Origin of the sequence: Trichocoleus desertorum AS-A10 (genome assembly GCF_039962155.1) — a bacterium.
Taxonomy (GTDB): domain Bacteria; phylum Cyanobacteriota; class Cyanobacteriia; order FACHB-46; family FACHB-46; genus Trichocoleus.
Genome location: NZ_JAMPKN010000024.1, coordinates 1 through 56,577 on the forward strand (window position 1 = coordinate 1; position 56,577 = coordinate 56,577).

The following is a 56,577-nucleotide window of genomic DNA, read 5'->3' on the forward strand; positions in this document are numbered from 1 at the left end:
GGTGCTATCTTGGCTTTCAAACTATTCTCTTTTCTAGGTGCGGGGGCCGACTGATTCGGTGCGCTTCCGCGCCCCTTCTCCCTCGACCGCTTAGCCAATATAACGAAGTCCACTGGTAGCTGTCAACCCCTTAAACCTGGTTTTTCTAAAATTGCCTCAAGGCAAGTTACTACATGGGTTTGAGCGATCGCAGCTTGTGGATAGCGACCGGAATGCCTATTTCTGACCTAAGCTTTTTCAGAAAAATGCCTAGCAGTAAGTTCATTCGTAAATGTAAGTAAGGCGGAAAGCTGTTGTCTCTTCAGTACCCCACTTCAATGGGAGTATGAGTTAAAGAGGGGATTGCTGCTTAACTTTGACTTCCATGAAAAATTCAACTGCCGTATTGCCACCATTTTTGGTCTTAGATCAATTGCTGCAAAGCTGGTTACTAGAGGATATTGGGCGAGGCGATCGCACCACTCAAAGTCTTTTAAGCCAAACCACAGACTTGAGGGAAGCCAAATGGATCGCTAAAGAGGCTGGAGTGATTGCTGGTCTACCAATCGCGGCGAGAGTTTTTCAGATTTTGAACGCGCAAGTTAGCTTAGTGACGGACATCAAAGAGGGCGAGTACTGTGAGGTTGGTCGAGTGGTGGCTCGGCTACACGGACCGATGGACGCGCTGTTGACAGGTGAACGAGTTGCTCTCAATTTAGCTATGCGACTGAGCGGAATTGCGACGGCCACTCGTCAGTATGTTGAGAAGATTGGCGACTTACCTACTCAACTAGTAGACACGCGCAAAACCACACCAGGTTTGAGATTGTTGGAGAAGTACGCATCTCAAGTAGGTGGCGCCGTTAACCACCGCATGGGCTTGGATGATGCAGTCATGATTAAAGATAACCACATTGCTGCGGCAGGAGGCATTGGTGAGGCGATCGCTCAAGTCCGAGCGCGGATTCCTTACCCCCTGACAATTGAGGTAGAGACTGAAACTTTATCCCAGGTCGAGGCAGCACTGAAATTTGGGGCCGACATTATTATGTTGGACAACATGCCCTTGGAAGTAATGCGACAAGCCGTGGGTTTAATTCGGCAGAAAAATGAGCAGATTAAGATTGAGGCTTCAGGCAATATTACGCTGGCAACTATTAGAGCGGCAGCGGAAACGGGTGTAGACTACGTTTCTACTAGTGCTCCGATCACGCGATCGACTTGGTTAGACCTCAGTATGAAGCTAGAGGTTGATAATTGTAATTGATAGCCACTAGCGATAGTTTGTAGTTTTGCCTTGAGCACTTCTCATTTTTTGTTATGAGCTCTACGATTGAACAACTCAAAGCTCGGTTTAGCCAAGCCTTTGTTGCAGCCTTTGGGGCTGAGTTAGCTGATACAGACCCAATATTGGTGCCTGCTAGCAATCCCAAGTTTGGCGATTACCAATCTAATGCGCCACTCTCCTTGACGAAGAAGTTGGGGCAGCCACCGCGCGCGATCGCAGAGCAAATTGTTCAGCAGTTGAATGTTTCTGATTTCTGTGCTCCCCCCATCATTGCTGGGCCTGGTTTTATCAACTTGACGCTCAAGCCAGAGTATTTAGCCGCTCAATTGCGATCGATGCAGGCAGGAGAGCGACTAGGGATTGAGCCAGTAAAGCAGCCTCAAAAAGTAGTGGTTGACTTTTCTAGCCCTAACATTGCCAAAGAAATGCACGTGGGGCACTTACGATCCACGATTATTGGAGATTCTGTTGCCCGCACTTTGGAATTTCGTGGGCATGATGTGCTGCGGCTGAATCATGTAGGGGATTGGGGCACTCAGTTTGGCATGTTGATTACCTACTTAAGAGAAGCCTGCCCAGAAGCCTTGACGACTTCCAATGCTTTGGAATTAGGCGATTTAGTGGCTTTCTACAAACGAGCCAAACAGCGTTTTGATGAAGACGAAGCCTTTAAGGAAGCCTCTCGGCAAGAAGTGGTGCGGTTGCAAGCTGGCGCAGAAGACTCAGTCAGAGCTTGGCAATTATTGTGTGAGCAGTCTCGGCAGGAGTTTCAGACAATTTACGATCGCCTAGATATCCACCTGACCGAGCGAGGAGAGTCTTTTTACAATCCCTTACTGGCAGCAGTGGTTGAAGACCTAGACAGGCTGCGGCTTTTGGTGGAAGACCAAGGGGCAAAGTGCGTCTTTCTAGAGGGGTTTACGAATAAAGAGGGGCAACCGTTGCCGCTGATTGTGCAGAAATCGGATGGAGGTTATAACTACGCCACAACTGATTTAGCGGCGCTGCGTTATCGGATTCAACAAGACGAAGCCAATCGCATTATTTATGTGACGGATGCGGGGCAGTCGAACCACTTTGCTCAGTTTTTCCAAGTGGCTAAGCGGGCGGGCTGGATTCCAGAAAATGTGGAAGTTGTTCATGTGCCGTTTGGTTTAGTGCAGGGTGAGGATGGCAAGCGACTGAAAACTCGCTCTGGAGACACTATTCGGTTAAAAGATTTGCTGGATGAGGCGATCGTGCGGGCTCGCGCAGATTCAGAAACGCGGCTACAGGAAGAAGAACGAGAGGAAACGGAAGAGTTTAAGGCTAATGTCGCTGAGGTCGTTGGAATTAGTGCAGTTAAATATGCTGATTTAAGCCAAAATCGTAACAGCAACTATATTTTTAGCTTCAACAAAATGTTGGATCTAAAAGGAAATACGGCCCCCTATATGCTCTATGCTTACGCTCGGATTCAAAGTATTAGCCGCAAGGGAGGCATTGACTTTCAGAATTTAGGATCAGATGTCGAAATTCTGTTGCAGTCTGATTTCGAATTAGTCTTAGCCAAGCATTTATTACAGTTAGGCGAAGTTTTAGCAACGGTTGAGCAAGATTTATTGCCTAACCGTCTTTGCCAATACCTGTATGAATTAAGTCAAAAATTCAATCAATTCTATGAAAACTGTGACGTTTTGAAGGCAGAGGAGCGATCGCGAACCTCTCGATTAGCCTTATGTGACTTGACGGCAAGAACATTAAAACTGGGTTTGTCGCTATTAGGAATTTCAGTTCTAGAGCGGATGTAAGAACTGATTTTGCGAGAAAAAGGTAGGGGTCTATCTACCCTTTCATTTCTTCAGCGATTAGTTTTTGATACTCTGCCTCTGTGAATAGATCTTGGTCACCTTCCACGCAATCGGGGAAGAGAATCCCATCCAAATGATCTAGTTCATGTTGAAAAATTCGAGCTACAAAATCAGTTAGTTCCTGTTGTTGTGGTTGCGCTGTGCGATCGCAATACTCAACTGTAATTATTTTGTATCTAGGAACTAATCCTCGGACATTTGGCACACTTAAACAGCCTTCCCATCCCTTTACCCTCTCGTCACTATGGGCCACAATGCGTGGATTAATCATTGCGGTTGGCTCCATTGTAGGAGCTTGAGGATAGCGAAGATTGGGACGAGAAGCCACAATAAATAAACGGCAAGAAGCTGAAATTTGGGGAGCCGCAATCCCGACACCATTCGACTTTTCTACAGTCAGGAGTAGATCGTCGATTAGTTGCTGTAATTGCTGATCTTGAATTTCATCAACCGCTTGAGCTTGCTGTCGGAGGACAGGATTTCCTAATTGCGCGATCGCACGGGCTTGGGTCATAACTTGATACTTGTGACTTGCCACAAAAAAGCCTTGCATTGATATCAATCTAGCAAGGCTAAGAGTTTAAGGACGAAGATAAAGCGGGTTATTCACTCTGAGCGGTTTGAGTTGGGAAGGGGCCAGGTTGCACTGCCAAGTTGAGAGTTTGGCCGTTTCGGCGTAGTTCTAAACGGAGCGTGCCACCTACAGAGCTGTTTTCTACTGCTTGTTGAATTTCATCTGCTGAGGTCACAGCCCGACCGTCCACTTTGCGAATCACATCCCCGATCCGTAGACCTGCTTTAGCGGCTGGGGAATTACGCATTACTCTTGCCACTAAGATGCCTTGGTCCTCTTGCACTTGAATATTGCTATTGGGATCACTGTTGAGCGTTTTTCTCAGCTCTGGCGTCAGAGTTGCCATTTGAATCCCCAAGAAGGGATGGTCTACGCTTCCCTTGGCGACTAGCTGGTTAGCAATCCGCTGAGCTGTATTGATGGGGATGGCAAATCCTAAGCCTTGTGCCCCACCAATAATAGCGGTGTTCATGCCAATCACTTGACCTTGCTGATTTAGCAATGGCCCTCCGGAGTTACCAGGGTTAATCGCTGCATCAGTTTGAATAAAGCCAACTCGCTTATCTGGAACGCCCACTTGAGAGCTAGTCCGCCCCGTCGCACTGATAATGCCTGCGGTTACGGTGTTGTCTAGTCCGAGGGGATTGCCGATCGCGATCGCCCATTCACCAGGTCTAATTTGCTCAGAATTACCCAGCTCAACCGTTGGTAAGTTACTAGCTTGAATCTTGATAACCGCCACATCTGTGACTGGATCTTGGCCCATGACTTTGCCACTGAAAGTGCGGCCATCTTTCAACGCCACGGTTACAGTATCGGCTCCATCTACTACGTGAGCATTGGTCAAAACCAATCCATCCGCTTTGATAATGAAACCAGAACCAGTTCCGCGCTCTACCCGGGTAGCAGGTCCAGAAGGAATCTCGGCTCCAAAAAATTGCCGGAAGAATGGATCGTTGAAAATTGCTGGGGTCCGTCTGGTCACAGTCCGAGCAGAGTCGATTCGGACTACGGCAGGACCGACTCTTTCTACTGCGGTGGCGATAAAGTTGGAGCCAGCAGTAATTGGTAAAGCTGGGATTTGAGCGACTGTGGTGGGAGCTGCAGCTTGTTGAGCTAGCGAAGGCTTAGAGGCGAACCAGCGATCGCCCGCAAACATCAATCCAGCTCCCACCATGAGGGGCACTAGATAAGTTGCAGGCTTGGCCCAGATGGCTGGACTGGTAGCATTGTTTTTAGGAGTAGAAGGGGTAACTGTAACAGACTCAGATTGTCCTACCCCATCCTGAGTCTCAGAGCGACGCAACTCAGAGTCGTGATTTGTTGCCATTTATCTTCAGTCCTCGGTAACAATAAACTCAAATTTGCAAAGTGTCTGCGTTTCCACGCTAGGTTCCACGTCGATCTTCATGCCCGCAGACTTGGCTAGATTGATGTACAGCTTTTGATTAGAGCCCTTGAAGATTAGTGACTCTAGATATTCTTAATCTAAGAAGTCGATGTGACATTGGGGTGACACTCTTATTCCAGGTTAATGAAACTAACTATTTTCAGGAATTTGCAAAGAATTAGACTGACTTATTCGGCTTTTTGCTCCCGTAACGCCCCCAATGTATCTTGAGAAAAATCTCACCTTGTCGGTCAAAATTCGTCATTTCAATTTCATCTCGAGAACACAAGATTGACAAACTCAATTGATAGTTTATGAACACAGGTGAATGAATGGCACGGACAGGCCGATTGCTGTTAGCTTTTGGGAATCCTCATGCTCAATCACATGGCTATCAGCGATCGCCTGCTCCTTCCTTACTTAGCTCTTCTTATTTTAGAAACTTTCTTCAGGACGATCACGCCACAGACTTTGTCCCTAGTCCTAGCCATTTCTGCCAGAAAGTTTGGTCGGAGTTTCTTAGGCTCCCCGGAGATGCTATAAGTATTCAGGAATACATTTATATTTTACTGAAGGCACCCTGGCCTAGCTCTGAGTGCTCGATAAGTTATTTTTTTGTTGCGATCGCTATTAGTTTTAACTCTTATCGTCAAAGGCGATCTTAGCGTCTCCCACTGTTGGCAAGCCGTAATTATACTGAAGCGTGTTAGTAAGTTAAGTGGCTTACTTCTCTGCGATCGCCACTCTCAATGCTTTTTGATCCTTACCGAATCACTCCATGTATAGTGGTTTGCTAACAAAAACCTGCTTTGAACCACCACATAGAAGATTAGTCTAAACTTCAGGTATGTTGAGCAGCAAGCCCGGTGGCCTGTTCGTGTCGTGGTGATGTTGGATTATTTCCCTATTGCCAGGTCGATTCGGTGCATAGTTTACTAGTTAGTTCTTCATGTTTGTTCTCCTGAGCGTCAGCGGTAGAGGTTAGCGGTGGAAATCACTCTTGAAAGTCTCTGGAATCAAATACTAGAGCGCCTACAGCTGCAACTGAGCCGCCCGACCTTTGAGACATGGATCAAAACTGCCAGCGTTGAGCAGCTAGAAAATAATTGCTTAGTCATTCGCACACCTAACCCCTTTGCGCGTAATTGGCTTCAGAAGTATTACGTCAAGACGATCGCCGACGTGGCTCAAGACATTCTGGGCTATAGCGTCGAGATTCACATCACCATTGCTGAGGGAGATGCAACCACCAATGGCGATTCTGAGGTTTTGTGGTCTTCTCCTAACGAAACACCCGCCGTCAGTGCTATTAGCAACGCTAGTAGTTCGAGTGCAGCCTACGCTAATCAGCAGTCCAAGCCGAAGGAACTCAACGTTAAATATGTGTTCTCACGCTTTGTGGTCGGTCCCAACAACCGGATGGCCCACGCCGCGTCTTTAGCAGTGGCTGAGTCTCCTGGGCGCGAGTTCAACCCTTTATTCTTGTGCGGTGGGGTAGGACTGGGAAAAACTCACCTGATGCAGGCGATCGGCCACTATCGGTTAGAAATTTGCCCAGATTCCAAAATTTTCTACGTTTCTACCGAGCAATTCACCAACGACTTGATTGCAGCGATTCGTAAGGACAGCATGCAAAGCTTTCGGGAGCATTACCGCGCTGCCGATGTGTTGCTAGTAGATGACATTCAGTTCATTGAAGGCAAGGAATATACCCAAGAAGAGTTTTTTCACACCTTCAATACCCTGCATGAAGCGGGTAAACAGGTAGTTCTCGCGTCCGATCGCCCTCCTAACCACATTCCACGCCTGCAAGAACGTCTGTGCTCTCGATTCTCAATGGGGCTAATTGCCGATATCCAATCCCCCGACTTAGAAACTCGGATGGCGATTCTGCAAAAGAAAGCAGAGTACGAGAATATGCGCCTGCCTCGCGAGGTGATTGAGTACATCGCTTCTAGCTATACTTCCAACATTCGGGAACTTGAAGGGGCGCTGATTCGAGCAGTGGCTTATATTTCAATTTCCGGGCTACCGATGCGAGTGGAAAATATTGCTGCCGTCCTTAATCCCCCAGTAGAGCAGATTGAAGCCTCACCGGAAGCTGTCATGAATGCGGTGGCTGATGTATTTGATATTGCGGTAGAAGAGATTAAAGGCCAGTCCAGACGCCGAGAAATTAGCTTAGCGCGGCAGGTTGGTATGTACTTGATGCGCCAGCACACAGACCTGAGCCTACCGAAGATTGGCGAAGAATTTGGCGGCAAAGACCATACGACTGTGATGTATAGCTGCGACAAAATTGCTCAACTTCGTACCAGCGATCCAGGTATGGCCCAAACTCTGCGTCAACTCAGCGATCGCATTAATTTAGCCAGTCAGAGCAAAGAGCGATCGTAGACTCACCCACCTTTGATAACAGCAGCTCGTCTTTGGGAGCTAGAAACCAGGAGCCACAATCCAGAGCTTTTGTGCTGCTCCTAGGTTCTGGCTCCCAACTTTTATAGAAAAGATGGAGGAGAACTTGCAGGTTTGTAGTACGCTAAATACAATACATCAGTACTAAATACTACAAAGTGAAATCAATTATGAGTGAACTTAATAGAATTTCATTAAGTATTTTTAAGCAAAATCTGCCTGTGGAAAACTCCCTTATTTCTGTGGAAAACTCTGTGGAAAACCTGTGGAAAGTTCTGAATATCGGTGGAAAACTTTGATAGGTATAAATACCCTGTGGAAAAGTCGGCTATTTTTTCCACAGGTTTTCCACAGGGCAATATTGGTTCAAATCTAGACAGGATAAAGCTTTTAAAAGTTTTTCCACATTTTCCACAGGCCCTACTACTACTACTTTAAAAAATAGTTTTAAAGAGAAGAGTAGATAGACTATCAGGGCAAAGCTGAAAATAGGTGCTCTAGCTTGTTCAAGCTGAGAGTGATACGATGTCGTTCTCCCACCAAGATTGCTCAAGTCACACCCTCCTGAGAAGAACTCGGCTAAATAAACTTCCATGAAATTGTTCTGTGCCCAAAGTGATCTCAGTGCTAATCTGTCGCTTGTTAGCCGTGCCATTCCTTCGCGACCGACTCATCCAGTTTTGGCTAACGTGCTACTCATTGCCGATGCGGCTGCACAACGAGTCAGCCTGACGGCATTTGACCTGAGTTTGGGAATTCGAACCAGTTTTGCGGCCCATGTGGAAACTGGAGGGGAAATTACACTGCCTGCCAAGTTGCTGAATGACATCGTTTCGCGCTTGCCAGAAGGGGAAATTAATTTAGCTGATGAAGCAGGAAACGCTGATGCCTCAGGTGAACCCAGCGATGTATTGCAAGCAACCCTTACTTGCTCCTCTGGCCGCTATCAAATGCGGGGGCTCAGTGCAGTAGAGTTTCCTGAGTTGCCTATCATCGAAGACGGTGAAGTGGTTTACTTGCCTGTGGAAGCATTGGTGCAAGGCTTGCAGGGGTCTTTGTTTGCCACCAGTGCGGATGAAACGAAGCAAATTCTGACGGGTGTGCATCTGACCTTGCAGCAAGGAAGCTTAGAGTTTGCAGCAACTGATGGTCACCGCTTAGCCGTGGTGCAGACGACGGGAGAAACCCCAGATGCTCAAGCTGGAGCCGCGATCGCAGATACCGAACTTACGGTCACGATTCCTGCTAAGACGCTGCGTGAGTTAGAGCGCATGGTGGGAATGCGCCCAGCCGAAGATGCCGTGGCATTGCACCTCAACCCCAGCCAAGCGGTTTTTGAATGGGCTGATCAACGCTTAACCAGCCGCCTGTTGGAAGGTCAATATCCTAACTACCGCCAACTGATTCCGCGGCAGTTCTCTCGGCAAATGACGGTGGAACGGCGATTGTTTCTGGGTGCGCTGGAGCGAATTGCAGTTTTAGCAGACCAAAAAAATAATGTGGTCAAGCTTAGCTTAGATTTGGAGCAGCAAGAGATTGCGCTTTCGGTTGATGCCCAAGATGTAGGAAATGGCCGAGAAGTGATTCCAGCTCAAGTATCGAGTGAAAGCGGTGACAGCCTAGATGTGGCGTTTAACGTCAAATATTTGATGGATGGCTTAAAAGCCCTAAATACATCTGAGATTCAGATGCAACTCAATTCAGCTACTACACCCGTAGTTTTAACCCCATTGGGCAGCGTCAAGATGACTTACTTGGTGATGCCAGTACAAATTAGGAGTTAGGTATTGCTGTTTGAGGGAGCGATCGCAATACCATCTCCACTCAGCAAATAATAAGCCACTGAAAAACGGACAATTGGTGTTTTTAACCCAATGTCCGTTTAGCTTTTACTATGACTGCTGAGATTGTAATTTCAGCTAAAACTAAGCTGCTAGACTCGAACGCTATCAGCAAAGCGGATTTTAAGGAAGTCGTCCTCCATTTTTGCTCCGGCGGGTTGCAAAGCAGCCAAAGATTGAGGCAGTACTAAGTTCCGGCGATGGTTTCCAATACGAATATTGAGTTCGTCGCCGTTCTTGCTCAGTTCCACTTGGTTCTTGGGGATGCCAGGTAAATACACTTCTAAACTGTATTGATTCTGATCTTGCACGATTCGTAAAGTGGTTTCTTTGTAATAAACCTGTGCTGGATCTTCGTCTTTATATAGAGTGTCTTTCAAGCGTTCTAAAGCGGCCAGTCCGCACATTTCTTCCGAATATAACGGCACTTCCTTCACGGGCAGGGGACTGAAGTTGTCGTGAATTTCTTGGCGATATTGTTGTTGATTGGCTTTCCACTTTTGGAAAAATGGATCGCTGACTTCATCCGGCAGAATCCGGTTGGCGATGACTAAATCAGTTGCCACGTTGTAGAGGCTGAGGTAAGCATGTGCCCGCAAAGACTCCTTAATCACCATCTTTTCGGGATTGGTGACGAGGCGAACCGAAGTTTGAGTGTTATCAGTTAAGACTTTTTCTAGGGCTTCAATCTGCTGGTAAAACTCGTAGGGTGCATCCATGACTTCATTGTCAGGCAACGAGAAGCCAGCTAGAGGCTTAAAAAAGGGTTCAATCAGCGGGCGCAAGGCGGCAGACACCTTCTGCAACGGCTTGTAGAAGCGCCGCATGTACCAGCCTGCCACTTCTGGCAAACTCAGCAGTCTTAAAGCGGTTCCGGTAGGGGCAGAGTCGATAATCAGTACATCGAACTCGTTTTCGTCATAGTGCCGTTTCATCCGCACTAAGCTAAAAATCTCATCCATGCCTGGTAGAATGGCGAGTTCTTCGGCTTCGACTCCTTCTAAACCGCGTGCTTGCAGAACTTGAGTAATGTAGCGTTTAACCGCACCCCAGTTACCCTCCAACTCCATTAAGGCATCGAGTTCTGCCCCCCAGAGATTCGGGCGAACGGTTCGAGGTTCATGCCCCAGTTCCATGTCGAAGCTATCGGCAAGAGAGTGGGCAGGGTCAGTGCTGAGAACTAGGGTTTTATAGCCCAGTTCGGCACAGCGCAGCCCAGTAGCTGCTGCAACGGAGGTTTTACCAACCCCTCCCTTGCCAGTCATGAGAATTACGCGCATGAATAATTTTGCCTTATCTAAGAATGATTAACATTCATTTACTTAATTATCCGTACTTTACAAAGCCCGGAGTGAGGGGTCAATCTCAGCTACCAAGCTCAAGGGACTGGCAACAGAGCCTAGGGTGCGAGCGCAAGCCTCTTGCAAACCTGTTGCCAACTTAACCACCTGCTGCAAAAGCCGCCATGATCAAGGCTGAAAGCAGAATTCCAGGTGTGAGTAGCATGACGAGCATCAGTAAATCGTGATTGGACATTAGCGGCTCCTAAACTTCTAAACTGATAACGAGTCGAGAGAAGAGAGATTGACAATAAGGTTTTGCCAAATTGGACTTAAACGTCCTTTTACACCTTAGCAAGTCTTGCTGGAGTGCTGTTTCAGTCTAGAGGGAGGCTTCTAAGTGCCAGCCAAAAGCGCTAAAAGTCTTTACGCCCCGCAGCTAAAAATTACTTAGAAAAACTTTCTTAAATTTAAGTATTGCAATCTCAGGCAGTACGATTATCCTGAATGCCAAGATTGGGTCTTGCTTAGTCAAAAGCTTAAAAGCGATGCAAAATCAGAAATCGGTGTGGGGATTACCGTTGCGGCAACAAGTGATTTCGCTGGCGCTGTCGGGCAATTGCCTCTGGGCGACGCTTGGGGTTAGCGCCGGAGTCATAGGAGCGATCGCGCAGATAGCCCCAGTTCAGGCAGCCGTCCTAACTCAATGGCAATTTAACTCAGCCGCTAACCAGCTAGAAATCACAGTCCCAGAAGGCACTCAACCCCGCTATTTCCTGCTCGCGAAACCTGCCCGCATTGTGCTGGACTTACCCAACACACAGATAGGTTCAGTGCCAACCGAGCAAACATTGTCTGGACCCGTGCAGCAAATTCGTGTGTCACAGCAGCAAGCTGGCTCTACCCGCATCGTCATGCAACTTGCTCCTAATGTGGTGTTTGCGCCAGGTCAGGTGAAGCTAGAACAGGCTGGCAGTGGCAAGGCAGGGACTCGTTGGGTGCTGCGTCCTTTAATCTCTGGTAATAGTACCTCTACGCCCACCGTCGCTGCCAAACCTGCTGCCTCAGCTACCGGCGCTACCAAACCCCAATCCACTGTCCCTACTCCCCCCTCGGTACAGCCATCTGCTCCTGCTGCATCAAGTACTCAGCGATCGCAACCCTCTCCACCTGCGGTCACAAACGAGCGATCGCAACCCACTACCCCTGCTCCTCTAAGAAGTCGAATTACGAGAAATGCTGCCGACCTATTAGCACCTGGCGATCGTTCATTTGATAACTCATCTGCACCCTCACCGGAACCGTCCCCTGCGATCGCAGCTCCAACAGCACCATCTCCTCAACCATCTGACCTATTAGGGCCAGCACCAGCAACTCCAGACACAGCCATCTTTAGTCCTAGGTTGTCGCCTGAGGTGACTCCTGCTACGCCTACGCCGACACCCAGACCGACTCAGAGCGCTCCAACTCGCGATCGCCCAGCTCCAACTACGCCTGCAAAACCATCTGCGCCACCAAAATCTCCTGCACCCTCAACAGCCGCCCAACCAACAGCACAGCCAGTAGTCAAGCCGCCCCTACCCACTCCCTCAGCTCAACCCAACCGGGCCACAAGTACAGCGATCGCTCCAACTCCTGCGGTGACTCCTGTATCTAAACCGTTGCCAGAACCTCAGCCACCAGCAGTACCCGTTGTGGCAGAGCCAGTAGAAACGGCTCCTGTTGCACCTGTTCAATCGGAGGTGAAACCTACTACGAATCTGCCTCAACCTACTCCAGAACTAGAGACAGCAGTATTACCTCCTGCTAACTTTCGATCGCAGCAGTCTGTAACCGTGAGTGTGCCGCCGATGAACAGTACTACTGCCTCTACTCAGGTTCCTCAATTAGGCGATCGCGCGCCAACTACCACTACTAATACGGAACCTAACCCTGGGTTGCCTCCAGCGGTTTTTACGCCACAGCCCAGCGCCACTGTAACCGTGCCATCTTTGTCATCCCCTTCGATACAGCCTGCCCCTACCCGCGCAGTGACATTGGAATCGCCTCAACTAGCAAGAACCCCGAACGTAGATGAAGCTGCGGGGCGGGTGATTGAGTTTGGTCAACCCTTAGCAGCTACCAGCTCCACGCCTGCCGCTGCGACACCTCCTAACTTGCCAACTTTGGAGTCGGAAACAGATCTGCCCACAGAAACTCCTAGTGCTATCAGTGCTAGAGCAACGGCTCCAGTAACAGTGCCACCGTTACCGCGTTCAACTGCTAACTCCTCATCCACCGAGTTGGATTTTCAGCGTCCCTCCGACTTACCGTCTAAATCGCAGCCAAATATAGAAGCAGAAAGTTCTAATTTGGTGGCTGTAGGAGACGGAATTGTGTTGCCCACTGGCACCACATTACAACTGCAATATTCTGGGACTGAAGTTTTGGAACTAAGGCCAGGAGCGCCGCAGCAAGAAGTGCTGTTGTTGCAAACCGAGATTCGCGATCGCAACGGTAGCATCTTGGCTCCAACTGGGGCACCCGTCATTGGACGTTTTGAAACGACGAGTGGTGGTAGCCGCTTTGTGGCGCAGGCCATTAGCTTACAAGGTCGAAATGTACCACTCGCGGCTGAATCAGCACTTCTGGGAGGCAAACTAAAAGTTGCACAGGATAAAGTTGTGAGAAATTCAGCTCTAGGAGCGTTGGCTGGAGCCCTAGTGGGTGGCTTATCTGGCGAAGAAGTGATTGGGGGCGCAGCAGCGGGGGCGGCAGTCACTTACCTAGCTTCACCCAAACCCGCCAAGCTCCAACCAGGCCAAGTAATACGAGTACGCCTGACGGAAGTGCTGCGATCGCCTTAACTCTCTGGCCTATGCTTTACACAACTTCCTTCACTAGCAAATCGAACCCATAAAAAATTCCGCCCTAGTTGCAGCGTTGCCATACTAACTAGAGCGGAATTCTGTTTAACCAAATTGCGCGTGTTGGATTAGAACTTGTCGCTTTCGGGTAAGGGCGCACCGCCAGAACCGGACTGGTTGAGGAAGAGGTTCTGTGCTGCGTCATTTTGATAGATGCAACTGATTTGGGGTGAGCTTTCCAGGGTTCCGGTAAAACCAAAGGTATTCATTCGGTTTTTACATTCACGCAGTTGATCTCCGGAGATCAAGTTACGTTGCCGGAGGACTTCCCAGTTACTGCTGCGTAAGACGCATCCTGGTTGCATCTTGGGTTGAGAAATATACACACTAAAGGGGTTGAGCGTCACAAAAACTCTGGTGTCCATTGTGATCGCGCTAGCGCCGTACTGCACACAGATTTCTGGGTTGGGAGCAGCTCGGTCAATAAACTCACGAGTAGCCACGTTCTCAGGCCCAGAGCTAGCCACAGAGCTAAACGCAATGCCAATGCCAATCCCTAAAATAAAGACACCGCTCAAAATTGCTAGCGTCGTGGCGCTTAACGCTGAAGCAAACGATGAGCCGTTGCGGCTGGGACTAGCAGCAGGACGAGCTGGAGGTGGTGAAGGCTTAGGTCTGCGATTCATGGCGACTGATTGAATTTTGAGTAAATAACAAAGTAACGTTGCAACTGCGCTTCTTATCCCAGTATGCCGTTAATTTTTCGGCAATCTGAGCCGTGTGACAATAGGAAGGCTTGTGTGGTCAAGTTTTTGAGCGATTAACCGTGACTTCTTCATCTCCATTTCGACAAGGAAAACCTTTTAATTCACCCACTCAAAACATTTTGGGAGATAGCCTCACGGTTTTGTGGGGAGATTGGCTAGATTTAAGAATCCGGATTGCCCAAATTGCGGCGTCTGGTTTAGTATCGCCCCTTATTTATATTTTGGCGTTTGGTTTGGGTTTAGGCAGCTCTTTGGATAAAGTGGCTCAACCCTCGGCAGGCGAGAATTACTTGCAATTTATTTTGCCTGGAATGGTGGCGTTGTCGTCAATGGCAATTAGTTTTGGCGGCACCACTTTCTCAATTTGTGGAGAGCGACTATTTACCAAGACGTTTGAAGAAATGCTGTTGCTCCCGGTGCATCCTTTGTCGTTGTTTCTCGGCAAGATGCTAGCGGGTGTGATTCGGGGTTTGATGACTTCAGGTTCGGTGATTCTGGTGGCTATCTTATTTACCGGCAAGATTTGGAGCTTCTTAAATCCACTATTTCTGCTGTTGCTAGTGCTAAATTGTGCGGTGTTTGCAGGCTTGGGAGTGATTGTAGGGTTGAGTGTGCGATCGCTCGAAAGTGTGGGTCTCTACAACAACTTTTTGATTGTGCCAATGTCATTTCTCGGAGCCACATTTTTCGATCCCGCAGCCTTACCTGTGGCGCTCAAGGGAATTGTGTATTTGCTGCCGCTGACCTATGCCAGCATTGGGTTAAGGGCTGCGGCTTACTTACCGTTGAGCCAGTTTCCTTGGTATAGCATTGGGGTATTACTGTTGGCGGCGATCGCTCTCTCCGCGATTGGAGCGTACAAATTCTCTCATCAACAGGATTAAGCAATCATGGCCTCAGATTATGCTCCTCCTGTTGATCGTCTCTTGGTCTTTGGTCATTGTCGTGACTCGATAGCTAACTGGCCCGACCACCCCAAAGTACTAGAACTAGGGCCAGAGTATATTCCTGACTTGATTCGGATGGCAACTGACGAAGAATTATGGTTGCTAGAGTCCGAGGGTTTAGAGATTTGGGCACCGATCCATGCTTGGCGATCGCTCGGTCAACTGCGAGCTGAAGCCGCAATCGAGCCTTTGCTGAGCTTGCTGCACCGGATGGATGACGAGGGCAATGACTGGATCGGAGAAGAATTGCCAGAAGTTTTTGGCATGATTGGAGCCGCAGCTATTTCAGCTCTTAGCACTTACCTGGCTGATAAAACACATGGGCTTTCGGCACGAACCGCGGCATCTGAGGCTTTGGTAAAGATTGCCGAGCAGTATCCAGAAACACAAGAGAAATCTATTGCCGCGATCGCTCACCAGCTAGAGCAATTTACCAAGAACAACCCAGTGCTGAACGGCATGCTAGTTGCAGCATTGCTGGACCTGAAGGCGGTGGAAGCTGCCCCGGTTATGGAAAGAGCTTTTGCTGCTAATCGAGTCGATGAAACGATCGCGGGTGACTGGGAGGAGGTGCAGCTAGATCTAGGCATGGTCTCCAAACTAGAGTTGCGCCAACGCCGATTTGCAGCTTCTCAACGTCCCGTGGTTGATTTCTCTACAGTCACTCAACCCAAACCAGATGTCACAGGTTTTGGCTCATCTTCTTCTGAGCAATCTAAGAAAAAGGGTAAGAAGAAAAAATAGGCGATCGCATATGGTGCGTTGCAACGTACCGAATTCAATTCCCGAGTGATGCCCGAAAGAGGTAAGCGATCGCCTCCATGAATTCTTAGAGTGGTGCGTTGCTACGGGAGTGAATGGGCAACAAAAAAGGTGAGCGATCGCCCACCTCAAAAAACTCTTTAATTATTAGAACTTAGACGTTAAAGCGGAAGAGCAGTACGTCACCTTCTTGGACGATATATTCTTTACCTTCACTGCGAACTAAGCCTTTCTCCTTCGCAGCAGTCATTGAGCCTGTGGTAGTTAAATCTTTGTACGCGACTGTTTCAGCTCGGATGAAGCCCCGCTCGAAATCGGAGTGGATCACGCCAGCGGCTTGAGGGGCAGACATGCCCGCTTTGATCGTCCAAGCGCGGGTTTCTTTAGGGCCAGTGGTGAAATAGGTGCGGAGACCTAAGAGTTCGTAGGTGGCGCGGATGAGGGATTTGAGGCCGCCTTCTTCTACACCTAAGGAAGCCAAGAAATCTTGGCGCTCATCTTCAGGGATTTCGATCAGTTCTGACTCAACCTGAGCCGAAACGACCACCACTTGGGCTTCTGAGCCTGCATACTGCCGTACTTGCTCCACGTGAGCATTCCCCGTTGCGAGGTCATCTTCTGAAACGTTAGCGGCGTAGATGATCGGCTTACGAGTTAGCAGACCTAGAGGCTTAACGACGAGTTCTTCTTCCTCGTTCAGGTCTACTTGGCGAGCTTGTTTGCCTTCGTTGAGGGCGGCGCTTAGTTTTTCCAGTGCGCCCAGCTCAATTTGAGCTTCTTTGCTGGTGCGGGCATTTTTGCGGGTGCGCTCAATCTTGCGATCGATTTGGAATAGATCAGACAATCCTAGTTCTAGGTTGATCACTTCGATGTCGCGGACTGGATCAACCGAACCGGAGACGTGGATGATGTCGTCGTTCTCGAAGCAGCGCACCACATGCACGATTGCATCGACTTCACGAATGTTGGCGAGAAATTGGTTGCCCAACCCTTCCCCTTTGCTAGCACCTTTCACCAATCCAGCGATGTCTACAAACTCAACCCGTGTGGGCACAATTTCTGCTGAGCTAGAAATCTGAGCAAGGGCTTGCAGCCGCTCATCAGGAACCGCGACCACGCCAACATTTGGTTCGATGGTGCAGAAAGGAAAGTTGGCAGCTTGAGCTTTGGCATTAGCGACCAAAGCATTGAATAAAGTTGATTTTCCGACGTTGGGCAGTCCAACAATCCCGGCTCTTAGCATGTCAGTTCGGTTGCGTGAGTAAACAATTCAGCAGATGGGCTGATATTGATTTTATTGCGGTTCCGGAATCGTTTGTGGAATTGGCGCGGGGACTGTTTGTGGGATTGGTGCGGGAACAGGCTCAGGAACTGGGCTAGGAATGGTTTCAGGGACTACTTGGGGAATCGGTTCGGGTACAGGGCCAGGAATGGGTTCTGGAATCATCGGGCCTGGGTTTGGTTCTAATGGACCCGGACCCGGTGTGGGGATTTGTGGCTCTGGAATGCTAATCATGTACATGGCGATCTGCGCTCCGTTAGATAACGCTTCCACGGTAAAGGGCGATCGCACTATTGCCATCTCTCATAAGTAACGACCTCATAAATTCTGTGAACCTTGTCGAATTACAACACCAAACGCCTCTGCTTGATGCTTTACGGCATTGTGCTCAACGACCCAACACACCGTTTTACGCACCGGGGCACAAACGCGGGCAAGGAATTCCATCGCAACTCTCTAATCTCTTAGGATCTCAAGTCTTTCGAGCTGATCTACCAGAGTTGGTGGAATTAGATAACCTATTTGCGCCTCAAGGACCAATCCAAGCTGCGCAAGAGCTAGCTGCACAAGCCTTTGGAGCGGAGCAAACTTGGTTTTTGGCAAATGGTTCTACTAGTGGTGTGATTGCTGCGATTATTGCAACTTGCAATCCGGGCGATCGCATCATTCTGCCGCGCAATGTTCACCAATCTGCAATTTCAGGCTTGATTCTCTCTGGAGCCATTCCCGTTTTTGTAGAGCCAGAATACGATCCAGTTTTGGATTTAGTACACAGCATTACCCCTGCTGGTGTGACTACTGCCCTAACGCAATACCCCGATGCCAAAGCTCTGTTGATGGTCTACCCAACTTATTACGGGGTCTGCGGAGATGTGCAGGCGATCGCTCAACTCGCCCACGCGCAAGGCATCCCATTATTAGTAGATGAAGCCCACGGGCCGCATTTTGTTTTTCATCCAGAGTTGCCAACCGCTGCCTTAGCTGCTGGAGCTGATTTGGCGGTGCAATCGATTCATAAGGTGCTGTCAGCCATGACCCAGGCGGCAATGTTGCATGTGCAGGGAGAACGGGTAGATCGCGATCGCCTTACCAAAGCTTTGCAACTTGTCCAATCCACCAGCCCCAGCTATCTCTTGTTGGCTTCACTAGATGCCGCACGTCAACAGATGGCAACTCAAGGCCAAGCACTGATGACCCAGACCTTGCAGCTCGCAGACTTAGCCAGAACCCAAATTAGCCAAATTCTTGGCCTGCAAGTTTTGCAATTAGAACAGGCAGGCTCTCCCGGATTTGCAACGCTCGATCGCACCCGCTTAACTGTGACAGTTTCAGGTTTAGGTTTGACGGGTTTTGAAGCCGATGAAATTCTCAACGAAGAATTTGGCGTCACCGCTGAACTTCCCTCCCTGCAACATCTGACATTTATCATCAGCTTGGGAAATACTGAGGCTGATATTCAACAGCTAGTAATGGCGCTTAAATCGTTGACAGAAGGGCATCATGGTTCTCTACCTAGCAACCTTGTAGGGGCGAACGGCCGTTTGCCCCTACCCAATGTGATGTTGTCACCGCGTGACGCTTGGTTTGCTCCGACTGAGACTGTAGCGATCGCCCAAGCAGTGAATCGAGTCAGCGCCGAACTGGTTTGCCCCTATCCTCCCGGAATCCCCATCTTGGTGCCAGGAGAAGCGATCGCATCAGAAGCAATCAACTATCTACAACAAGTCCTAGCAGCGGGAGGTTTCATCACAGGTTGTGCGGATGCTAGCTTGCAAACCCTAAAAGTGGCGAAAGAGGAAGCAGGAAAGATAAGAAATGAAAAAGCTTGAAGCAATAGATAAAGGTTGAGCTAAACCTCTAAACTTCAGTGTTGGTCAGCACTAATTTTTCTAGACTGGTAGGAATTACGATGAAGTCATTCCTTTAATTTTCTTTGTTTTCGCTTCTTTGATCTCCATCCTTCCTCCCTCATCCTTCATCTTCTAAAGCCATGTCTTCTCCCCTCTGGCCCTATGTGACTCCCGGCATTCCTGATGATCTGTTCGAGCGGTTGCCTGGGATTCCGATGAGCCAACGGGAGGTGCGGTTGTTGTTGGTGTCTCATCTGCGGTTATGCTCAGACTCGATTCTGTGGGACATTGGGGCGGGGACAGGCACAATTCCGGTGGAAGCAGGGTTGCTATGCCCAAAGGGGCGGATTGTGGCAATCGAGCGAGATGAGGAAGTTGCGAGTCTAATTCGGCGGAACTGCGATCGCTTTGGGGTCAAGAATGTAGAAATTGTAGAAGGCAGCGCCCCCGAATGCCTGGAAAACATTCAGCATCGGCCTAACCGTGTTTGCCTAGAGGGTGGCCGTTCGATTAAAACCATCCTCAAAGCTGCGTGGGAACATCTCGATTTACAGGGGCGGGTGGTTGTAACTGCTTCCAGCTTGGAGGGTTTGTATGCCGCCTCTGAGAGCTTTTCGGAATTGCAGGTTCGCAATATTGAAGTGGTGCAATCGGCCATGAACCGTTTAGAGAAGCGAGGCATGAATCAAACCTTTGCTTCAGTAGATCCGATCTTTGTCCTCAGCGGCGAGAAGCTAGAGTGAGCTTGAATTTGCTCCGAATTGCTTAAAGTGTGCCAAAGTAATTCTTAACCTTCAGCTAACCTTATGATTCGGCTCTAGCCTAGACTGAGGCCAGATTGGAGTGTGCCTACCGATTCCTCAGGGGCTCTAGAAAAGTTCCATACTGTAGGAATTGCGGGGTGAACAATTCATGTAAGAAACCTATCTTATGCCTTGGTCTCGGATTGTTAGTGGAATTATTGCGATCGCCCTGGCTCTAGCTTTGACAGTTGTGGGGGGCTGGTACTACACCTTGGCGTTTGGTGTGCTCATTTATTTAGGCCAATTAGAGTATTTTCAACTAGTTCGCGCTAAAGGGATATTACCTGCTGCTAAGACAACGCTGGTCGTCAGCCAAGCGTTATTGGTACTCTCCACAATCGCCCCAGATTTAGCAGACGCAGTGTTTCCCGTTGCGGGTACGTTTATCTGTTTCTATCTCCTGTTTCAGCCCAAATTTGCCACGATCGCCGATATTTCCGCCTCGATCATGGGCCTGTTTTATGGAGGCTATTTACCGAGCTATTGGGTGAGGCTGCGATCGCTCGGTACGATTGAGCACAGCAACCTGCCGCTGTGGGGCTACTGGCCTGAGCAATGGACCAATTTGCAGGCACTACCCCAAGGTTTGACCGCGACTTTGCTCGCGTTCTGCTGTATTTGGGCCGCTGATATTGGCGCTTATACCTTTGGTAAATTCTTTGGTCGCACTCGCCTCTCAGACATCAGCCCCAAGAAAACAGTAGAAGGAGCAGTGTTTGGGGTGTTTGGCAGCATTGCCGTTGCGATCGCTGGTTCTTGGTGGCTAGATTGGTCCGGGTGGCCCCTGACTGGCTTTGCCTTGGGTCTGTTGATCGGCATTGCTAGCTTGTTAGGAGACCTGACAGAATCGATGATGAAGCGAGATGCAGGAGTCAAAGATTCGGGACAGCTCATCCCTGGACATGGTGGCATTCTCGATCGCGCCGATAGTTACGTGTTTACAGCGCCACTGGTCTATTATTTCGTGACGCTGCTACTGCCGCTTTTACCTCAGACTTAAATAAAGAGAAAAAGGTAATGCCAAGGGCATTACCTTTTTCTGATTTCTATGCTGGCGTGACCATAATGCGACCGCGACAAATTAGGGTGCTGTTTTCTAAAGACAATTCTTGAAGGTCTACTTCTGGGCCTAGGTCTATTTCAAAGCCGTCCAGATCGCCTAAAGGCAGACCCCGCTTGGCTTGCAGATGAGTCAACCACTGGGGGCGATCGAGCTGCAAAGTATGACCGTTTTTGAGCCGTAATCCAGTACGAATTACGATTGGGGTAAGCATTCCACTCACAGCAACCAGACTGGCACTGAGCGTCAGTTGACCCGCAGCAATAATGATTTGCGAGTTTTGTAAGTTGATTGCTTGGTGCCCAGGCAGGGGCGCATCTAAAACCGCTTGAATTTCTGATTTCAGCAGAGTGGCTAAGAATTCTGCTAAAGCGTTGGCCAATAAAGGGGCTGACAGCGAAGCATTTAGGTCTGCTTCTTCTAGCACTAAGCTGCCTGTGACAGGGATCGGTTCTAGCAGATTCAGCGGTTTGCCCCGCATAACTTGACCCAAATTAATCCGAATGTTTTCTCCGACGAGTTGCAAGTGACTGAGATGCAGCCCTTGGTAAATCGCTTTGTGGGCCGTGATCCCCACTCGCTGAATTTGACCCGTCAGGATGCGGCGATCGCCCCCTTCAATCTTGACTTGCAACTCTTCTACCTGCTCCACCTGCGATCGCAACCACAGCCTCACTGCGGGCGACAACACCTTGCTGATCAGTTGGCTTTGCTTTGGGGTGGGTGAGTTGGCAGCTAAATCTACAGGAGATTGGGGCTGAGCAGAGTCAGGAGCGGGAGGACCCACTTTAGGAGAACTGGAGCTAGAATCCATTGCTTTAGAACTGGGGAAAAGGGTAGAGAACACAGATGATGTCGCCGTAACTGTCTGCTCAGACTGCAACCTGAGAATAGCAAGCGATTAGATAGAGCGAGATTGCGTACTGCAAGCAATGACGTTAGTTGCAGCCCAAAAGGTTGCAGAGCCATGCGTGCATATGCAACCTCCACTGCAAAAAAGCTTACAGGAAGGCCGCAAAATTCCCACCATGACGTTGGTGAAACAATTGTCATCAATTCATAACTGAGCGCTGAGCCTGGCAAGCTGGCGATCGCCAAAGTGTATAGGTACTTGATCCCCAGTCCTCAACTAATGTCATGAAAACATGACATATGATCCCCGGTCACCTTGTAAATGCGTAGAAGTGCTTAAAATTGCCATTTTTACCTCTTGACCCAGTTAAATCTTTTCTGCAACATATGAGTAACCTAACGATCCCAGCGATCCCAAATGAATTCTGGTTTACTAACCACTTTTCCTAAACCGTTGACGATGGAAAAAGCAACGGGGATCAATCCTCAATACTTTTTAGCAATCGCGGGATCAATCACTGGGTTACTCAGGAATTCGCACAAGGAATGTAGAGTTTTTTTGAACTCACTAGCCTGCTTTCGAGCGTAGTCTTCTAGCCAATGAGCTAGAACATTGCCTCATATCGATCATCTTCGTTTTGCAAGTAGGGAGGGGCTACAGAGCGGAAGGTAACGATTGTGCAGAGTCTACGAGCAGGCATGCATCACTCGCTTATACGTCAAGTCATCTAGTGATCTACTTGCCGTTGAAACTATTTGGAGACCCTAACTCATGGCTAAGGAACGTCCACCTTTAGAAGAGATGACTCTGCGGCAGCTACGTAAAGTGGCTAGCGAATGTAATATTTCTCGCTATAGCCGCATGCGTAAAGATCAGCTGCTAGCAGCGATTCAAGAAGTGCAACGCACCAAGTTTTCTCTCAGTCCATCTCGCACGCTGGAGGCACAAGAAGAAGTGGAAGCAGCAAAGTTTGATGTAGGTCAAGAAGACCGTACAGGAGGTTCGCTAGCTGCCGTTGATGAAGGATTGGCTGAGCTCCCTGAGGGGTATGGGGAGAGCCGCATTGTTCTGATGCCTCGTGACCCACAGTGGGCTTACACCTATTGGGATATCCCCAATGAGCACAAGGAAGACTTGCGCCGTCAAGGTGGTCAACAACTGGCTCTGCGTCTTTATGATGTGACAGATGTAAGCCTGGAATACCAGAGCCCCCACAGCATTCAAGAGTTTCCCAGCGATGAATTGGCGCGTGAGTGGTATCTACCCGTTCCAGTCAGCGATCGCGACTATGTCGTAGATATCGGTTATCGCTGTGCGGATGGTCGCTGGTTGGTGTTGGCGCGTTCTGCTCCGGTGCGGGTGCCTCCGGTGTATCCCTCTGACTGGATTGAAGATCAGTTCATCTCACTCGGCTGGGAAGAAGATCTACGCGGTAAGACCTTCCTAGAGCTGATTCCACCGGCTAAGCGAGCTGCGGCGGCTACAACTGGCTACGATGCAGGTGCCGCGATCGATGCTGCTGGCAACCCCATCTACGATGCCATTTTTGGTATGGCGCAAACGACGGAAGCTCAGCGAGTCGCGGGTTCGCTCTACGGCTCGATGCAGCAAGTGCCTGTACACGAGCAAGCAGTTAGCTCCTATGTCTTCCCCTCTGGTGTCGGCATGTGGGCAGTCCCCACGGCTTCTGGCTTGAATATGTCTGGTGTCGGCATGTCTGGAGCTGGCTTCGCTTCCGCCCCTCCCATTCGCCCTCGTCAGTTCTGGCTAGTTGCGGATGCAGAACTAATTGTCTATGGTGCTACCGAACCCGACGCGACAGTAACGATTGGTGGTCGCCCCATCAAGCTCAACCCAGACGGCACGTTCCGCTTCCAAATGTCGTTCCAAGATGGCTTGATTGACTACCCCATTATGGCGGTGGCCGCAGATGGCGAACAAACGCGATCGATCCACATGAATTTCACTCGCGAAACGCCTTCTCGCAATACCAACACGAAGGAAGAAGCCGTTCCTGAATGGCTGTCCTAATTCCTTAAAGTTACACAACTAAAAAACAAAACCCCTGGTTACGCGATCGGGGGTTTCTTGTTTATGACTTTCACATCTTCCAATTCATGTCTTCTATCTAAATTGCTAGGAGCATAGACAAAGTTAATAGTAAGACAGTACATTTAGCTTGCCTAGAAGTGGCTAAGGTTTATGTGAGTTTTGGATAAGAACTGATATATATTAATTTCCAACTTAATATATATGCTATTAATTGAAATTGACCCTAAGACCTCTGGAGCTAAAGCCATATGGAGATGGAAGACATACAGAATAGTTTTGATTATCTGTACAAATGGCTGAAGGAGAAATATAAATTAGCTGAACCTACTTTATCCCAAGTTACGGCAAGCTTGGTTCAATCTCATGTAATAGCGAATGGTGTACCTGTAAAAGTTAAAACTGGTGCTCCTCTAGAAGTGGGATTTATCAGTTCTCAGGCAGATGGTGAATTACATGGTTCACTAGACTTAAATCTGTCTTTCAATCATCCTCTAACTGTTGAATCAGAATCTTAGCTATATCTTTAGCTAGCCTTTTATTAGAGTTTTATGTATTAACTTTCGATCTCTTGAGGTCGAAGGAAAATTACTAACTTTGTAAATTGTGTGACTACAAAGCAAATATACCAAGAAGATGGTTGGGAATGATCGCTGGGTGCTAAAGGGCTTTGCTAAATAAGATTAATGAGCATAGAGATAAGTTAATTTTAATTGGTTAAAAATTCGGAGAGCAAGTTGGCACTCTCAAGAATAAGTATTTATGAATAATCTGGCAGCTCGTATTCAACACCTTATAGATTTTCGTAGAGAGATTGGACAACCTATAGATCAATATTTCTTACCTGGTTTAAGCAGTGAATACCTTCAGAAAAAGATTTCGCAGTATCCGTTCTACTTTCCAAAAGAGTTTATAGAGCTGTACACATGGCATAACGGAACTAGAGATGAAGACTTTTTGATGTTCAGAGATATGGCTTGGCTTAGCCTTGAAAATTCAATTAATGAGTATGAGTTAATGATGGAAGTATTTTGGGACGAAGGCGATAACGAAGAAATTGGATTAGAGCCTGAAAAGATGTTCCCATTTGCTGCATTTACTGGTTTTAACTTGTACTTGAGCTATCCAAGTCAAGCTATGTGCCCAAGCCTAGAGCTTCCCATCATTTGTACAGGAAAAGGTGTTATTGAACCTTACTACAACTCGTTTGCATCTATGCTAGATACGGTTGAGGAGTGGTTCAAAGTTGGTCAACACAATGAATACTCATGCGACGTTGACGAGAGCCTTGCGGGCGAAATTTGGCGTAAACATAACGCAGAGATTTTCAGAGTGAGAGGTTTGTAGTGCGATCGCTGGGCTGCGAGGCTGTGAAGGGCGATCGCAGTAGTTTTTGATGAATTGTTACAGGTGCGATCGCTGGGCTGCGAGGCTGTGAAGGGCGATCGTAGTAGTTTTTGATGAGTTGTCACAGGCGCGATCGCTAGGTTGTGGGCTAGTAAAAAGCGATCGCACAACTCCACCGTTATGCCACCAAACTTGCTGCTGAGCGTAGTATTGCCGCTGCTCGTAGTCATGTGTGGAGATGCATGTAAATGCAGACATAGTTCTATCCAAAGGAGTATGTAGAACGTAGGTTAAATATTCTATACAAAGAAGGACGTAAAGAAAATTCATTAAATTAGCCAGCCTAACTACATAGTTAGGGTTTCAGTCCAAATAAATAGTTGGTTTGTCTGAAGCATCTACGTCAATCTTGCGTTGAGAGATGTCTGAATTTGTCTAACTAAACTTTGGAGCTTTGAAACAATGAGCAGTTTTCAGCATTTTTTGATTACAAGAATCAATATAGATTGGAATATCTCCAAACCGCGATCGCAGCAAGAGCGGAATAATATAAACTTCTTAAAATACAGATTAGATATTTTTGAGAAAACTTGCTATCCATCTGTTAAGGCACAAACAGAAAAAAAGTTTACTTGGCTAATACTTCTGGACGCTGAATTGCCAAGCATATTCAGAGAACGAATTCAAAGTTATCGTTCTCACTCTAATATTGAAATTCTGCCTGTTTATATCAGCAACAAAGAAAATTGCTTGAGTGAGTTGAAAGCGGCGATCTCTGAAAAAATTTCAGAAACAACTACACACATTATCACTACTAACCTAGATAGTGATGATGCTGTATCCCGAAAATTTATTTCCACTATACAAAATCAGTTTCGGGAGCAAGATTCTGAGTTTATTAATTTTCCCTTTGGCTATTTATATCAATTAAAAGAGCAAAAGGCTTTCCTGCGAGAGTGGCTAACCGCACCATGCTACACCTTGATTGAGGATCATAAGAACTTTGAAACTGTCTTGAAATATGGTCATGATCAAATCTCAAACTATAGGGTTTATCATGTATTTACAACTCCTATGTGGTTAATGACCGCTCACAATATGAATGTGAGAACAAAGTTTGATGTTGCTGCTGCATGGCAACCCACAAATAGAGTCAGTGAAGAGTTTTGCATAAATCTTGAGTTGCCCAAGAAAAGATTGTTGGAAGGTTCTAAAGAATTTTTCACAGAATCTTTGAATGTAGTTTTGTCGAGGCGAAGTTGGGATACTCCAAAAGTTAAATTCAGAAAAATAGTAAATATTTTTTCCCCATTTCTGATCCGTTTGGCTAGAAGAGCCCAATACTCGCAAAAAAATCAAAGTCTTTCATCGTAAGGTGCTTTTATTCAATCCGAGTTTATAGCGTGAGTTCTAGGCTTGGTTATTGTTTTGGCTCTTGTGAAGGCGATCGCAAAGCTATAGAGCAAGCTACAGGAATTGTTTGAGGAGAACTATGATTAGGGGTGATCGCCAAGTTGTGGAAGGCGATCGCTAATAAAACTGCCAACAGGTGAATCAGTGTTAAATGTAGGCTTTGATGCGGGTTGCAGTTTAACTCCTGTTCTAGAGGAACAATCATCTTTGGAGTTGGGCCTAACTCCAGCAACTGACCAGCGTTGGGGTAAAGGAGCACAAGTGTGCTTTAGTACTGCGTCCTGCTCGTTGGGGTTACTGCTGGTTGCGGCCACGCCAAAAGGTCTGTGTTCCGTTGCGCTGGGTGACTCCCAGGAGAAGCTGGTAGCTGCCTTACGCCAAGATTTTCCTGCGGCTAACATTCACGCAGATGATTCAAATTTACAAGCTTGGAGTTCATCACTTCTGAGACACTTAGCAGGGCAGGAACCGCGCCTAGATTTACCTTTGGATATCCCAGCGACAGCGTTTCAGTGGCGCGTTTGGCAGATTCTGCGTTCCATTAACTACGGTGACACTCGCTCCTACTCACAAGTGGCCGAAATGATGGGGCAACCACAAGCAGTGCGGGCAGTGGCGCGGGCTTGTGCAACTAATCCGGTAGCGCTAGTAGTGCCATGCCATCGAGTGGTGCGAAGTGATGGTTCGCTGGGTGGTTTTCGTTGGGGCTTAGAACGTAAACAGGCGTTGCTGGCTCAAGAACGTCAGTATTTGTAGCGCTCAGAATTTTCTTAGTTGTCACTGCTGGAGTGAGTCATCCACAGGATCTTTTGAGGCTCACTATAATAGGGGCGATCGCACTCAAGGCTGGTCGTAGCCAATAAAATTTTGAAAAGCTCCTATTTACAAACCTGGCAATCACTGGTGCTAGGGGTTATCGTTTCCGTTTTAGTCTTAGTCAGTTTCAATTCTTTTATTGTTATCAATCCTGGTGAAGCAGGAGTACTGAGCATTTTGGGCAAGGCCAAAGATGGGGTACTCGAAGAAGGATTGCACTTCAAACCGCCTCTGGTTTCCCAAGTGGCGATCTACGACTTAACGGTACAGAAATTTGAAGTGCCTGCCCAAAGCTCCACGCGAGATCTGCAAGACTTATCAGCTCGCTTTGCCATCAACTTTCGGATTGATCCAGCCGAAGTGGTAGAGATTCGGCGTAAGCAAGGCACCTTGGCAAACATTGTCTCCAAAATCATTGCGCCCCAAACTCAAGAATCCTTCAAGATTGCGGCAGCGAGAAGAACAGTCGAAGAAGCTATTACCAAGCGCAATGACCTCAAAGAAGACTTCGACACAGCCCTGGGTCAACGATTGGAAAAGTACGGCATTTTGGTGATCGATACGAGCGTGGTAGATCTTACCTTCTCACCAGAGTTTGCCAGAGCCGTAGAGGAGAAGCAGATCGCGGAGCAACGGGCACAGCGAGCCGTATATGTGGCGCAAGAAGCCGAGCAAGAAGCCCAAGCAGACATTAACCGAGCGCGAGGCCGAGCGGAAGCCCAACGCCTACTAGCCGAAACCCTCAAAGCCGAAGGAGGCCAGCTCGTGCTTCAAAAAGAAGCGATCGAAGCTTGGCGGCAGGGTGGTTCTCAAATGCCTGAAGTGTTAGTCATGGGTGACAAGGGGAATAACGTCCCCTTCTTGTTCAACCTAGGTAATTTACAGCAAGCACCCAAACTTAGATCGGAAGGCACTTAGCGCCTAAAAATGGTCTGTAGCGTGTTCGTCAGTTCATCGTGCGTGTATGGCTGATTGAGCACGGCCTTAATATTGATTCTTAGCTCAGTACTGACGAGATCAGGGAGAGGCTTGTCAGTGCTGACAACAACCCAAACCTGCGAGTTGATCTTGTGCAATGCCTGAATCACGGTGGGACCATCAAGTTCTGGAACGGCCATGTCGATTACCACTAAGCAAATCTCAGACCAGTGATGAGCGTAAAGGGCGATCGCTTCAATGCCATCACCTGCCGTTAAAACCTGATAACCACAACTCTCCAGCAGGGTTTTGCTCATCTCACGAGCATCTGAATTGCCCTCAACCACCAAAATTAAGCTACTTTCGGTGCTGAGTAAGGGTGAATTATTGCCGGGGGTAGGACGAGGGATGCCAGGCAAATACACCTTGAATTGCGACCCTTTGCCGATAGCACTGGATACATCCACGGCTCCTCCATGCCCTTTGATAATGCCCACTACCGTTGATAACCCTAAGCCTGTCCCTTGACCAAAGGCTTTGGTGGTGAAGAAGGGGTCAAAAATACGGTGGAGGTTTTCTCCAGAAATCCCCAGCCCTGTATCAGCCACCGTAATCACTACATAGGGACCAGGCTTAGAGACGGGGTGCGCCCAAATATTGCTCGGATCAATCCAGAGGTTGTCTGCAACTAGGCGGAGAATACCGCCGTTGGGCATGGCATCTTGAGCGTTATCACAGAGACAGATTAGGGCTTGATGCAGTTGCTCAGCGTCTCCCGTAATCAGCCAAAGGTCTGTAACCGCTAGGTTAGTCCGAATTAGGATATTCCGGGGAAACTGTTGTTTAAGAGTTTGCTCAACCCCTGAAATTAATTGGTTCACGTCAATGGTTCGCTTTTCACCCTCAATTCCTCGGACGAAATCTAGTACCTGTTGCAGCAAACTAGCACTCCGTTTGGCATTCTTCTCTAACATCACCAGGAGTTGCTGGCTCTGTTCATCTTGCAGCTTTTGGGAGAGCAGTTGGACTGCCATCAAAATGGGTGCGAGCGCATTGTTGAGATCATGGGCCAGTCCCTTAGTCACGGTGCTGATGCCCTCGAAGCGCTGAGTCCGTAAGCGTTGATTCTCTGCTTGTTTTCTCTGCGTGATGTCAGTATTGACGATCAAGATTGATTTAGGGATCTGGTTTTGCCGAATTAAAGACCAACGACTCTCAACCGTTACCTGCCTGCCGTCTTTTGTGCGTTGACACAACTCACCTTGCCACTCTCCCTGTTGATTCACCGCTTTTTGAGCAGATTGGAGGCTTGGACCCAGTTCGTCAAATAGCAATTCATCCAGGTAATGTCCGATCGCTTCATTGGCTGCCCAACCAAACAAGCGAGTTGCACCACTGTTCCAAAAGAGAATCCGGTTTTCTAGATCTAAAACCAGAATGGCATCCTGGGAATGGTTAAAGAGCAACGCATGTTCGCGAATTTGTTCTTCCGTTTGCTCGCGCTCGGTAATGTCTGTTTGGAGGCCAACAAAGTAAAGTAGCTCACCGCCCTTGGTACACACTGGAGAAATTCTGAGTTGATTCCAGAAAGGCTGGCCATCTTTGCGGTAGTTCAGGATTGTGGTTTGGATCTCTCGGCGTTGTGCGATCGCCTGGCGAATCTGAGCGACTGTGTTGGGGTCAGTAGCTTCGCCTTGCAAAAAGCGGCAGTTACGACCCAAAGCTTCTGTGGCGGAGTAGCCCGTAATTCGAGAGAAAGCAGGATTGGTGTAAATGATCGGATTATCGCTCTGGTTAGGATCGCTCAATAAGATGCCATCCGAGGCAGAGTTGATCGCCTGAGCAAAGTTGACATTGGCGATCGCCATTGCCGCCTCTCTATCTGCTTCCGCCGCGTTGGTTGCTTGGGGTTGCATCCAGCCTGCCCCGCCTAACAACTCCTGCTGAACTCTTAGCCAATAAGTATTGAAAAAATCTGCTAGCCGAGGCTCTTGCTCAACCAAAGTCGCAAAATTTTCTTGAAAGCGTCTGTCAGCTTCATAGGTGACATCCGGGTGAGCTTTCATCCATTCATGGCTAGTCTTGATGTAAGCAATGAAGGTGACAAGATAGTGATAATTCTCATTGCCTAAAAGTTGGCGCAGCTCTCGACGGCAATCCTCGGCTCGGTCTGCTTGTAACGCGATAAAGATGGCACAGCACAGCAGACTCTCATTTAGAGTTGAACTCAACTCTGAGAAAAGCTGCGCTACGTTTGCTTGTGCCGCTAGCCGCTCGAGATGGCGATCGATCTCTTGTTGGTCGGGAGGCGCTAATTCGAGAAAAGCTAGAATTTCTGGCGCTTGCATACCCAGTGCATAAAGCGAGCAACTGTGGCAGATTAGGCAATAGGGAACTGGACAGAATCGGGAAAGATAACCTGAAAGTTTTTCCTTAAATAATGCGGGTAAGGGATTTTCGATATAGGCTGCGAGAGTTTGCTGCCAAAGGTTTTCTAAGATTGCTGGAGTTGCTAACGCAGGTGAGAAAAAAGGTGGAACAAATCCAAACTTCTCCTCAATTTCTGTAGAAATTTCTGTACTAGTGCGCATGAATGAGATCAAGTTTAATGAAATAAGTTTTAAAAGTAGCTAAACGAATATTTGGATAGGCTTAACCATCCAGCCTGCCGCTCAGGTCGGTTCTAAATCAGGATAACGAATACCTAAACAACTTGTACCAGTAAATAGTCTTGAGAAAAGGTGCCCCTGTTTATTTAGCTTGTTTAGCGCCCTAACTTTTGTCGCATTTTTTGCCGTACTTGAATGGCGTCTGGATAATCTGGCTTGATTTGGATGGCTTTATCAATCGAGGTCACCGCTTCATCAAAGCGCCGCAAGCTCCAAAGCGCTACACCGCGATTATTCCAAGCTTCAGCTAAGTCAGGTTTCAACGTGGTGGCTTGGTCATAGGCTGCAACTGCTTCATCAGGCCGATCTAGGAGCAGTAGTGCCGATCCTTTGTTGCTCCAAGCTTCTGCAAAGTTGGGTTTCAGGGCGATCGCTTGGTCATAGAGGGCGATCGCTTCCGAATGGCGCTTGAGCTGATCTAGAGCATAACCCTTACTCCACAAAGCTTCTGGAGATTTAGGATTACTTGCTAGCGCTTTGTCACAAGCAGTAATGGCTTCTCCGGGACGCTGCAATCGGTTCAAGCTGTAGCAACGACCCCATTGGGCAGCGGCGTTGGTTGGGTCTTGGGCGATTGCTTGGTCATACAGAGCCAAAGCTTTCTCTGGCTGATTGGCGCTGCGCAAACCATCCGCTTGTGCCAAGAGCGGGGCGATCGGAGGTTGAGCGGGGGCGGCACTGGGAGCGGTAGGAATCGGTGCCGCAGCAGGGGTTGGGGCTGCAGCTTGAGGAGCGGTGGCTGGAGCAGAGGGGACTGGAGTCGCAGCAGGAGTGGGATTGGCGGAGGGAGAGGAATCAGGTTGGGCGGTGGTGGCTGAAGTAGAGGCGGTCTGTGTAGCAGGCTTAGCGGTAAATAAAGCTTTGGCAACCAAGAAAGTAGCAGCGATCGCCACTAAAACTGCCAAAATCGCTTTGGGCTTCACGCTTTGGCTCTGGGTGCCACTCGGTAAGACAGCCGTAGGTACGGAACTTCTAGCCGAGGGAGAAGGTTGTGTCTCTGGGAGTGCTGTAGTCGAAGGTAGCGGATTACTCGCAGCATGAACAGGCTGATTCGCAGGCGGACCTGATACAGCTAGGGTAGGAGCGGTGACTGTAGGGGGTGTCGATTGATCTGGGATGGCAACTGTATCTAAATCTGTATCTACATCTGCTGTATTTTCAGCGCTCGGGTTAGGGCTGGGGGCAGAGACAGCGATCGCGGCTAATAATTCAGCAGGTAAAGCTTGTAACGCAGCTAAGGCATCGCTTGCAGTCGCGTAGCGGGCCCGGAAGTCGTACCGCACCATGCGATCGAGAAGGTCTGCTAACTCAGGAGTCGCATGAGTAGCACGGTCGCGCCATTGGATTTCTCCAGTTTTAACGTCTTCACTGAGATGTCGAGGATGAACGCCTGTGAGCGCCTGAATGCCGATCATCCCGACTGCATAAAGGTCGCTGCTGAAACGAGGGTTGCCGCCCAGTTGCTCGTTGGGCATGTAGCCCTGAGTGCCAATCGAAATGGTGAGATTTGTATGCCCAGACTTCGCAGTGACAATTTGGGTACTCACCTGTTTCACGGCACCAAAATCAATCAGCACGATTTTGCCATCCTGACGGCGACGCATCAGATTAGGTGGCTTAATGTCGCGGTGGATCACATGCTGCTCATGCACAAAGGCAAGCGCGTGCAAAATATCTTGCAACAATGCCAAGACTCGCGCTTCGGGCCAAGGCTGTCCAGCAATTAGCTCCTCGGAAAGGGATGCCCCATCAATAAACTCTTGCACCAAATAAAACTCTTGGTCTTCCTCGAAGTGAGCCATGAGCCGAGGAATTTGGTCATGACTACCGAGTTGGTAAAGCACTTTGGCCTCGGTATCAAATAAGCGCCTGGCAGTTTGCAGGCTGCTGGCATCGGTGACTTGAGGTTTCAATTGCTTGACCACGCAGCAAGGATGGTCGGGCAAATGCATATCTTCTGCCAGAAACGTCTGCCCAAAACCTCCTGCTCCCAACTTGCTCAGGACTTTATAACGTCCGCCGAGGGGTTTGTCAGGGTTCGGTGATTGCAGTAACCGTAAAAGATTTAAGCCCATGCTATGCCCTGTGCCTCAAAGTCGTTGCTACTAACCTGCCGCTAGTAAATTGAAAGTTTTCTACGGAAAAAGTTTCAATCGAGTTACCCATGCTTAGTCCACTGGGCAATGATCGCTTTCCAGTTCCAATGCGCATTTCAGGCTCGATGGTTTATCATACCGACGGTAATCAAGTAGTATTCCACCCGTTAGCTTTGTTGATTTGGGTTGTTTGCGGTGGCCTTTGCCTAGTCCAACAACCCCACAAATCCAAGGTGGTGAAGTAGTAGGAACTAGCTGCTAGAAGGCGTGCCATGTCTACTGATGAGTCTGTGTATGTACAACTAGTTTGGGAAGACACAGCAAGTGGAGAGGTGCAGCAACCATTGCTCGCTGCGCCGATCGCAATTGGTCGAGAACGGGACCAAATGCCAGAAAATCTGGGCGACAAACCAATCTCCCATCTAGAGTTAGCCCACAAAGAAGTTTCGCGCTTTCACACCCTGATCACTGTCGCGAACTCTCAGCTTTATATCACCGATCGCAGTGCTAACGGTACCTTTCTGAATGGTCGGGCGATTCGTCCCGGCAGTCATCCATTTTCTAGTAAAGATACCATTCGCATCGGACCCTACAAAATTATCGCTACGGTCATGGGGGAAGGTGACCCCAACGCCACCGCCCTGAACCGAGAGCGCACTCATTTCGATCAACAGCCCAGCGCTCTGCACAAAAACACGATGGTAATTTGGCTGATCGGCGGTATTGTGCTGTTGTTGATGGGAGTAGGAGCTTGGGGCTTAGTCAGCACGTTGCTAGAGCGATCGCGGCCTCAAGTCCCAGAAACCCCTGCCCCCACTCGTCCTGCTCCTAATTCGTGAGGATTCTCTGATGACTGCTCCGAAGCCTACGTTTTGCCGCCTGCGATCGCATGACTCAAGGCTGCAACGAGCGTGGCAAGGATGGCGGCGACGGCTCGTATGGCACGATGGGCGATCGCGGCGGGTGCAACGGCGCTGGGGTTGGCTGTGGTTAGGGTTGCTGACCTGCTGGCTGACGCTCTGGCTCACATTCATCCCCAGCTCAGGGTTGGCTCAGACTAGCTCCAGTAACCGAGCTGCCCAATCCCCTGTGGTGCTCGATGGTCGGGTGTTGTTTCAAGTTGGTAATTTTGGCAATTTCACTGCCTTAGAGCGGGCAGCGATCGTCAATGCGGCGCTAGAGCAGGAAGTGCGCTCTCCTCAACCCGCCGTGATTGAGGTAGCCGAGGAAAATCAACAAACTATTATTCGTAGCCAACCCAACGATCGCACTTTGCTTACCGTCACCGAGCGGGATGTGTTGCAAGGCACGAACCCAGTCAGTCAAGGCCGATTTTGGAGTCGTTTGATTGAGGCGGCAGTACGGCAAGGCCAGCTAGAGCGTGGTTCTGCTTATTTTCAGCAAGCCTTGGTATTTAGCTCAGTTGTGTTGTTAGGCGCGATCGCCATCCAGCTAATTTTATGGGTGGGTGAACGTTTCTTAGTCCGACAGTTAGCTCGGCATCTAGGGCATCCTGCTTCGTCTCTCCATCCTTGGGAGCAGCCTGCTAAATTGTTGCTGCACTTAGCCTTAATCGGCTTGCAGGCAGGGCTTTGGACTGCGGTGGCCTGGTACGTGACAGATCTCTTTCCTGAAGCTCGCAGTTGGCGCTATCGTCTGTTCAACTTCTTGACCGTGCCTGTGGTCAGCTTAGGCGAGAGTAACTATTCAGCGCTGCAACTGTTGTTGCTCCTAGCCTTTACATCAGGATTGTGGTTTGCCGTCAGCGGCCTAACTCGCCTGTTTCGGTTCTACGTCCTCGCTCGGACGGGCGCTGAACCACGAGTGCAAGAACTGCTCGCTGTCTTAACGCAGTACGTCATGACTTTCTTAGGCTTGATTGTGCTGCTGCAAATCTGGGGTTTAGATGTCCGTTCTTTAGCCATTCTGGCCAGCGTCCTGGGGGTGGGGATTGGCTTCGGCGTTCAGAACATCACCAACAACTTCATCAGTGGTCTGATCATCACGTTAGAGCGACCGATCCAAGTCGGCGATCTGATTAAAGTCAATGAGCTGTTGGGCACGGTGAAACGGATTGGAGCCCGGAGCACAGAGATTAGTACCTTCGACCAAGTAACGATTATTGTGCCTAACTCTCGTTTCTTGGAGAGTGAGGTGATCAATTGGAGTCACGGTGATCCAGTTTCGCGATTGAAGCTGGCTGTAGGAGTTGCCTACGGCTCAGACATCGAGCAGGTTCAGGCAGCGCTCTTGGAGGCGGCCAAGAGCCATCCCGAGGTGTTGGTGAAACCGCAGCCCGAAGTTTGGTTTCAAGGCTTTGGCGACAATTCTTTGAACTTTGAGTTGCTGGTGTGGACTGGAGAGCCGAAAAAACAGTTTCGAGTCAAAAGCGATATTTACTACCGCATTGAAGCTTCTCTGCGCCGCAATGAGATTGAAATTCCGTTTCCGCAGCGAGATCTGCATGTGCGATCGCCCGAACTCAAGCAGTTGTTGGCCTCGTTGCAACCACCGCCGTTCCCGTCCTGGAAACCCCAGCGATCAATATCAAACGGAAATAAATCTGGCGATCGCCCCATTTCCACTTTGCCTGAATCCCCCGATGGATTTGCTGGAGCTACTGTCACCATGCTCGCCCTTGACGACTCCAACCACTCAGATCTGGAGGCCCTAATTACAACGATGCGAGGGCCAAAAGGACTCAAAATTCAAGACCGTCGCTATCGCTTAAATCTTTATCCTGCCTGCTTCACAGGAGCCGAAGCGGTGGAATGGTTTGTGCAAACCCAAAACTGTACCCGTGAGGCAGCGATTCAACTAGGCCAGAGCTTGATCGATCAAGGCGTGATTCACCACGTCTTAGATGAGCGTCCGTTTGAAGATGGCTATGTTTTCTATCGCTTTTATGCCGATGAAGAAAATGCCAATGCGGAGAATGCTGATGGAGAGAATACCGATGAGACAGAAATCAGCGATCGTTGAGTCGTTTATCCACTAAGAACCAGGATGTCTAAACCCTTAGTTTTGCTGGATCACGATGGAGGCGTTGATGATTATCTGTCAACGCTGCTACTGATGACGATGGGGCACCTACACCCTCTAGGAGTCGTGGTGACACCAGCCGATTGCTACATTCAGCCTGCCGTTAGTGCTACGCGCAAAATCATCGATCTAGCGGGTCGAGAGGAAGTTCCGGTGGCAGTCAGTACAGTTCGAGGCATCAATCCCTTTCCCCGCCTCTATCGGCGAGATTCGTGGGTTGTAGATCACTTGCCCATTTTGAATGAGGCAGAAACCATCCAAACGCCTTTACTACCCGAGTCAGGACAGGACTTTATGGTGCGATCGCTGAGGGAAGCTCCAGAACCAGTAACGCTGTTGGTCACAGGGCCATTAACTACAGTCGCGATCGCCCTAGATACTGCCCCAGACATCGAAGCCAAAATCAAGGAGATTGTCTGGATGGGCGGCGCGGTGAAGGTGCCAGGTAATGTAGAGAAATCGATCGAACCAGGTCAGGACGGCTCAGCCGAATGGAATGCTTACTGGGACCCCTTCGCTGTCGATCGCGTTTGGCGCAGCAATATTTCCATCGTGCTGTGTTCCCTAGACATCACCAATCAAGTGCCTGTCACCTCAGAGTTTGCTCACCGTCTCGCCAAGCAACGTAAATATCGACTCTCCGACTTCGCCGGGCAATGCTATGCCTTAGTGATTCCGCAGGATTACTATTTCTGGGATGTCCTCGCGACAGCTTATCTGGCTCATCCAGAATTCTATGAGCTGCAAGAAGTCGAAACGGCGATCGCCACCACCGGACCCAGCCAAGGCCGCACCCAACTTGTTCCTAGAGGCCGCAAAATCCGCATGATGACTCAAGTTGATCGCGATCGCTTCTATACTTACATCCTTCAGCAGTGGTCCCGATAGCCTAGTAAGCCAGCAATTAGATGCTGAGGCAGCTACGTAGGCTAGCGGCAAAAGCTTCAAGGCTAAAATTTCATCAAACCGGAAATAGAGATGAAGATTCAGCAAAGTTACGGGAAATTACTGAGCTTCTAACAGTGAGACTTCTATATTGAGGGCAGGCTAATACCTTTCTAGGAATCATACAAACATAGCTGAGGTTTCTCCGCTTGTCCTTCTAGGTAATAGTTTCAGGGTTTAAGTCCCAGAGCCATGCTTGCTTGCAAGTGCAGTTCTGTCATTCCAGATGCCATTCACCGTGCTAGGACTATGACTGATCAAAAACTAAGCAGAACAGTAGTACTTCAACCTCAGGGCCGTTTAGACCTTGAGGGTAGTGTAGCTCTACAACGCCAAATCGCGGCGATCGCATCCGAGCGTCATAGCTGCTGGATAATCGATCTGACTGACGTTGAATTTATTGACAGTTCTGGATTAGTGGCATTAATTACCGGACTCAACACTGCAAACGAGTGTAATTGCCGCCTGATTATTTGTAATTTGCAGGCTTCGGTGAAGCTGATCCTTGAAATCACTCAGCTCGACCAAGTCTTCGAGATTGTGGAAGAAATTGAAACTTTATTTGCTGAACTGCCCCCGTTGATGAAGTTAGTGGCGGCAAAAGCAGCACCGTCTAAGACTTCTGGGCCTGTAGCAGCTTAAGTCAGTTCGCCGCTATAGATTTGGTATCGGGCTGAAGCGGGCACGACTAAATCTAGGATGGGTTGACCTGTGAGGCAGCGCCAATGGCAGGCAAATAGGTCAGGAGTTTGCACACCCAAGCTAGCGATCGCAGGTGCGGCTGGAAACGGCCAAAGTCGATCAAAGCAAATTGCTCGCCCCTGAAACCCAAACTGGAGCAGGTAGGTAGCGGGAGGAGCGGATAACATCTGCAAAAGCCGATAGCCTAACTCATAGAGTTGTTGCCGCCAAGCATCAGACAAATGGCAGGGTTGAGAATAGCTAAGTGGAGGATTATTTAAGGATTCCTCAAAAACTTGTTCGTTCGTTAGGGTAATGGCCTCCCCATAAAGGGGGCCTTTTTTTGTGTAGACAATAGGTAGCCAATAGCAACCTTGTCCTATAGAGCATCCCAATTGCTGCTCTACCAGTTGCTGTAAACCGTCAACGTCTCGGCACTGCTGGTAGATAGTTTGTCTTGCCCAAGTAAAAGTATTCGGTAAATTAAGAGTTAACGGACACAACAGTAAAGACTCAGATTTTTTAGCTCCCACACCTACATCTGGTAACGAAGCATTAACAATGGCTTCTAGATGTAGTAGCTGAGTCACTGAGCAAACTTGAATGTTGTGAATGACCGAAATAGACTGAGCCGAGTTTTCAAGATGAGATCGGCTTGTAGATGACCCTGTCGCTTCAGCTAAAATGGCTTGCTTTAAGGCCGCAACCATTCTTGCAGTGGTAGACGGAGATGTGACTGATTGCCTAGACGCATCAATTTCAGCATCTACTACAATCACAACCTCATGCATTAGCCAAAGTTGGGCAAAGTAGCAGAACCTGGTCGAGGAAAGCTAGGCAAATCCAAACCGGAGGCACGACGAGTTCGCACTGCTAAGCGATAGCTGACGCTTTGCAACTCAGCGTGAAGTTGGCGGTTTTCTCGTTGCAGCATCGCCAGCTTTTCCTTCACAGGAGCAATGCGCTCAGCAAACTTTTCTCGGTAAACTCGCGGGAGTTCCTGCACCACTTGCTCCAACATACGGCTGCGATCGGTCAGCTCTTGCACCGACTGCCGTAACTGATAAATCTCTGTATCCCGTGATGTGATCTGTTCTTGGTAGAACGTAACTTGCTGCTCTACACCCTGTAATTGCTCACGTAAGGCCCGAATCTCAGTCATATGACGCTCAGAGGCCTCCGGGCTAGGCATAAAGCCTGTATTGCCCTTTACCAACCGGAACAGTTCTTGAGACAACTGCTGCACCAGTTGGTCTCTCATCTGCAATTCTTCACGCAGATGAGCCACTTCTGCTTGCACTTCTTGAAAATTGCCTGTATCCATCGGGGTCACGTTTTTGCAGCTCCAACTAAGTTGTCTTGCCAAATACGAGGACTCGACTGCCGCCGAATGTCTCGCCAAATTGCTGTTGCAGCTAATGTACCATCTGCGACCGCAATTGACACCTGATTCAATCCTTCCTTTAAGTCCCCCACGGCAAAAACGCGAGGGTGGGTAGTGCGGCACATGGAGTCAGTTTTGAGATTGCCACCGTTCCACTCCAAATCCAAGTTTTTCAGGTACTCACTTTGGTAATGGGAACCCATCGCAATCAGTCCTGTCTCAAGTTCAAGCACTGAACCATCAGACAACTCAACTCCATTCATTTCGTGGTCATGTCCCAGAAAGCGTTGAATGGGAGTTTCAATCAAAGGGTAGCCATGCTCTTGAAGTTTCTGACGCATTTCTGGACTCACGTCAAACAAGCCCTGCGTAAAGACGCTGATGTAGGGAGTAAACCAATTTAAGACAAAAGCGGTGTTGATGGCCGCTTCTGAAGCGACGAAGAGACCACATTTCTTATCAGCCATTTCGTAGCCATCGCAAATCATACAGACGTGCAGGTTGTAGCCCGCGTAGTCAAATACATTCTGCATGTCTTCAAATTTGGGCAAATGGTCAATAATGCCGCTCGCAGCAATCAGGTACTTGGAACGAAATACGGGGTAGACGCTGTCTTTCTTGCCAACCTTAACTTTGACGGCAAAGGTGTCGCCTTCATCCTGAAGGTCTTCAACGTAACCCGCTAAGTAATCACCTTCTAGAGATAGCAGGTGCTCTTGCCCTTGCTGTAGCAATGTTCTGCCTGGTGTGGTGGGTGGCAAACCTAAGTAATTGCGGAGGTCTTGCATCCAGAAGGAGCGACCTCGGCCTTTCTCAATCACCAGACAAGAGAGGCGATAGCGTTGTAAGTAGATTGCTGCGGAAAGGCCACCTACCCCGCCTCCGACGATGATGACGTCATAAACGTGATCTAGCTTTTGATCTAAATTTTTTTTGGAAAGCTTCATCGGCCTACTCAGTGATCTAGAGACATTAGCGACTGCCTTATAGCCAGTCTAATTCAAAGCTTGGGTAGATATGGGAAAAGACTAGAGAGTCAATGATGTCCAACTCTCCAGTCTTTATTTATGACTTGAACCCGATTTGATGATTAGGCTCTCAGCTTAGGTGGGTATAAGCTGCTAAATCTGTCACTACTACGCTTCAGCTTCTTCAGCGGGAGCTGCTTCATTTGTCACTTCTTGCTTAACGGTGAGGTAGCGAACTACTTCTTCGCTCAGACGCATGGCTCTCTCTAGAACTGCGATCGCGCCACCGGGGCCGCTGTAGTTCATTTGCACGTAAACACCCTCACGCTGTTTTTTGATTTCGTAGGCGAGGCGGCGCTTACCACGATGCTGAGTTTCCAGTAGCTCGGCACCTTGCTCCCGTAAAATATTCTGATACTTGCTGATTGCCTGATCGGTTAGCTCTTCGCCCAAGTCAGGACGCAAAATATACATTGTCTCGTAAATGTAGCTCATGCCAAAAATCTCCTTGTGGACTGTCAGGCTTCCTCAAACTGCTCCGAAAGGGCAACTAAAGAAGCAAGGAAGGGTGAGCAACTGCTGTATAAACTTATGACGCAAAGGTCAAGCTTGACGAGCAGGTGCCATAAAATACGTGAGTGCGTTGAATGCACAATCATCCATTATCTCAGACTTGGGCCAGAATGTTGAATAGTTGCTCAGCAATTTGTGTTAAAAGCCGTCCTGAGGTTGAATAGTTAACCAAGCTGGCTTGCTTTAATAAACACTCAGGGATTACACAGCGGGGTACAAGTCACTCCTATGGCACAGCGCTATGTCCGAGTTCAAACACCTGAAGGCCAAATTTACTACGGCTTGTTGCAGCTAAACCGAGGCGTACAGGTGCTAGATGCACCTCCCTGGTTAAAGGGGCAACCCACTGATCTAGAGCTAAAGCCAGACAGCTATCAGCTTTTAGCGCCCTGTGCCCCTTCTAAGATTGTGGCGGTAGGCAAGAATTACGCTAAACATGCAGCCGAAATGGGAGGGGAAGTTCCGAAAGAACCTCTACTGTTCTTAAAGCCCCCAACGGCTGTTACCGCAGCAGGGACAGAAATTAACTACCCCTCCCAAACTGAAAGAGTGGATTACGAAGGAGAGTTGGCTGTTGTCATCGGGGAGCGCTGTGTAGACTGCACCCCAGAGCAAGCCCAGAGCAAAATCTGGGGTTATACCATTGCTAACGATGTCACTGCTAGAGACTTGCAACGCCGAGACAGTCAATGGACAAGGGCAAAAGGGTTTGATACGTTTTGTCCTCTGGGACCCTGGATTGTTCGGGAACTGAGCCCAGGAGCAAGACTGCAAACCATTGTGAATGAAAACCAAGAACCCGCCCAATCGGCTTTGATTGAGCAGATGGTTTTTACTCCCGATGTACTAGTGTCTTACATCAGCCAGATCATGACTTTGCTTCCAGGCGATGTGGTGCTAACCGGAACCCCAGAAGGAGTAGGGCCGCTGCAAGTAGGCGATCGCGTGCGGGTAGAAATTGAAGGTATTGGTAGCCTCGACAACTGGGTAGTCGCGCGGAAAGCGGCACGTTTGTAGTTGCGGAGTAACAACAAGTCAACGCTAACCGCAGATTAATCTCTAAGTATTAACGCACCTGCATGTACACTGCGTCTGAAATAGTGGGAATTTCGGCATAACGTCCGAATAGGGATTGAGCGACTGCGTAAACGAAGGCAGCTAAAACACCCAAGAAGACAACGTTATATAGCGTTTCTACAATTAGAGTGACTGGGATAGCTCTGACTAAGAACGGTAATACTAGACTACAAAGCATTAAAACAATATCTATCAAAATCGCCTGCATGGTATTGAAGCGAATGAAGTGATTAATTCGCTCGTTTCTAACCACGAGGAAAAACAAGGCAAAGAAAACAATGAGACCTGCAAAGGGAACGGTTTGATAGATTTGAACAATTGGCAAGATGGGCAGGAAAATCAGCTGAAGGACAGGAAATTGGCTGAACAAAAACTCACCGAATCGCAATCCATCAATGAGCGGAAGTAGGTAAGGTAAAGCTGCAAAAATGCGATCAGGAACACTGGTTGATCCGCGCCAAGTCATTGTTTGGCTCCTAAGAGTTGTCGGATAATGATTACTAAGCTCAGGATAACGCAACTCCAATCTCTGACTGGTGCCGTCTGAGCTAAAACTCAACGCCTCAAGGTTCAAATGCGCAGGCTGAAGTGAAAACTGAGCCTGGTAGGCGGACGATCGCAACTAGCTGGGCGCATTGGCTCATAGATTGCGCGCTCATTCGATATTGGCGATGCGAAAACCCATTTGACATTCGTATTGGTCCGGTTGGCTCTCGCTCAGTTTATGAATCGCGTGACCACAGCGCAGCCGTCCCTGATTCCAACGAGGTTGGCCGCTGCGATCTGCTAAAAGGCAACTTTGGCAAACTTGCTGAGGGGAGAGTAATTGATCACCTATTAAGATGACAAGCATTCGCTACCTCCGGTGGTTCCCCGATCCCACTGCCTGTATTTTAAGTCGTCACTAGGGGAAATGAGGGTGAAGCATACAGAGCTTAATCTGAAGTTTAGTCTCCCCACTTTTAGCTAGTAGTGTTCTTGGCATCACTTTGCCAAAACTTCTTGATCCCTCACTTCATACCCTGCGATCGCTAACGTCATCAAGGCGGATCAATCGTTGGTAACTAATAAAGTGCCTTTCTCACTCTGTCCTTCGGAGTTATGATTATTGATTCAGGAAAAAATTGCCAAAGCTGGCACCATAGTAATTACTACTGAAGGGTAGCCAACCTGAGCTTGCAGCCGTTCTGACATTACTTTCACTAGGGGTTCGCTCTGTGACTCAAACTAATTTAGACTTCCTAGCCAACACTGATCCCGACATTGCTGATTTAGTCCAGCAAGAACTACAGCGCCAGCGTGATCACTTAGAGCTGATTGCGAGTGAAAACTTTACCTCTGCCGCCGTGCTAGCAGCTCAAGGTTCAGTGCTAACCAATAAGTACGCCGAGGGCCTCCCCCAAAAACGTTACTACGGTGGTTGTGAATATGTAGACCAGATCGAGCAACTCGCGATCGATCGCATTAAGCAACTCTTTGGTGCTGCCCACGCTAATGTCCAACCCCATTCAGGGGCGCAAGCCAATTTTGCTGTTTTCTTGGCTCTACTAGAACCAGGCGACACCATTATGGGCATGGACTTGTCTCACGGTGGCCACTTAACCCACGGCTCTCCGGTTAACGTTTCTGGCAAGTGGTTTAAGGTTTGCCACTACGGCGTCAGCCAAGAAACTGAGCAACTGGACTACGACCAAATTCGCGAGTTAGCAATCCAGCATCGGCCTAAATTGATTGTCTGTGGTTACTCCGCTTATCCTCGGATTATTCAGTTCGATAAATTCCGGGCGATCGCCGATGAAGTTGGCGCTTACTTACTCGCAGACATCGCCCACATTGCTGGATTAGTCGCGACTGGACACCATCCGAATCCCCTGCCCTACTGCGATGTTGTCACCACCACCACCCACAAAACCCTGCGTGGACCCAGAGGTGGATTAATCATGACCCGCGATCCTGAACTCGGCAAAAAGTTCGATAAAGCGGTCTTTCCTGGAACTCAAGGCGGGCCTCTAGAGCATGTGATTGCAGCCAAAGCAGTGGCGTTTGGGGAAGCCTTGAAGCCAGAATTCAAAACTTATTCAGGCCAAGTGATTGAAAATGCTCAAGCTTTGGCTAGCCAGCTACAGCAACGCGGGTTCAAGATTGTTTCGGGTGGCACCGACAACCACCTAATGCTGGTAGATTTGCGCTCGATTGGCATGACTGGCAAAAGAGCAGACCAGTTGGTGAGTGGGGTTAACATCACAGCCAACAAAAATACGGTGCCCTTTGATCCAGAGTCACCGTTTGTCACCAGCGGTCTCAGACTCGGCTCCCCTGCCATGACCACTCGTGGTATGGGAACCACTGAGTTTGCGGAAATTGCCAACATCATTGCCGATCGACTGCTCAATCCTGAAGACGAGGCGATCGCGCAAGCTTGCCGTCAACGAGTCGCTACCTTGTGCGCTGGATTCCCGCTTTATCCGCATCTGAGTATTCCTGTGCCAGTTTTGGCATAGAAATTTATCTTGGCGTCCGGATTTATTCGCCTGTAACTGGCTGAAATATAGTAGACTCTGCCTGACAGTACTTTTGGCTGAACCCTACTCTATTTTCCTGATGCCATACCAGCTCTATCACCTGGTTGCATTTCTCGTCTCCGCCCTCATCGTCCTCTGGAGTACGCCAATTGTTAGAAAAATTGGCCTCAAAAGTGGACGAGTAGACCTCCCTGGCGATCGCAAGGTTCATCAACGACCCATGGTTCGCTTGGGAGGTGTTTCTATTTTCGCAGGCACCCTCGTTGCCTTGCTGATCGTTTGGTGGACGGGCGGATTCGGTCTGCTTCCCCCTGACAAAGAATATGAAGTTTGGGGAGTCACCATTGGTGGTTTAGCCTTTTTCTTAATTGGCTTGACCGATGACCTAATTGGTCTGTCGCCCCTGACTCGCCTAATTGTGCAAGCCGTTGTTGCTGGCTTAGCCTGGAAGGTGGGTGTACAGATTGAATTTCTCTCTATTCCTTTCGACGGTCTAGTTTCTCTACCCGATTGGATCAGCCTACCCATCACCGTGATCTGGTTGGTGGGCATGGCCAATGCAATTAATTGGATTGATGGCTTGGATGGCTTAGCGGCAGGAGTTTCCGGGATTGCTGCCGTAGTCATGCTGGTTGCAAGTTTATTCATGAACCAACCCGCTGCTGCCTTAATTGCAGCTGCTTTAGCAGGGGGGGCTCTGGGCTTTCTGCGCTACAACTTTAATCCCGCTCAGATCTTTATGGGTGATGGGGGAGCCTACTTCATCGGTTTCACCCTCGCTGGGGTAGGTGTCATCGGCTTGGTTAAGAGTGTCACTACTGTCGCGGTCGTGTTGCCCTACCTAATTTTGGCCGTGCCCATTCTGGATATGTCGGCGGTAATTTTAGACCGTCTGCGGAGTGGTAAGTCTCCTTTTGTGGCTGATAAGCGCCATTTACACCATCGACTGTTACAAGCAGGACTCTCACATCGCTTAACGGTTTTATTTATTTACTCGTTAACTTTGTGGGTTGGTAGTATTGCCCTGGCTGTTTCTGGCATGCCCAGTGGTATTGCTTATGCCTTCGGTGCGACTGCGCTGCTGAGTTACACCAGTTGGCAAGTACGCAAGCAAGCGCGAGCCCGTTAACCAAATTTGCACCTAGCAGGTTTTGGCTGTGCTCAGCCTAAGCACCAATCACAACTAAAAATAGTGGCTAACTGCTGAAGTTTTATAGAGGAATGTCTATGAGTCTGAGTGCTGAAGTGATTTGTGTTGGCACTGAGCTGCTCTTGGGAGATATTCTGAATACGAACGCGCAATTTTTAGCGCAGCAGTTAGCTCAGCTAGGGATTCCTCACTACTATCAGACTGTAGTGGGAGATAATCCCCTCCGGCTCAAAAAAGTTTTAGCTATTGCCTGTGAGCGATCGCGCCTAATTATTCTCACTGGAGGCTTGGGACCAACGCCGGACGACCTCACTATCGAGACGCTAGCCGACTTCTTTGATGTGCCGCTGGTCGAGCATCCAGAAATTCTGGAAGATATTACCCAGAAATATGCGCGTCGGGGGCGGCAGATGTCTCCGAGCAACCGGAAGCAAGCTTTGTTGCCAGAGGGGGCTGAAGTGCTCCCTAATTCCTCAGGCAGTGCTCCAGGAGTCATCTGGCAACCCCGCACAGGCCTGACGATTCTGACCTTTCCGGGAGTGCCCTCGGAAATGCAGTTGATGTGGCAAGAAACGGCAGTGCCTTACCTGCGACAACAAGGCTGGGGACAAGAAATTATTCACAGCCGCATGCTGAAATTTTGGGGCATTGATGAATCAGCCCTGGCTGAGAAAGTCGCGCCGTTTCTGGATTTAGGCAATCCCACAGTCGCGCCTTATGCCAATCACGGAGAAGTGAAGTTGCGGATTGCCGCACGGGCAGAGTCGGAAGCAATAGCACGCCAATTAATCGAACCTGTAGAGCACCAGCTACGCCAAATTGGTGGATTAGATTATTACGGTGCTGATGAAGACAGCTTAGCGTCAGTGGTAGGCGAGTACTTACAAACTGCTCATGAGACCCTGAGTACAGCTGAATCTTGCACAGGAGGTGGCCTGGGCCAAATGCTTACCAGCATCCCTGGCAGCTCAAATTATTTCATGGGTGGGGTCATTTCCTATGACAACCAAGCTAAGATTTCGCTGCTGGGTGTGAACGCGCAAGACCTAGCACAGCACGGAGCGGTGAGCCATACGATCGCTAAGCAAATGGCTGCTGGGGTGCGATCGCGCTTAGGCACGACTTGGGGACTCAGCATTACAGGTATTGCGGGGCCTGGAGGCGGTACTACCTCTAAACCTGTTGGCTTAGTCTATATTGGGCTCGCAGGCCCACAGGATGAAATAGAGAGCTACGAATATCAATTTGGCTCTTTCCGGGGGCGGAGTTGGATTCAACGAATTAGCGCTTGTACTGCCCTGGATCAATTGCGGCGTAGGCTTTTGACGCGATCGCTGCTAAAAGACTCAGCTTTTTAAGGATTTGCAATTCTGGCCTTGATCATTTTTGATCATTGGTTATGATCAAGTAAAGAAAACCCTCTGTTAACTTAGCCGCTATTTTTGTCTTTGGAGCAAAAGCTGTAGGCTAACTAGAAGGAGCTACTGGTTTAATGGATTTGATTGACAAAGTCCTAGAAAAGCTAAAAGAGTTAGTTGGTAAGCTAATTGATGCTCTGCTGGGGCCAGAAGCTCAGCCAGAGCCAGAGCCAATTCCAATTCCCGTTAACGATCGCCGTCGTTAATGTCAACTTGTAAAAGCATAGGTTGATGCGCTTGCTAAGCGTTTTAGTTCTGCATGGGCCTAACCTAAATCTCCTGGGGCAACGTGAACCAGGGATCTATGGTTGTGTGACCTTAGATGAAATTAACCGTTCGCTAGAGCAGGAAGGGCAAGCCCTACAAGTCAAGGTCTCTACCTTGCAATCAAATCACGAGGGTGCTTTGGTTGATGCCATTCATGCTGCTCAGGGACATCATCAAGGAATTTTAATCAATGCTGGCGCGTATACCCACACAAGTGTGGCCCTACGAGATGCGATCGCCGCAGTTAATCTCCCCACCGTTGAGGTGCATCTCAGTAATATCTACCGTCGCGAAGAATTTCGACACCATTCCTTTATCGCACCCGTGGCTGTTGGGCAAATTAGTGGTTTTGGCCCTGAAAGCTACCGCTTAGGGCTACATGCCTTAGTTCATCACCTTCAGCAGCTAGCTGCCACTTGACCCTGAACTTGGTCTGAATGCTAAGTGGCAGTTGCTAACTCAGAAACCTGGATAACTTAAGCACGTAACGTAGGGCGATCGCCTCGTTGAAACATCGTCCAAGAATCCTTCAGAGCTGTAGGTGCAGGATGCTTGGCATCGTAAACAACGATGACATTGGTGAGTTCACGTCCTGGACGGACCAAAATTTTGCTATGGCTAGCTAGTCCTAGAGAGGAGCCTCCATCTAGATTCATGGCTTCGTAGCAGCCGATCGCTCGCATGATTTTGGCTTCTCGCTCTAAAGATAAGTTAGCCAGAAAGGTAACTAGAACTAATTTTTTGCCGCCACGTGGGAAACCGATCGCAGCTCGTGACGCCACTCCCAACACACGCGGATCTCGAAAACCCTCTGATTTGGGGGCCAGCCAAACTTTGCCTTGCCTCAATAGCCTGGGGCCACTGGTAATCGAAAACCAATGCTCTTGCCAGTCAGGCTTGCCATCCACTCTGGCTGTTACCATTTCTGGTTCATTTCCTGCTCTTAGGCCCAAAGTGGTTCCATAGTTCTCCCAAGGGCTGTACTTGAGGAATCGGCCTTCTGCCACCACGTTGCCCATGACTCGCTTCTCTCCGTCAGTGCTAAAGAAGGTGCCATTCGCCACGACTGCCGCATGGGAACGAGCCACGATTCTGCCAAAAGCTTCGTCTCCGTAAGAAACGTGAGCGCTGTTGGCTATAGGAGCCCGATGAGGTAAGCCAATCGTGATGAAAGTTTTGGGGTCAGTTAAGTCAATCGTGGTTTGGTAGAAGGGAATGCCTGCAACTCGACGCCGAATCACACGAGCTGGACGAGCTGCATCTACAGATTCTACTTGGGCAAGGACTTGGGTGAGGGCCGCACCTCCTAGCGCTAAAAACGCCCGCCGGGAAAATTGACGGGGTCTATTCGCCTCGTTCTGACTTAACATTTACAACTCCTAAAGCTCCTGATTTAGGGTTCCCGCGACCCCAGCAAGCGATCGATTTCGCTATCAAGACTTAATTCCTTGCAACACATCAAGACTCAGGAGATCGGAGACTAATTTTCGTAAAGCGATTGCGCCTTCTCCTTTCAAGCTCGCGCCTGTCATCTCTCCGGAAACCTGTTATGGTGCAAATTGTTGTGTTTCTGGTTTAGATCGCCGCCGTGGTGGCCTCCGAATTACCCAAAATTAAGTTTTTGCAGCAACCCACTGCCTCTGCTTGGGTCGAGCAAGCCCTGGCTAACTTAGATACGGTTCTACTAGACCACTCCCATTGCGAACGCAAAGCCGCAGGCGTGGCGTTGAATCTGATGTTTCGCTACCCGTCTAACACCCAGATGGTGAAAGCTCTAACGGCGATCGCCAAAGAAGAGCTAGAGCACTTTGAGCAAGTCAATCAAATTCTGGAGCGGCGCGGCGTGCCATTGGGGCCTCTGTCTGCCCCGCCTTATGGTGCAGGGTTAAATCAGCAAATTCGTCGCCATGAACCAGAGCGTTTGCTAGATTTCTTGCTGGTTTGTGGCTTAATTGAAGCCCGCAGTCACGAACGTCTAGGCTTGTTAGCAGCTCATGTTCCTGACCCAGAACTAGCACGATTCTACCGGGCCTTGATGGCTTCAGAAGCAAGACACTATGGAGCCTATTGGGTCTTGGCGACGACCTACTATGAGCGATCGCTGGTGGAGCAACGCTTAGAAGAGTTGGCAACAGTCGAAAGTCAGTTGCTAGCGACGCTACATCCAGAACCCAGGATTCATAGCTAATGCCAAGGTGCTACCGAGATTTTGTGATTCGGTCTTGGGAACCGCGCGATCGCACTGCTGCGGCTGAGGTGATTCGTGTCGTCTTGGCAGAGTATGGCTTGGACTGGGAACCGGAAGGAGCCGATCGCGATGTCTTGGAAGTCGAAGCTTGCTATCAAGCAGTGGGCGGTGAATTCTGGGTGGTGGAACGTCAAAATCGTGTTGTGGGGACAGCGGCCTATTATCCTGTGGATCGCGGAGAAGCGGCAGTTGAGATTCGCAAAATGTACTTGTTGCCCGAAGTGCGAGGACAAGGACTGGGCAAATATTTGTTGCACCAGTTAGAGCAAGCGATCGCCGCGCAGCCGTTCCAAACTATCTGGATTGAGACTGCCAGTGTTCTAGCTGAGGCTGTCAAACTCTACGAAAGCAATAGTTATCAGCCTGCCGCTGGGGTAGAAACTGCCCGGTGCGATCGCGTCTATCTCAAACGGCTCCAAGATTGAACTAAGGGCGACCCAGTACTACACCCCAAAAATAATCCTCAAACGGCCCTTCGTCTGCATCCAGCTTCATCTTTTTAGCCCACGAGTAAATATCGCAGCTAAAGTGACCGCTATCATGCTGAAGAAACTGACCTTTCTGGATGACGATATTGCCTACAAGCGTGACCCAGTGGCTAGGGTAGGGCAATAATGGTTTTTTATTCTGCAAAAGCCCTTCCGCTGTGATCAAAGCAAACGCTACACCTCCAGCCGCAATCACATCAGCAGCTTCGGTGAGGGCTTCAAACTCCCCAAACAAATAGGTGTGGTCATACTTCACATCGCGGTAGCCGAGAATTTCGCGCACCCAGCCTTTCATTTCCCAAGATTTGGTCATGCCTGACAAATTACGCATCACATCAGGGGCACCTGGATCAACGGGAAACAGCAAGTTTTCAGAATCGCGTAGGGTGGAAAGTAGCATCCAATCCGCTTGGCCCATCCGCAGGCGACCTTGACTCTGGCGCAAGCGACTCGTGGCTTCTACTCGACGAGTTTTTGACTGAAAACTGCCCACCTCGAACAAGCTGCGGCAAATTTCGACATAGCGTACGGGCTGCTTCCGCACCAGCTCGAAGGCGATCGCAGCAGGCCCGCAAAACGGTTGACCTCCCTGATTAATTTGAAAAGGGTCAGTAATTCGCGATCGCATTTCCGCCACAACTGTCGCCTTGTCGAGGTAAGGCCACATCCCTGGAGCCACGGAGCGCTCAAAGTCTGCGATCGCTTGCTGTGCTTGATCAATCAAGGCCAGATTGGGCAATGGAGCACCTGTGGGTGGATGAGTCATGGATCGTCTCTGCTTCCTTCTGGAGCGGGGAATATCTTGAAATGTCAAAAAAGCGGGTGTACCGGGTCCTACAGTGCCAGCGTCAGTGATTCCAGTTCAGGCAATCCAAACTATTCACCGCGATACAACAGACGAGACTAAAAAAGCTTTACTATTACTGAATCTACTGAATTTCCTGGTCTTGGCAAAATAAGCTTTGTTGCTTTGATTGCCTGATCCTAGATTGCTTAAACCTCAGCTATTACCATCTGCTTTGATTGCCATCTATCCCGGTAGTTTCGATCCCATTACCTTTGGCCACCTCGACATTATTCAGCGAGGGGCGAGGCTTTTTGACACGGTAATTGTGGCAGTACTACGCAACCCAAATAAAATGCCTCTGTTCACTGTAGAGGAACGAATTGAGCAAATCCGGCAGGCAACCAGCCATATTTCTAGAGTGCAGGTGGATAGCTTTGATGGATTAGCCGTGACATATGCTCATCTTCGGCAGGCTAAAGTACTGTTGAGGGGCCTCAGGGTACTGTCCGATTTTGAGAAGGAACTCCAGATGGCTCACACAAACAAGACACTTTCGGACCAGATCGAAACAGTTTTTCTAGCAACTTCTAACGAATACAGTTTCCTAAGTAGTAGTCTGGTGAAAGAGATTGCCAAGTTTGGTGGTCCTGTCGATCATCTCGTTCCTAAACATGTTGCCCTAGATATTTACAGCCGATGTTACGCCAAGACTCATCCAGTAGCAGCCCCGACCGTGATGGACCCAATCTCCACGCTGGATCATCCCAAAGCGTAAACTCCTATGGAGATGCTGTGCGGGCAGGCAGCGTAGATATTCAACGAGAGCTGAATCGGCTAGAAGAAATGATTCTAGATAGCCCTCGTATTCCCCTGAGCCGCCGCACGCTTATTGATGAAGAGCAGTTGCTCGACCAACTAGATTTGGTGCGGCTCAACTTACCGACTGCTTTTCGAGATGCGGAAGATTTGCTGCAGCATAAAGATGACATTCTGTTGCAGACTGAGCAATATGCCCAGGAACTTGTAGAAGCAGCAGAACGGCGGGCCGCCCAGATTCTAGATGAGCTAGGCATTATTCGGCAAGCTGAGATGGAAGCCCGACAAATCCGCCAGCGCGTGCAGCAAGAATGTGAAGCCATGCAAGAGCAGACGATGGATGAAATTGACCGCATGCGTCGTCAAGCTCAGCAAGACTTGGATGAAATGCGACGGATGGCGATCGCGGAGTGTGAAGACATCCAAGAAGGTGCAGATGTCTACGCCGATCGCGTCCTAGGCGATATGGAGCAGCAATTGAGCGAAATGGTCCGTATTATTCGCAATGGTCGGCAGCAGTTGCACCCAGAAACTCCTGCACCAAGACCGCAAACTCCCAGCAACCCTACGACCAATCGACCTGCCTCGCCGTCTAACAAAAAGAGCTCCTAACATCAGCTTCTAGTAATCTGTCTCCTGGGTTGTGGAGGTCCAGAATCTGGTCTAGCTATATCTGTTGATTGGGCTGCTAATGACACAGTAAAAATAAGCTAGAACTGCAACGATTTTAGAAAAATTCATCGTCTGGTTCTTTAGCTTAAATCCTGCTGTCACTCAACTGCTTATGGCCTATTAGTCAGCCTAAGCAGGAGGTTCTTATGCCTTCAGACAAATTTCGATATCAGCTACGCCAGGAAGCAGAGTACTGGCGCAGAGATGGTTTAATTGATACGACTCAATACCAACAAATTGCCGAGCGTTATCAGTTCAACACTTTAGAAACGGCAGCCCGCAATCGCTTTACGCTGGTTTTGATTGGTCTCGGCAGCATTCTAGTCGGTTTAGCGGTCATTACCTTTGTGGCAGCCAACTGGCAGGAGTGGCCCCGATCCGTCAAGATGACGCTGTTGCTCAGTTTATTCGTAGGCGTCAATACCGCTGGATTTTACCTCTGGCGGCAGCGATACACTTTCGGTACGGAGCGCTGGCAGCAACGGCTCGGCCAAGGCTTACTACTCCTCGGCACCCTAGTTTTAGGCGCAAACTTGGCGCTGATGGCTCAGATGTTTCAGGTAAACGGCCCCAGCCATGAACTCTATTTGGTGTGGGGATTGGGAGTGATAGCGATGGCGTATAGTTTGCGCCTTACCTCCTTGGGAGTCATAGTCATGCTGCTGCTAGGGTGGGGCTACTGGCAGGCAGTCTTCAACGCGGGATCGCTAGAGCTCGGTAGCATCTGGCTACGCTGGCTATTGCAATATATGCCGCTCTGTATCGGCCTACTCGCCATTCCCCTAGCTTATTGGTGTCGTTCTCGTATCATTTTTGTGTTGGGCGCGATCGCAGTGATTTCGGCTTTTGAAGCCAACCTAAGTTCTGGAACTTTCGGTTATGGCCGCTTGCTAATCGGCACCAATTGGGCAAGGGCGATCGCCTTTACCCTGCCCCCAGCATTGCTCTGGGCTTATGACGATACCTTTTGGTTCAGGCTGGGCCAACCTCGACCGCCGAGTGCAGAGGTGCGCCGTCCTTTTCGGTTTCTAGCGCGTAGCTTAGCGCTGTTGTTTCTGAGTGCGCTGCTGTACTGGCTCTCGTTCCATTGGTTTTGGGATGGCCAACCCAGCTACTACCCCGCAAGAACAACCCCAGAAATGTTTAACCCTATCTGGGTCAACACTGGAGTGCTTTTAGGTCTAACTGTATTGGAGTGGGTGTACCTCACCCGACAACTTAGAAATGATCTTCTACGCCGTCCCCTCCAACTTACGACGCCAGTCATAGCTATTTTTATTGGCATTATTGCGGTACTGCCATTTTTTCCCCCTAGCGGAGAATTCAGATCAGCGATCGCCGTCTTCATCGCAAATGTTCTGTTGTTTCTACTGGGAGCAGGCTTGATTCGGGAAGGTATTGCGGCGGGTCAACGCTCCACTTTCTGGCTCGGTATGACTTTGTTAACCCTACAAATTTTGAGTCGGCTGTTTGAGTACAGTACTGGCTTGGTGTTTAAGTCTTTCGTTCTCTTCTTGTGCGGTTTGGGGATCATTGCCATCGGTCTTTGGTTCGAGCGCTACATTCGCACGCTTAGCACCTACTATTATCCACCAGCCGCTCCTAACCCAACCGAGGAGGAAAATTGATGGCACCCACTCCGTCCGCTTCTAGAACATTGCCGAGCTGGAGATTCTGGCTACCTTTGGTATGCCAAGCTGCTCTTATTCTGACGATTCCAGCTCAATCACTGCACACCCAACTCACAGGTCGAACCGTGATTCTAAAGACGGCTCCTGTAGATCCCTACGACCTGTTGCGCGGCTACTCAGTCACACTCAGCTATGACATTTCTCGAGTAGATACCTTGCGTCAGCTTCCAGGTTGGAGCGAGGTTGAGCGACAAAAAGCTGCGAATTCTGAGTGGCCTGCGACTAAGTTCTTCTATCTGGTGCTAGAAGCTCCGGGTGCTGCTAGTGCTAACCCGCCGTCACCTTGGCGAGCAGTTCGTATCAGCAGCGATCGCCCCGCTAATCTGGCTCAAAATCAGGTCATCCTCCGAGGCCAAATCAACAATAGTACGGTTCAGTACGGCTTAGAGCGCTATTACATTCCAGAAGACCAGCGAGATGCCATCAACCAAAACATTAATACAGCTCAAGCGAACCAAGCCACGCAACCGATTGTGGTGGAGGTCAAGGTTGATGCTCAAGGCAATGCTGTACCTCTGAGTTTTTGGGTAACCTTGGGTAAAGCATCTGCAAAGCAGACCTATCACTATCAGTTCTGATAGCTTGTCCTAGCAAACGGGAAACATAGTGAAGCCCTGCCTCACTATGAAATTCCCTACATGAATGCTTAAGGTGATGAAGTTAATCTTTGCGATTGAGATGGAAAGTTGCACCCAGGGCTGCACCAGCACCCGCAACTAAACCACTACTCATGCCTTCCATCGTCTTAACCGTTGGGTCCTGAGTCAAGCATGTATTCGTCGGCGTTTCAGCCTGGAGACAGCTATTGCTATCTGCCCAGCTTGCAGTTCCTCCTAGAATGACGCCAACAGCGCTGCAAGTGACGATAAAGAGGATGGAGCGATTAATTTTTATACCCATAGATGGAGGTTGAACCTGATAGATTGATCTAGAGCTATCTCAATTTACCCATTCTAGAGGCGAATTCCATCGTAGCTTCACTGAGATCTAAGCATTTTTTCTAAATTCAGCTTAAAAGCCTATTGGCCTTCATCCAGACTTTATGAAACATTCTTCGACGACTTCCCCAGAATCACTAGAGGATAAACAAAAAGCCAAAGATCAAATCTTACATCTGCTAAAAACTCAGGGGGCTCAGACTGCCACAACTCTAGCTGAACAGTTGCAAGTCTCTCCGATGGCAGTACGCCAACATTTACAGGTGCTACAAGCCGAACAATGGGTGAGTTATCAAGAGGAGCGTCGTCCCTTGGGTCGTCCTGTCAAGCTTTGGCAACTAACAGAGCGATCGCTGCAATTATTTCCTGACAGTCATGCTGACCTCATGACTGACTTGCTCTTAGAAGTTGAAACTTTGTTTGGCACAGCAGGTTTAGAAAAACTATTGGCCGACCGGATGCGTCGCCAATTGCAAACCTACGCGACAAAACTGCCAGAAGCGATATCAGGGGCGATCGCAGAGCCAACTTGGCAAGAGTGGGTTGCTCAAGCAGGTATTGCTGAACCAGTGCGACATCTCGCTCACCTCCGAACCCAAGAAGGCTACATGGCTGAGGTCTTGGAGGCAGAAGGAGGTTGGCTGCTAATCGAGAATCACTGCCCCATCTGTGCGGCTGCTCAAACGTGCCAGAAGTTGTGTGGTTCTGAGTTGGAAATGTTTAGAACCCTTCTGGGGTCAGGTGTGGCAGTAGAGCGAGTCGAGCATATCATCCAAGGCGATCGCCGTTGTGCCTATCGGATTCAACCTGCTTAAAGGTTTGGCGCGATCCGATCGAGCAATTGTTGAATTGCCACAGCATCTTCCGCATCCGGTACTTTAGCCAGGTAAGTTTTTAAGTCTTGGTGCGCTTCAGGCCAGGCACCTAGATGGTAGTGCAAAATGCCGCGATCGCGCAGTTCTAAGGGAGCATCCGGAAACAGGAGTAAAATCCGCTCGATCGCCGCCAAAGATTTCTGCGCTTGATCCCGATTGAGGTAAATCATTTTGAGATTAGTCAGCATCCGGGCTAAGAACTGGCGCGGACCAATGGGTTGTAGAAAGACGGGTTGCAACTCCACGGACTGACCATAGATTTGATTTAGGCGAGTTTGACAATCTTCTGCAAATAAAGTCTCACCATGATGGTAGGCATCGACATAGACCTCCATTTCCTCAATGCTGGGACGAATTAAAAAATGTCCTGGCATCCCCACCCCTGTCATAGGGAAGTTCACTCGTCGCGCAATTTCCATATAAACCAAGGAAAGCGTGATCGGAATACCCGTCCGGCGCTCGATCACGTCGTTGAGGAAACTGTTACGGGGGTCGTAGTAGTCAGAGGTGTTTCCCGTAAACCCTAAGTCCTCGTAGAGATACTGGTTGATACTTTGGATCATCCGCAGCGGATACCGCTCAGTGGGCAGACGTTCTTCCACCTCACTGGCCATTGTATCTAGGGCATTGAAGTAAGCTTCTATATCCAGGTCTGGGTATTCTTCTTGGGCGATGTAAAGCGCTGCTTCTGCCAAATTAATCTGCTCATCAGGTTGAGCGATCGTACGGTAGAAGCATTGTCGCGCCCACGGAAGATCCGTCATGAATTCTTGCCTTACGCCATTACGTGATTAGGTGCTCGTAACATTCATCAAACGAGTCATTTTACTCAAGGGTTTGAGCGTTCATGCCTCGGAGCCGTCTGAGGAGCCAGTCAAAGCGGGTGTTTCCCAAAGCCAGGTTATCGCGAATATTGGGAGCCAAGCTATTTTCCTGAGCG

General features: G+C 49.1%; 56 protein-coding genes (1 of these 56 only partly in view). 33 read left to right on the forward strand and 23 right to left on the reverse strand.

Annotated elements, in window-relative coordinates:
* The first annotated feature begins 364 nt into the window (after positions 1-364).
* Both nadC and argS read left to right on the forward strand, forming a co-directional pair.
* Positions 365-1,246, forward strand: coding sequence for a carboxylating nicotinate-nucleotide diphosphorylase (gene nadC, locus NDA01_RS22620; protein ID WP_190553479.1), 882 nt, complete (start codon positions 365-367; stop codon positions 1,244-1,246).
* A 53-nt stretch (positions 1,247-1,299) separates the two neighbouring features.
* Complete coding sequence (argS, locus tag NDA01_RS22625) at positions 1,300-3,057, forward strand: arginine--tRNA ligase (RefSeq protein WP_348229745.1); 1,758 nt, start codon at positions 1,300-1,302, stop codon at positions 3,055-3,057.
* 34 nt (positions 3,058-3,091) lie between these two features.
* Here the strand turns inward: argS and def are convergent, their stop codons facing one another.
* Together def and NDA01_RS22635 are read right to left on the reverse strand one after the other, a co-directional pair.
* Positions 3,092-3,631: a peptide deformylase gene (gene def, locus NDA01_RS22630; RefSeq protein WP_348229746.1), complete on the reverse strand. Its 540-nt coding sequence runs from the start codon at positions 3,629-3,631 to the stop codon at positions 3,092-3,094.
* Positions 3,632-3,719: 88 nt separating this feature from the next.
* On the reverse strand, positions 3,720-5,021 hold the full coding sequence (locus tag NDA01_RS22635) for an HhoA/HhoB/HtrA family serine endopeptidase (protein WP_431193494.1): 1,302 nt from the start codon (positions 5,019-5,021) through the stop codon (positions 3,720-3,722).
* Positions 5,022-6,068: 1,047 nt separating this feature from the next.
* On the opposite strand from NDA01_RS22635, the gene dnaA reads away from it, so the two are divergent.
* On the forward strand, positions 6,069-7,478 hold the full coding sequence (gene dnaA / locus NDA01_RS22640) for a chromosomal replication initiator protein DnaA (protein WP_190436271.1): 1,410 nt from the start codon (positions 6,069-6,071) through the stop codon (positions 7,476-7,478).
* A gap of 346 nt (positions 7,479-7,824) precedes the next feature.
* Here the strand turns inward: dnaA and NDA01_RS22645 are convergent, their stop codons facing one another.
* Entirely contained in the window at positions 7,825-8,091 is a 267-nt protein-coding gene (locus NDA01_RS22645; protein ID WP_348229747.1) for a hypothetical protein, read from the reverse strand.
* Here NDA01_RS22645 and dnaN point away from each other — a divergent pair.
* Entirely contained in the window at positions 8,090-9,280 is a 1,191-nt protein-coding gene (dnaN, locus tag NDA01_RS22650; protein WP_348229748.1) for a DNA polymerase III subunit beta, read from the forward strand. The genes NDA01_RS22645 and dnaN overlap by 2 nt on opposite strands.
* A 149-nt stretch (positions 9,281-9,429) precedes the next feature.
* Here dnaN and NDA01_RS22655 read toward each other — a convergent pair whose 3' ends face one another.
* On the reverse strand, positions 9,430-10,617 hold the full coding sequence (locus tag NDA01_RS22655) for a TRC40/GET3/ArsA family transport-energizing ATPase (RefSeq protein WP_190436281.1): 1,188 nt from the start codon (positions 10,615-10,617) through the stop codon (positions 9,430-9,432).
* Positions 10,618-11,165: 548 nt separating this feature from the next.
* On the opposite strand from NDA01_RS22655, the gene NDA01_RS22660 reads away from it, so the two are divergent.
* Entirely contained in the window at positions 11,166-13,463 is a 2,298-nt protein-coding gene (locus tag NDA01_RS22660) for an AMIN domain-containing protein (protein WP_348229749.1), read from the forward strand.
* A gap of 128 nt (positions 13,464-13,591) precedes the next feature.
* On the opposite strand, the gene NDA01_RS22665 is transcribed toward NDA01_RS22660, so the two are convergent.
* Positions 13,592-14,149 carry a DUF3172 domain-containing protein gene (locus NDA01_RS22665; protein WP_190436286.1) on the reverse strand — a complete coding sequence of 186 codons (558 nt, stop codon included), beginning with the start codon at positions 14,147-14,149 and terminating at the stop codon, positions 13,592-13,594.
* Positions 14,150-14,289: 140 nt separating this feature from the next.
* Here NDA01_RS22665 and NDA01_RS22670 point away from each other — a divergent pair, with 140 nt between their 5' ends.
* Together NDA01_RS22670 and NDA01_RS22675 are read left to right on the forward strand one after the other, a co-directional pair.
* Positions 14,290-15,114: an ABC transporter permease gene (locus tag NDA01_RS22670; protein ID WP_190553486.1), complete on the forward strand. Its 825-nt coding sequence runs from the start codon at positions 14,290-14,292 to the stop codon at positions 15,112-15,114.
* Between the two features lie 6 nt (positions 15,115-15,120).
* Positions 15,121-15,921, forward strand: coding sequence for a DUF1186 domain-containing protein (locus tag NDA01_RS22675; protein ID WP_348229750.1), 801 nt, complete (start codon positions 15,121-15,123; stop codon positions 15,919-15,921).
* Between the two features lie 172 nt (positions 15,922-16,093).
* Here the strand turns inward: NDA01_RS22675 and ychF are convergent, their stop codons facing one another.
* Together ychF and NDA01_RS22685 are read right to left on the reverse strand one after the other, a co-directional pair.
* Complete coding sequence (gene ychF / locus NDA01_RS22680; protein WP_348229751.1) at positions 16,094-17,182, reverse strand: redox-regulated ATPase YchF; 1,089 nt, start codon at positions 17,180-17,182, stop codon at positions 16,094-16,096.
* A gap of 51 nt (positions 17,183-17,233) precedes the next feature.
* Complete coding sequence (locus NDA01_RS22685) at positions 17,234-17,521, reverse strand: hypothetical protein (protein ID WP_431193495.1); 288 nt, start codon at positions 17,519-17,521, stop codon at positions 17,234-17,236.
* Between the two features lie 29 nt (positions 17,522-17,550).
* On the opposite strand from NDA01_RS22685, the gene NDA01_RS22690 reads away from it, so the two are divergent.
* The 3 genes from NDA01_RS22690 (at position 17,551) to NDA01_RS22700 (ending at position 20,874) form a co-directional block, all read left to right on the forward strand.
* Complete coding sequence (locus NDA01_RS22690) at positions 17,551-19,050, forward strand: aminotransferase class I/II-fold pyridoxal phosphate-dependent enzyme (protein WP_348229752.1); 1,500 nt, start codon at positions 17,551-17,553, stop codon at positions 19,048-19,050.
* 161 nt (positions 19,051-19,211) lie between these two features.
* Positions 19,212-19,814, forward strand: a complete 603-nt coding sequence (gene cbiT, locus NDA01_RS22695) for a precorrin-6Y C5,15-methyltransferase subunit CbiT (RefSeq protein ID WP_190436299.1) — start codon at positions 19,212-19,214, stop codon at positions 19,812-19,814.
* A 187-nt stretch (positions 19,815-20,001) separates the two neighbouring features.
* Entirely contained in the window at positions 20,002-20,874 is an 873-nt protein-coding gene (locus NDA01_RS22700) for a phosphatidate cytidylyltransferase (RefSeq protein ID WP_348229753.1), read from the forward strand.
* 46 nt (positions 20,875-20,920) lie between these two features.
* Here the strand turns inward: NDA01_RS22700 and NDA01_RS22705 are convergent, their stop codons facing one another.
* Positions 20,921-21,748: an LmeA family phospholipid-binding protein gene (locus NDA01_RS22705; protein ID WP_348229754.1), complete on the reverse strand. Its 828-nt coding sequence runs from the start codon at positions 21,746-21,748 to the stop codon at positions 20,921-20,923.
* 810 nt (positions 21,749-22,558) lie between these two features.
* Here NDA01_RS22705 and NDA01_RS22710 point away from each other — a divergent pair.
* From NDA01_RS22710 to NDA01_RS22720, 3 genes are all read left to right on the forward strand, one after another.
* A complete protein-coding gene (locus tag NDA01_RS22710) occupies positions 22,559-23,818 on the forward strand; it encodes a DUF4912 domain-containing protein (RefSeq protein WP_348229755.1) in 1,260 nt (419 codons plus the stop codon).
* 269 nt (positions 23,819-24,087) lie between these two features.
* Positions 24,088-24,354, forward strand: a complete 267-nt coding sequence (locus NDA01_RS22715) for a hypothetical protein (protein ID WP_348229756.1) — start codon at positions 24,088-24,090, stop codon at positions 24,352-24,354.
* A 244-nt stretch (positions 24,355-24,598) separates the two neighbouring features.
* Positions 24,599-25,183, forward strand: coding sequence for an SMI1/KNR4 family protein (locus NDA01_RS22720; protein WP_348229757.1), 585 nt, complete (start codon positions 24,599-24,601; stop codon positions 25,181-25,183).
* A gap of 57 nt (positions 25,184-25,240) precedes the next feature.
* On the opposite strand, the gene NDA01_RS22725 is transcribed toward NDA01_RS22720, so the two are convergent.
* A complete protein-coding gene (locus tag NDA01_RS22725; RefSeq protein ID WP_348229758.1) occupies positions 25,241-25,441 on the reverse strand; it encodes a hypothetical protein in 201 nt (66 codons plus the stop codon).
* 204 nt (positions 25,442-25,645) lie between these two features.
* Here NDA01_RS22725 and NDA01_RS22730 point away from each other — a divergent pair, with 204 nt between their 5' ends.
* On the forward strand, positions 25,646-26,557 hold the full coding sequence (locus tag NDA01_RS22730) for a glycosyltransferase (protein WP_348229759.1): 912 nt from the start codon (positions 25,646-25,648) through the stop codon (positions 26,555-26,557).
* A gap of 46 nt (positions 26,558-26,603) precedes the next feature.
* On the opposite strand, the gene NDA01_RS22735 is transcribed toward NDA01_RS22730, so the two are convergent.
* A complete protein-coding gene (locus NDA01_RS22735; protein ID WP_348229760.1) occupies positions 26,604-26,855 on the reverse strand; it encodes a hypothetical protein in 252 nt (83 codons plus the stop codon).
* 2 nt (positions 26,856-26,857) lie between these two features.
* On the opposite strand from NDA01_RS22735, the gene NDA01_RS22740 reads away from it, so the two are divergent.
* Both NDA01_RS22740 and NDA01_RS22745 read left to right on the forward strand, forming a co-directional pair.
* Positions 26,858-27,352, forward strand: coding sequence for a methylated-DNA--[protein]-cysteine S-methyltransferase (locus NDA01_RS22740; RefSeq protein WP_348229761.1), 495 nt, complete (start codon positions 26,858-26,860; stop codon positions 27,350-27,352).
* Positions 27,353-27,463: 111 nt separating this feature from the next.
* Complete coding sequence (locus NDA01_RS22745) at positions 27,464-28,330, forward strand: prohibitin family protein (RefSeq protein ID WP_348229762.1); 867 nt, start codon at positions 27,464-27,466, stop codon at positions 28,328-28,330.
* Here NDA01_RS22745 and NDA01_RS22750 read toward each other — a convergent pair.
* Positions 28,327-30,921 carry a hybrid sensor histidine kinase/response regulator gene (locus NDA01_RS22750; protein ID WP_348229763.1) on the reverse strand — a complete coding sequence of 865 codons (2,595 nt, stop codon included), beginning with the start codon at positions 30,919-30,921 and terminating at the stop codon, positions 28,327-28,329. The two genes, NDA01_RS22745 and NDA01_RS22750, sit on opposite strands and share 4 nt — an antisense overlap.
* Positions 30,922-31,094: 173 nt before the next feature.
* Positions 31,095-33,074 carry a protein kinase domain-containing protein gene (locus tag NDA01_RS22755; RefSeq protein ID WP_348229764.1) on the reverse strand — a complete coding sequence of 660 codons (1,980 nt, stop codon included), beginning with the start codon at positions 33,072-33,074 and terminating at the stop codon, positions 31,095-31,097.
* A gap of 293 nt (positions 33,075-33,367) precedes the next feature.
* On the opposite strand from NDA01_RS22755, the gene NDA01_RS22760 reads away from it, so the two are divergent.
* The 4 genes from NDA01_RS22760 (at position 33,368) to NDA01_RS22775 (ending at position 37,724) form a co-directional block, all read left to right on the forward strand.
* Positions 33,368-33,934 carry an FHA domain-containing protein gene (locus tag NDA01_RS22760; protein ID WP_190436330.1) on the forward strand — a complete coding sequence of 189 codons (567 nt, stop codon included), beginning with the start codon at positions 33,368-33,370 and terminating at the stop codon, positions 33,932-33,934.
* Between the two features lie 10 nt (positions 33,935-33,944).
* Positions 33,945-36,077 (forward strand): mechanosensitive ion channel domain-containing protein, encoded by a 2,133-nt coding sequence (locus tag NDA01_RS22765; RefSeq protein WP_348229765.1) that lies wholly within the window; start codon positions 33,945-33,947, stop codon positions 36,075-36,077.
* A 24-nt stretch (positions 36,078-36,101) separates the two neighbouring features.
* The gene (locus NDA01_RS22770; protein WP_348229766.1) at positions 36,102-37,025 is read left to right on the forward strand and encodes a nucleoside hydrolase; all 924 of its coding nucleotides are present in this window, start codon (positions 36,102-36,104) and stop codon (positions 37,023-37,025) included.
* Between the two features lie 306 nt (positions 37,026-37,331).
* Entirely contained in the window at positions 37,332-37,724 is a 393-nt protein-coding gene (locus NDA01_RS22775) for an STAS domain-containing protein (protein WP_348229767.1), read from the forward strand.
* Here the strand turns inward: NDA01_RS22775 and NDA01_RS22780 are convergent.
* From NDA01_RS22780 to rpsF, 4 genes are all read right to left on the reverse strand, one after another.
* The gene (locus tag NDA01_RS22780) at positions 37,721-38,554 is read right to left on the reverse strand and encodes a hypothetical protein (protein ID WP_348229768.1); all 834 of its coding nucleotides are present in this window, start codon (positions 38,552-38,554) and stop codon (positions 37,721-37,723) included. The genes NDA01_RS22775 and NDA01_RS22780 overlap by 4 nt on opposite strands.
* Positions 38,554-39,087, reverse strand: coding sequence for an Npun_F5560 family protein (locus NDA01_RS22785; RefSeq protein WP_190436414.1), 534 nt, complete (start codon positions 39,085-39,087; stop codon positions 38,554-38,556). The genes NDA01_RS22780 and NDA01_RS22785 overlap by 1 nt, the downstream gene beginning before the upstream one ends.
* 5 nt (positions 39,088-39,092) lie before the next feature.
* Positions 39,093-40,094, reverse strand: a complete 1,002-nt coding sequence (locus NDA01_RS22790; protein WP_348229769.1) for an NAD(P)/FAD-dependent oxidoreductase — start codon at positions 40,092-40,094, stop codon at positions 39,093-39,095.
* A gap of 189 nt (positions 40,095-40,283) precedes the next feature.
* Positions 40,284-40,610, reverse strand: coding sequence for a 30S ribosomal protein S6 (rpsF, locus tag NDA01_RS22795; RefSeq protein WP_348229770.1), 327 nt, complete (start codon positions 40,608-40,610; stop codon positions 40,284-40,286).
* A 306-nt stretch (positions 40,611-40,916) separates the two neighbouring features.
* Here rpsF and NDA01_RS22800 point away from each other — a divergent pair, with 306 nt between their 5' ends.
* A complete protein-coding gene (locus NDA01_RS22800) occupies positions 40,917-41,705 on the forward strand; it encodes a fumarylacetoacetate hydrolase family protein (RefSeq protein WP_348229771.1) in 789 nt (262 codons plus the stop codon).
* Between the two features lie 49 nt (positions 41,706-41,754).
* Here NDA01_RS22800 and NDA01_RS22805 read toward each other — a convergent pair whose 3' ends face one another.
* Both NDA01_RS22805 and NDA01_RS22810 read right to left on the reverse strand, forming a co-directional pair.
* Positions 41,755-42,231, reverse strand: a complete 477-nt coding sequence (locus NDA01_RS22805) for a Tic20 family protein (RefSeq protein WP_190436355.1) — start codon at positions 42,229-42,231, stop codon at positions 41,755-41,757.
* Between the two features lie 189 nt (positions 42,232-42,420).
* The gene (locus NDA01_RS22810; protein WP_190553512.1) at positions 42,421-42,618 is read right to left on the reverse strand and encodes a hypothetical protein; all 198 of its coding nucleotides are present in this window, start codon (positions 42,616-42,618) and stop codon (positions 42,421-42,423) included.
* 364 nt (positions 42,619-42,982) lie between these two features.
* Here NDA01_RS22810 and glyA point away from each other — a divergent pair, with 364 nt between their 5' ends.
* From glyA to aroQ, 5 genes are all read left to right on the forward strand, one after another.
* Positions 42,983-44,266: a serine hydroxymethyltransferase gene (gene glyA / locus NDA01_RS22815; RefSeq protein WP_348229772.1), complete on the forward strand. Its 1,284-nt coding sequence runs from the start codon at positions 42,983-42,985 to the stop codon at positions 44,264-44,266.
* A gap of 100 nt (positions 44,267-44,366) precedes the next feature.
* Positions 44,367-45,416, forward strand: coding sequence for a glycosyltransferase family 4 protein (locus tag NDA01_RS22820; protein WP_190436417.1), 1,050 nt, complete (start codon positions 44,367-44,369; stop codon positions 45,414-45,416).
* Positions 45,417-45,514: 98 nt separating this feature from the next.
* On the forward strand, positions 45,515-46,795 hold the full coding sequence (locus NDA01_RS22825; protein WP_431193496.1) for a competence/damage-inducible protein A: 1,281 nt from the start codon (positions 45,515-45,517) through the stop codon (positions 46,793-46,795).
* A gap of 134 nt (positions 46,796-46,929) precedes the next feature.
* On the forward strand, positions 46,930-47,061 hold the full coding sequence (locus NDA01_RS22830; protein ID WP_199295979.1) for a DNA topoisomerase I: 132 nt from the start codon (positions 46,930-46,932) through the stop codon (positions 47,059-47,061).
* Between the two features lie 25 nt (positions 47,062-47,086).
* Positions 47,087-47,542 (forward strand): type II 3-dehydroquinate dehydratase, encoded by a 456-nt coding sequence (aroQ, locus tag NDA01_RS22835; RefSeq protein ID WP_348229773.1) that lies wholly within the window; start codon positions 47,087-47,089, stop codon positions 47,540-47,542.
* Between the two features lie 56 nt (positions 47,543-47,598).
* Here aroQ and NDA01_RS22840 read toward each other — a convergent pair whose 3' ends face one another.
* Positions 47,599-48,492 (reverse strand): phosphodiester glycosidase family protein, encoded by an 894-nt coding sequence (locus NDA01_RS22840; RefSeq protein WP_348229774.1) that lies wholly within the window; start codon positions 48,490-48,492, stop codon positions 47,599-47,601.
* 218 nt (positions 48,493-48,710) lie between these two features.
* Here NDA01_RS22840 and NDA01_RS22845 point away from each other — a divergent pair, with 218 nt between their 5' ends.
* Both NDA01_RS22845 and NDA01_RS22850 read left to right on the forward strand, forming a co-directional pair.
* Complete coding sequence (locus NDA01_RS22845; protein WP_431193497.1) at positions 48,711-49,310, forward strand: MiaE family protein; 600 nt, start codon at positions 48,711-48,713, stop codon at positions 49,308-49,310.
* Positions 49,310-49,795, forward strand: a complete 486-nt coding sequence (locus tag NDA01_RS22850; protein WP_348229775.1) for a GNAT family N-acetyltransferase — start codon at positions 49,310-49,312, stop codon at positions 49,793-49,795. Before NDA01_RS22845 ends, NDA01_RS22850 begins: the two co-directional genes overlap by 1 nt.
* A 1-nt stretch (position 49,796) precedes the next feature.
* Here NDA01_RS22850 and NDA01_RS22855 read toward each other — a convergent pair whose 3' ends face one another.
* A complete protein-coding gene (locus tag NDA01_RS22855) occupies positions 49,797-50,624 on the reverse strand; it encodes a hypothetical protein (RefSeq protein WP_348229776.1) in 828 nt (275 codons plus the stop codon).
* Between the two features lie 253 nt (positions 50,625-50,877).
* Here NDA01_RS22855 and coaD point away from each other — a divergent pair, with 253 nt between their 5' ends.
* The 4 genes from coaD (at position 50,878) to NDA01_RS22875 (ending at position 54,402) form a co-directional block, all read left to right on the forward strand.
* Entirely contained in the window at positions 50,878-51,420 is a 543-nt protein-coding gene (coaD, locus tag NDA01_RS22860) for a pantetheine-phosphate adenylyltransferase (RefSeq protein WP_190436371.1), read from the forward strand.
* Positions 51,421-51,437: 17 nt separating this feature from the next.
* The gene (locus NDA01_RS22865) at positions 51,438-52,073 is read left to right on the forward strand and encodes an ATP synthase subunit B family protein (protein WP_431193498.1); all 636 of its coding nucleotides are present in this window, start codon (positions 51,438-51,440) and stop codon (positions 52,071-52,073) included.
* 206 nt (positions 52,074-52,279) lie between these two features.
* Positions 52,280-53,761 carry a DUF2157 domain-containing protein gene (locus tag NDA01_RS22870; protein ID WP_348229778.1) on the forward strand — a complete coding sequence of 494 codons (1,482 nt, stop codon included), beginning with the start codon at positions 52,280-52,282 and terminating at the stop codon, positions 53,759-53,761.
* Positions 53,761-54,402 carry a GDYXXLXY domain-containing protein gene (locus NDA01_RS22875; protein WP_348229779.1) on the forward strand — a complete coding sequence of 214 codons (642 nt, stop codon included), beginning with the start codon at positions 53,761-53,763 and terminating at the stop codon, positions 54,400-54,402. The genes NDA01_RS22870 and NDA01_RS22875 overlap by 1 nt, the downstream gene beginning before the upstream one ends.
* A gap of 82 nt (positions 54,403-54,484) precedes the next feature.
* On the opposite strand, the gene NDA01_RS22880 is transcribed toward NDA01_RS22875, so the two are convergent.
* On the reverse strand, positions 54,485-54,724 hold the full coding sequence (locus NDA01_RS22880) for a hypothetical protein (protein ID WP_190436379.1): 240 nt from the start codon (positions 54,722-54,724) through the stop codon (positions 54,485-54,487).
* Positions 54,725-54,866: 142 nt separating this feature from the next.
* Here NDA01_RS22880 and NDA01_RS22885 point away from each other — a divergent pair, with 142 nt between their 5' ends.
* Complete coding sequence (locus tag NDA01_RS22885) at positions 54,867-55,577, forward strand: helix-turn-helix transcriptional regulator (RefSeq protein ID WP_348229780.1); 711 nt, start codon at positions 54,867-54,869, stop codon at positions 55,575-55,577.
* Here NDA01_RS22885 and NDA01_RS22890 read toward each other — a convergent pair.
* A complete protein-coding gene (locus NDA01_RS22890; protein ID WP_348229781.1) occupies positions 55,574-56,401 on the reverse strand; it encodes a SirB1 family protein in 828 nt (275 codons plus the stop codon). The genes NDA01_RS22885 and NDA01_RS22890 overlap by 4 nt on opposite strands.
* 61 nt (positions 56,402-56,462) lie before the next feature.
* A protein-coding gene (locus tag NDA01_RS22895; protein WP_190436387.1) for a cyclic nucleotide-binding domain-containing protein crosses the window boundary here: on the reverse strand, positions 56,463-56,577 show its 3' end. It continues 446 nt past the right edge of the window; only the last 115 of its 561 coding nucleotides appear in the window; its start codon lies off the right edge, out of view — the gene reads right to left on this strand; it ends in the stop codon at positions 56,463-56,465.

What these genes read in the sequence shown, in the direction of transcription:
- nadC (WP_190553479.1), top strand. Translation starts at nt 365, where the DNA reads ATGAAAAATTCAACTGCCGTATTGCCACCATTTTTGGTCTTAGATCAA.
- argS (WP_348229745.1), top strand. Translation starts at nt 1,300, where the DNA reads ATGAGCTCTACGATTGAACAACTCAAAGCTCGGTTTAGCCAAGCCTTT.
- def (WP_348229746.1), bottom strand. Translation starts at nt 3,631, where the DNA reads ATGACCCAAGCCCGTGCGATCGCGCAATTAGGAAATCCTGTCCTCCGA.
- NDA01_RS22635 (WP_431193494.1), bottom strand. Translation starts at nt 5,021, where the DNA reads ATGGCAACAAATCACGACTCTGAGTTGCGTCGCTCTGAGACTCAGGAT.
- dnaN (WP_348229748.1), top strand. Translation starts at nt 8,090, where the DNA reads ATGAAATTGTTCTGTGCCCAAAGTGATCTCAGTGCTAATCTGTCGCTT.
- NDA01_RS22645 (WP_348229747.1), bottom strand. Translation starts at nt 8,091, where the DNA reads ATGGAAGTTTATTTAGCCGAGTTCTTCTCAGGAGGGTGTGACTTGAGC.
- NDA01_RS22655 (WP_190436281.1), bottom strand. Translation starts at nt 10,617, where the DNA reads ATGCGCGTAATTCTCATGACTGGCAAGGGAGGGGTTGGTAAAACCTCC.
- NDA01_RS22660 (WP_348229749.1), top strand. Translation starts at nt 11,166, where the DNA reads ATGCAAAATCAGAAATCGGTGTGGGGATTACCGTTGCGGCAACAAGTG.
- NDA01_RS22665 (WP_190436286.1), bottom strand. Translation starts at nt 14,149, where the DNA reads ATGAATCGCAGACCTAAGCCTTCACCACCTCCAGCTCGTCCTGCTGCT.
- NDA01_RS22675 (WP_348229750.1), top strand. Translation starts at nt 15,121, where the DNA reads ATGGCCTCAGATTATGCTCCTCCTGTTGATCGTCTCTTGGTCTTTGGT.
- ychF (WP_348229751.1), bottom strand. Translation starts at nt 17,182, where the DNA reads ATGCTAAGAGCCGGGATTGTTGGACTGCCCAACGTCGGAAAATCAACT.
- NDA01_RS22685 (WP_431193495.1), bottom strand. Translation starts at nt 17,521, where the DNA reads ATGGCAATAGTGCGATCGCCCTTTACCGTGGAAGCGTTATCTAACGGA.
- cbiT (WP_190436299.1), top strand. Translation starts at nt 19,212, where the DNA reads ATGTCTTCTCCCCTCTGGCCCTATGTGACTCCCGGCATTCCTGATGAT.
- NDA01_RS22700 (WP_348229753.1), top strand. Translation starts at nt 20,002, where the DNA reads ATGCCTTGGTCTCGGATTGTTAGTGGAATTATTGCGATCGCCCTGGCT.
- NDA01_RS22705 (WP_348229754.1), bottom strand. Translation starts at nt 21,748, where the DNA reads ATGGATTCTAGCTCCAGTTCTCCTAAAGTGGGTCCTCCCGCTCCTGAC.
- NDA01_RS22710 (WP_348229755.1), top strand. Translation starts at nt 22,559, where the DNA reads ATGGCTAAGGAACGTCCACCTTTAGAAGAGATGACTCTGCGGCAGCTA.
- NDA01_RS22715 (WP_348229756.1), top strand. Translation starts at nt 24,088, where the DNA reads ATGGAGATGGAAGACATACAGAATAGTTTTGATTATCTGTACAAATGG.
- NDA01_RS22720 (WP_348229757.1), top strand. Translation starts at nt 24,599, where the DNA reads ATGAATAATCTGGCAGCTCGTATTCAACACCTTATAGATTTTCGTAGA.
- NDA01_RS22725 (WP_348229758.1), bottom strand. Translation starts at nt 25,441, where the DNA reads ATGTCTGCATTTACATGCATCTCCACACATGACTACGAGCAGCGGCAA.
- NDA01_RS22730 (WP_348229759.1), top strand. Translation starts at nt 25,646, where the DNA reads ATGAGCAGTTTTCAGCATTTTTTGATTACAAGAATCAATATAGATTGG.
- NDA01_RS22750 (WP_348229763.1), bottom strand. Translation starts at nt 30,921, where the DNA reads ATGCGCACTAGTACAGAAATTTCTACAGAAATTGAGGAGAAGTTTGGA.
- NDA01_RS22755 (WP_348229764.1), bottom strand. Translation starts at nt 33,074, where the DNA reads ATGGGCTTAAATCTTTTACGGTTACTGCAATCACCGAACCCTGACAAA.
- NDA01_RS22760 (WP_190436330.1), top strand. Translation starts at nt 33,368, where the DNA reads ATGTCTACTGATGAGTCTGTGTATGTACAACTAGTTTGGGAAGACACA.
- NDA01_RS22765 (WP_348229765.1), top strand. Translation starts at nt 33,945, where the DNA reads ATGACTGCTCCGAAGCCTACGTTTTGCCGCCTGCGATCGCATGACTCA.
- NDA01_RS22770 (WP_348229766.1), top strand. Translation starts at nt 36,102, where the DNA reads ATGTCTAAACCCTTAGTTTTGCTGGATCACGATGGAGGCGTTGATGAT.
- NDA01_RS22775 (WP_348229767.1), top strand. Translation starts at nt 37,332, where the DNA reads ATGACTGATCAAAAACTAAGCAGAACAGTAGTACTTCAACCTCAGGGC.
- NDA01_RS22780 (WP_348229768.1), bottom strand. Translation starts at nt 38,554, where the DNA reads ATGCATGAGGTTGTGATTGTAGTAGATGCTGAAATTGATGCGTCTAGG.
- NDA01_RS22785 (WP_190436414.1), bottom strand. Translation starts at nt 39,087, where the DNA reads ATGGATACAGGCAATTTTCAAGAAGTGCAAGCAGAAGTGGCTCATCTG.
- NDA01_RS22790 (WP_348229769.1), bottom strand. Translation starts at nt 40,094, where the DNA reads ATGAAGCTTTCCAAAAAAAATTTAGATCAAAAGCTAGATCACGTTTAT.
- rpsF (WP_348229770.1), bottom strand. Translation starts at nt 40,610, where the DNA reads ATGAGCTACATTTACGAGACAATGTATATTTTGCGTCCTGACTTGGGC.
- NDA01_RS22800 (WP_348229771.1), top strand. Translation starts at nt 40,917, where the DNA reads ATGGCACAGCGCTATGTCCGAGTTCAAACACCTGAAGGCCAAATTTAC.
- NDA01_RS22805 (WP_190436355.1), bottom strand. Translation starts at nt 42,231, where the DNA reads ATGACTTGGCGCGGATCAACCAGTGTTCCTGATCGCATTTTTGCAGCT.
- NDA01_RS22810 (WP_190553512.1), bottom strand. Translation starts at nt 42,618, where the DNA reads ATGCTTGTCATCTTAATAGGTGATCAATTACTCTCCCCTCAGCAAGTT.
- NDA01_RS22820 (WP_190436417.1), top strand. Translation starts at nt 44,367, where the DNA reads ATGCCATACCAGCTCTATCACCTGGTTGCATTTCTCGTCTCCGCCCTC.
- NDA01_RS22825 (WP_431193496.1), top strand. Translation starts at nt 45,515, where the DNA reads ATGAGTCTGAGTGCTGAAGTGATTTGTGTTGGCACTGAGCTGCTCTTG.
- NDA01_RS22830 (WP_199295979.1), top strand. Translation starts at nt 46,930, where the DNA reads ATGGATTTGATTGACAAAGTCCTAGAAAAGCTAAAAGAGTTAGTTGGT.
- aroQ (WP_348229773.1), top strand. Translation starts at nt 47,087, where the DNA reads ATGCGCTTGCTAAGCGTTTTAGTTCTGCATGGGCCTAACCTAAATCTC.
- NDA01_RS22840 (WP_348229774.1), bottom strand. Translation starts at nt 48,492, where the DNA reads ATGTTAAGTCAGAACGAGGCGAATAGACCCCGTCAATTTTCCCGGCGG.
- NDA01_RS22850 (WP_348229775.1), top strand. Translation starts at nt 49,310, where the DNA reads ATGCCAAGGTGCTACCGAGATTTTGTGATTCGGTCTTGGGAACCGCGC.
- NDA01_RS22855 (WP_348229776.1), bottom strand. Translation starts at nt 50,624, where the DNA reads ATGACTCATCCACCCACAGGTGCTCCATTGCCCAATCTGGCCTTGATT.
- NDA01_RS22870 (WP_348229778.1), top strand. Translation starts at nt 52,280, where the DNA reads ATGCCTTCAGACAAATTTCGATATCAGCTACGCCAGGAAGCAGAGTAC.
- NDA01_RS22875 (WP_348229779.1), top strand. Translation starts at nt 53,761, where the DNA reads ATGGCACCCACTCCGTCCGCTTCTAGAACATTGCCGAGCTGGAGATTC.
- NDA01_RS22880 (WP_190436379.1), bottom strand. Translation starts at nt 54,724, where the DNA reads ATGGGTATAAAAATTAATCGCTCCATCCTCTTTATCGTCACTTGCAGC.
- NDA01_RS22885 (WP_348229780.1), top strand. Translation starts at nt 54,867, where the DNA reads ATGAAACATTCTTCGACGACTTCCCCAGAATCACTAGAGGATAAACAA.
- NDA01_RS22890 (WP_348229781.1), bottom strand. Translation starts at nt 56,401, where the DNA reads ATGACGGATCTTCCGTGGGCGCGACAATGCTTCTACCGTACGATCGCT.